The sequence below is a fragment of the Mesorhizobium sp. P160187 genome (assembly GCF_057766425.1).
On sequence record NZ_JBYMDX010000005.1, the window covers coordinates 1012715 to 1068997 of the forward strand.

Here is a 56283-nt window from a genome sequence, read left to right on the forward strand (position 1 = left end):
GACTGCCGGTCGCGGATCTTGAGATAGGTCGAACGCCGGGCAGTGCCGGAAGCCGGTATGCTGATGGCGGTGATCATCTCGCCCGGTTGGATGGCATGTTCCCTGTCGGGCGTGGCGCCGGGCAGGAGAAAGAAGTCGTCGACGGCAACCTGGCGTTCGCCAAGATGAACCACGGCGTCGAAGGCGACCAGCGCGGTGGCGAGGTCACCGGGATACATGGCGATGCAGGCGTCGCTGGTGCCGAGCACGGCATGGCCGCGGGTGACGCCGCCGATCGCCGAGCAGCCGCTGCCGGGCGAGCGCTTGTTGCAGGCGGAAAAATTCGCGGGATCGCGGAAATAGGGGCAGCGCGTGCGCTGCATCAGATTGCCGCCGATGGTCGCCATGTTGCGCAGTTGCGCGGAAGCCGCCTGCCACAGCGCTTCGGAGACCGCGGGAAAGCGGCTCTTGATCTCGGCATGGTCGGCGACGTGGCTCATCTTGGCCAGCGCGCCGATCATGGCACTGTCAGCGTCGACCTTGATGGCGTCGAGCCCTTTGAGATGGGTGATGTCGACCAGGCTGTCGGGTTCGGCCACGCCGCATTTGGCGAGATCGACCAGCGTCGTGCCACCGGCAAGCAGCATGGCCCCAGGCAGGGCGGCTGCCTGTCGTGCCGCATCGATGCTATCGGCGCGAACGTAGGAAAAATCCCTCATGACGCGACCTCCAGTGCCGCCTGGCGCACGGCGGCAACGATGTGCGGATAGGCGCCGCAGCGGCACAGATTGCCGGCCATGTATTCGCGGATCTCGTCATCCGAGCCGGCATGGCCCTCGCGGATGCAGGCGACCGCCGACATGATCTGTCCCGGCGTGCAGTAGCCGCACTGGAAAGCATCCTGGTCGAGGAAAGCAGTCTGAACCGCGTTGAGCGTGCCGTCATCGCCGGCCAATCCTTCGATGGTGGTGATCTCGCGGCCTTCGACCTGTGCTGCAAGCGTCAGGCAGGACAGCACGCGCTGTCCCTCGACATGCACCGTGCAGGCGCCGCACTGGCCCTGGTCGCAACCCTTCTTGGTGCCGGTCAGGTCGAGGCGATCACGCAAGGCGTCAAGCAGCGTGACGCGCGGCTCGACCTGCAGTTCGTGACTGTGTCCGTTGATGGTGAGACGGATTGGGATAGTGGTGGATTTGGTTTGGTCGGTCATGAGGCGTCTGGCTCCAGTTGCTTGACGCTAGGGGATTGAAATGGGCTCGAGTGGGAGAGGACAAGGGAAGAGGCGACGGTGCGCCTAATCTCCCCCCTTGTGGGGGAGATGTCCGGCAGGGCAGAGGGGGGCGCGAAGGAATGCGACGTTCCCGATTTACATGCGTCGAAATAGACCTTTCCAAGCGGGTGTTGGTCAGGCCTTGATAGGCTGGCGGGACAGCGCTCCCTCTGTCCTGCCGGACATCTCCCCCACGAGTGGGGAGATTGGCAGCTCTGCCGCCCCAACTCTCCAGCGGGCAGGGATGCTTCAGTCTTCACAATCTCAACACGTGACATACCGGCTCCCCTGATTATATGATAAGACTGCTCCACTAAAACGGAGGCGCCTCCGTTTATCTAGTTGGGGACTTACCCCTTTGGGTTCAAGCCCCCATATATCGACAGTGGAGAAAAAATTGACCGAGCAGTCGCAAGCAATTGCCGACGAGAAGCGCGAAGCCGCAGCGCCAAGGCCGCTGCGCGCCGATGCGCAGCGCAACCGCGACCGGCTGGTCGAGGTTGCGGCAGCGGCCTTTGCCGAGCACGGTGTCGATGCCTCGCTGGAGGAGATCGCGCGCCAGGCCGGCGTCGGCATCGGCACGCTCTACCGGCATTTCCCAACCCGCGAGCATCTGGTCGAAGTGGTCTACCGGCGTGAAGTCGAGGCGCTCTGTGCGGCGGCCGATGACCTCGCCAGCCACCATTCGGCCGACATGGCGCTGGAACAGTGGATGCAGCGCTTCGTCGACTACATCGCCACCAAGCGCGGCCTGGCGGCCAGCCTGCGCATCCTGTTCAACACGAATTCCGCCGTGTTCTCCGACATGTCGGGCCGGGTGTCGCTGGCCTTGCGGCAACTGGTCGAGGCGGCGGTGGCCGAAGGCTCGATCCGCAGCGACGTCGATGCCTCCGATGTGCTGCACGCACTCGGCGGCATCTACTCGGCCCCCGACACCAAGGACTGGCGCGACCGCTCGCGCCGGCTGGTCAAGCTGCTGATGGACGGGCTGCGGTTCGGGGCAGGGAAGAGGTGACCTAGCGGCTCAAGCCGAACCATCGACCGCATAGAACGGAAACGCGCCGGGCAGCCCGCTTGCCGCCATTTCGCCACGCTTCTCGAACCGCAGGCCGGAGCCGACCACGAGATCGCGCACCGTCCTTGATGCGATGATTTCGCCCGGCCGCGCATGGTCAAGCAGACGCGATGACAGTTCGATCGCCGCGCCTGAAAATTGATGGCCCCGCTGCTCGCACTCGCCGATATGCACCGCCGAGCGGACCTCGACACCGGATTGCCGCAAGCGATCGCGGATGGCGATCGCGCACTGGATCGACCGCGTTGGCCGCTGGAACACCGCGAGCACCTTGCCGTCCGATCGCCTGATCTCTCTGCCTTCGGCCGCGAGGAGTTCGCCACGGAGCGCTTCGGCGTGCCGCTCGGCCGGGTCGATGCCGAAAGGCGAGCCCGTCATATCGAGGGACAGCACCGACACAAGCAGCCGTTCGCCTGGGGCCGCCGGCAAGGCGCCGGTGACGAAAGCCTGGATCTCGTCGACGATCCGATCGGAATTCTCGCCCCAGATGACGTGGTCGCGGCCGGCGAACTCAATGTATCGGGCGCCCTCGATGTGCGTCGCCAGGTAACGTCCTTCTTCCCGCTTCACCCAGCCGTCGCCAGTCGTCTGCATGATCAGTGTCGGAACATGGACAGCAGGCAGAATGTCGCGAACATCGATTTCGGCTCCCCAGCGCCACAGGGCGATCGCGTCGGCGGGCGAGGCAGAATTCCTGAGATAGGCGGCGAACCATTCTGTCTCGAACGTGTCGCTCATCAGACTGGGCGCCGCGTTGCTCATATCCGCCGCCGCTCCCCATTCTTTCTCGACGATCGCCAGATCCTCTTCCACCTGCTCGCTTGTCTTCGCCCACGGATAGTCTTGTGACCACCTGCCGCGGGCGTAGGCCCCATTGAGCACGAGTGCCGCTGTGCGCTCGGGATAGGTCGCCGCGAACAGCATGCACATCGGGCCGCCCTCGGAGCTGCCGAAAAGCACCGTGCGCTTTGAGCCAACCGCATCCAGCACTGCCCGCACATCTTCCATCCGCTCTTCCAGGGTCGGCAGACCGACATTGCGGTCCGAGAGCCCGGTGCCGCGCTTGTCCATGCGGATTAGGCGCGAGAAAGTGCCGAGCCGCCGGTGCACATGCGAAAGCCGCGGCGAGCCCCAGGCGTGGTCGAGGTTGGAGACCCATCCCGGCACATGGATCAGGTCGACCGGACCGTCGCCGGTCACCTGATACGCGATGTTGATCCCGGCCGATTTGACATAGTGGGTCGGGGGGGCTGCGAGTTCGTGGCTGAAGCCGGTAGCGTCATCCGCATCAGTCGTGGGTGGCCGTGCCGGCGCCATTGTGCGGCGTGTGCGCAGCGTCTCGAACAATTGCCGCGTCTCCGGCTCCGGCTGCAGCTTGAGATCGCGTAGAAGCGCGGTGCGGCAGTGCTCATATTGCTTCAGCGCGAGATTGGTCCTGCCTTGCGCCGCATAGGCGCGCATCAGGGCACGGTGGACATCCTCCCTCAACGGGTCCATGGCCAGCAGGCGCGCCGCCGCGCGCATGCATGCGGCAGGATCGTTCGTCGCGGCATAATGCGCGACGAGCCTGTCGAGCGCCGCGACGGCCAGTGCCCGCAGCCGCTCGCGTTCGATCCTCAGCCAGTCCTCGAATGGCTCCTCCTTCAGGCCGAAGCCGTCGAGCAGGTCGCCGCGGTAGACATTGAGCGCCAGTTCGAGGTCTTCGGGTGCCGGGCTGGCGACCAGCGCCTCGAACCGCGCGACGTCGAAATCAAGGCCGTCGAGATGCAGAGCGACGCTGTTGCCATCGGTGAGGAAGCGGCCGCCGCCGCACGTCTGCATGGCCTTCCTGACAGACGATACCGCTTGCCGCAGGCTCATTCGCGCCTGCGCCTCGCTGTTGATGCCCCAGAGCAGGGTCGCCAGCTTCTCGCGCGACTGCGAATGCCCCGACTGCAGCGCGAGATAGGCGACCATCGCACGCGCCTTGCGGCTGATGGCTGGAACCGTGGCCCCGACGCCGGCAAAGTCGAAACCACCCAGCAGGTGAAGATAAGGTCCGGTCATCGGATCCGCCACGGTCACAGCGCGACGACGATCCGCTCAAGCTCACTCCATTTCAACACTTATTCCGCCGCCGAGGCGCTTTTCACGATTCCATCACGCAGGTTCCCACGCGTTGCTCACGGCGCTTGAGGAGATTGTTCGCACTGGATCTCTTTTCGCAGGAGGATACCGTGCATCACCCTGGCCCGACCGAGTGGCCCATCTGGCATGACGACCCCGGGCGCGACCGGCAGGAGCTTGGCGCACCATCGCGTCACGATATTGCGCTGGCCCGCTATCTCGAAACACAACAGGCCCATCGGGCATTGGCGGCTCGCAGACTCGATCCGGCGGCGGTCGTGGCCTCTGCACTGGCAGCGTTCGTCCGCTGCCTTTTCCGTGCAGCGCTGCGCCGAATTGTCCGCTGGCCAACCGATGCCGCGACAGGGATGGACGATTTCGGCTTGACGTTGTCCAAGGCTCATGCGGATCTTAGCAAGACCCTTTGGGGCCGCTGAGTGCAGCGCCCTTGGTCGACGATCTCATCCCCAACCGCCGCCGCCGCCGCCAGCCCCACCGCCGCCTCCGCTGCCGCCGAGAGAAGGAATCACGGGCGGCTTTTGCGGGATCTCCTCGGCCGGCTTGATCACTTTGCCGGTGGCCGCCTTCTTGAATCTGACCACCTTTGGCTGGGGTGCTGCGCGAACCACCTTGCGATGTTTCACCGGCGATGCCGGCTCAAACATCGGCGACACCGAGGTGCAGCCCATGAGCCCGGCCAGAACGCCGGATAGAATTATCCCGATGAATGCCTGCCCGAATGTCTGCTTGAATGCCTTGCCCACCATGGCCTCCTTATTGTTCAGAACAAATCCCGACGCGGATTGGCTTCTTCCCAGACCCCCCGGGCCGCATTGACCAGTTGCGTGTCCAGCGAACCGGACGCGGGAATCTTCGACTTGAGCTCTCGACGCAGGGCGTCCAAAGCTGCCGTTTTCGGCTTGGTGCCGAACTGCGCCAGGCCCTTTTTGGCGTCCGGCAGCTCCTTGCGCAGATCGAGCGCGACGGCGAATGCCAGGAAGTGCACCGCGACAGCCTGATCGGCCTTGTCGCCTTTCGCCATTTCAAGCGCCGCGCGATCATAGGCGCTCGACGGATCGCCGCGCGTGGTCGCCAGTTCGAACAGCCTTTGCGCTTCCGCCGGGTCCTGGCGCACACCGGCGCCATCCCTGTACATGCGGGCGAGGCTGCCGGGCGCGTAGGGCTGGCCAAGATCGGTGGCCTGCTGGAACAGGGCCTGCGCCGTCTTCGGATCCTTGTCGATGCCCTGGCCGGCGAGGTAATTGCGGCCGAGCAGGTTCATCGAATACATGTCTTGGCGCTGCACCCCCGCTTGCAGGAAGGCGACGGCGCGGGCCGGATCGGCAGGCACGCCATTGCGGCCCTCGGTGAAGATGGCGGCAAGATCGTTCATGGCATAGGTGTGCCCCATGGCCGCCGCCTTGAGCAGCAGGTCGAGGCCCTTGGCCGTATCGCGGTTGACGCCATAGCCATTGAACAGCGCGCGTCCCCACGAGGTCATACCGTAAGGATCACCCTTGTCGGCGGCAGCCTTGTAGAGAGCGTTGGCCTGGGTGCGGTCTATGGTCGTTCCGGTTCCGGTTGCGTTGAGATAGCCGAGTTCGAAGACGGCGCGCACATGGCCTTTCTTGGCGGCGTCCTCGATGGCTGTCCTGGCCTCTCTAACCTGGCCTGCCGCAAGCAGGGCGCGGCCGAGCTCGTAGTGGAAGCGGGCGACGTCTGGATAGGTTTTCACGGCCGCCTCGCAGGCTGCCACCGCACCGGCGCCGATCTCGTTCGGCAGCAGGCCGGGCACCACCCCTTGCAGGTCGAGAGGCTCGCCGGCGGCGGTATCGCAGGCATCGACCGTCGGCGACAGCTTCATTGTCGCGGGCTTAGCCGAGCTGCTGTCGGCCCGGATTTCGAAGCCGACCTCGACCGGCGCGCCGGCGCCGATCTGCGGCTCGTAACGGAGATGGTCGACTTCACCGGCCAGAAGGCTGGATTGCGGCGACAAGGTTCGATCAGGCAATGACAGCGTTCCCGTTGCCGGATACCCCGTGACCTTCAGGCTGACCGCCGGATCGTCGGTGGGGAAATCCAGATTGAGCGCGACCGGGCCGACGCCGACGGGAATATCAAGCTCGCGGTTCTCGATCGCTTCGGCAGCGCCGGTGATGTGGATGCCGCGATCCAGCACCTGCTGCTTCTGCTCGGCCTCGAGCGAAGCCATGATCTGCTGACCCGCCGCACCTTCGCCGCTCTTGACGCGGAACACGAGTATGCCCTGGCTCCCGCCGCCCCAATTGTCATGCGTGGCATAGGCCAGCATATCCACCTCGTCCTGCGTGGCGGCGCCTTTGGGGACATCCATTTGCAGGCGCGGCAGGTCCTTGCCGGCGATCGGTTCGCCCACCGCGACGTCTTTGCCGTCCAGCACCAGACGGCCCATTGCCGGCGGACGTTCGATGCTGACGCTGATAGCGCCGCCATCGACATCGACCGGCTCCGGCAGGCCGAGAGCGACAGGACCGACCCCCGAGAGCACTACCTTCTCCAGCACTGGCGGCAGCGAAGGCCGGTTGTTGCGGCGCACCAGCACCACGTCATCGATCAGCGAGGAATTTTCCCAGGGCACCTGCATGCCGTTGGTGGCCTGCACGACATCGCGGCGCACCGCCGACATGACCGTGCGGATCTCCTGGTTCGGCGCCAGCGCGCGCCGCGAAAAGGCCGATGAAAACGGGCTGAGGTCGCCGCTGCCGTCATAGGCGACCGCGCCTGGTTCGGTGGCGAAGGCAATCAGCGTGTTGAGCGAGCTTCGCACCTGCGCCAGCCCGGTATTGCCGGCGGTGACAAGCTGGTCGCGCAGCCAGTAATTGTTGCGCGGGAAGGGGTTGTTGCGGCAGGCATCGAGGATGATCACCTGGATCTTCGACTTCGAGCGCAGCTGCTCCAGCACGTCGTTGAGCTTGATGGCCTGGACCTCGATGTCGGCCGCCTTCTTCAACGAGGCGTCGACGGGTATCAGGAAATTCTCGCCGCCGATCTGAAAGCCGTGCCCGGAATAGTAGACGACGGCGAGATCGGCGCCGTCGGCGGCGGCCAGATAGTCCCGGAACTGGCCTTCGAACTGCTGCTTGGTGAGGTTCTCGGCGACGAAAACCTCGAAGCCGGCCAGCCGGAACGTGGCCGATACGTCCTGGGCATCCTTGGCCGGGTTCTTCAGCGCCGGGATGTCGCGATAATCGGAATTGCCGATGACGAGCGCGACCCTTCGATCGGCGCAGGCCTCGAAGCTTGTGAAGCCGGCAAGGATGAAGGCCGCGATGAATCCGCAAAGTCGGAGCATGACAAAACTCCTGGTCGCGGCCTGACGCCGACGAGAACACCGCTTGCGGCATCAAGGTCCGTTGAGAGTATGCAACCTGCCACAGCATAAAGTGAAAGGCCCGTCACCGCCAGACCATGGCAGGCGATTTCTTTCGGCGTCGACCGACCGCAGGGTGCAAGTAGCACGCGCTTCACGAGCAGGTATGTGACAAGTCTCACAGTTCGCTGTTTGGGGAATGCCTGGTGCCGGCGGCTGCGCGCCTATTCCTTGAAGAGCAGTTCCTTGTCGTTCGAATATTTCACCAGCAACGGAATGCTGGCGCCGCCGATAACGGGGCCGAGATGGCCAAACGTCCCCTCGATGACGGAGAACGGCTCGGGGCGATCGACAAGGATCCGTGCCAGCTTTCTGCGCATGGCCTTGGCGATCTCCTTGCGCACGCCATTCGGTATGGCGCCGTCGATCACCACATTGTCGATGTCGAGCAAGGCAACGGCACTGCGGGCGGCATAGGCAAGCCCGTCCGAAACCTCATCGATCCACGCGGTGAGCGGCTCTCCAAGGTCGCCCCAGTCGTCGGGCGACGACCAGATGCGGCCGGCGCCCTCGTCCCCATTGTCCTGGTCGTTGAGCTTGCCGGCCAGCGAATGCAGCGAAGCGACGCGCAGCAACGGGGTCATCCCGTCGCCCTTGCGCCCCGGCGCGGGCACCGGCATGTCGCCCAGCGCCCCGGCCAGCTTGTTGCGGCCGGGGAACAAGTGATGATCGAGCACCAGGCCGCCGCCGATGAAGTGCCCGACATAGGCATAGAGAAAGTCGGCGCGCGATCCGCCGGCGCCAAACATCAGTTCGGCCGCGGCCGACACCGTGGCGTCGTTGTAGAGGAACACCGGCCAGTCGAACGCCCGGTCCAGTTCGGCGCGAATGTCGATTTCCCTCCAGGCATCCAGCCTGCTCGCCGGCACCGCGCCCTCTTCGCTCAGGTTCCACTGATGGAATGGCGAGGCGATGCCAAGACCCGCGATGCGGTCTTGCTCTATCGATCTGTGCTTGCGGCACATGCGCGCGATGGCGCCCTTGGCGAATTTCATCACCTCGACGGGCGTCGGATAGTCGAACAGCGTCCGTTCGAACGCCATCACGTCGCCGACGAAATTGACCAGGGCGACATCGGCGCTGCGATGGTCGACCTTGAGGCCGAAGGCGTACGCGGCTTTCGGGTTCAACGCATAGGGAACCGAGGGTTGCCCCAGCCGTCCGCGCAAAGGCTCCAGGCGCAGCAGCAGCTTGTTGTCGGCGGCGCGGTTGACGATGGTGGTGATGGTTTGCGCGGCCAGCCCGGTCAGCCGCGTCAAATCGGTCTTGGCCAGCTGGCCGTGCCGGCGGATCAGCGAGACGATCAGGCGTTCGTTGTAGACGCGGCTCTCGGCCTGCGTGGTTCCGCCGCTGCGGCCCTCGGCGATCTTTTCGAGACTGAAGAAGCTGGTGCCGGTCACGCTTTCCCCTGCGCAAGGAGTTTGGCCGCAAGGCGAGCCGATCAAAGCGCTGACGTAGCAATGCGGGCCTGGCAAGGCAACACTTAAATCCACCCGATGGAAAAATGTAGTTGACGCCAGCCGGCCTGCTGTCGTTCAAAGTATGCAAGCCTGGAGGAGCAATGCCGTGACGCAGACCCGGACCATCATGTGCTTTGGCGATTCCAATACCTATGGCGCCATTCCCACCCTGGCCCGCGTCGGACGGCACCGCTTCACGCCCGACCGCCGCTGGCCGGGCATCATGCGCCGCCAGCTCGGCAACGGATGGGATGTGATCGAAGAAGGGCAGGGCGGGCGCACCACCGTGCACGACGATCCGATCGAAGGTCTCCACAAGAACGGGCTCAAATCGCTCCCGGTGTGCCTGGAAACGCATATGCCGCTCGACCTCGTCATCCTGATGCTCGGCACCAACGATCTCAAGCATAGGTTCTCGGTAACGCCGAATGACGTCGCTGATTCCATTGAGATTTTGGCCAGAATTGTCCTGCGCAGCGAAGCTGGCCCCGCGGGCGTGGCGCCCGCGGTCCTGATTGTTGCGCCGCCGCCGATGCTGGAGGTCGACTGGTTCGGCCAGATGTTCCTGGGCGGCGCCGCAAAGTCGATGCACTTTGCCGGCCTGTTCCGCGATGCCGCCCGGCGCGCCGGCGCCGCCTTCTTCAACGCCGGCGACGTCGTCGAATCGAGCGCGGTAGACGGCATTCACCTCGACAGCGACGCGCATCGCGTGCTCGGCACGGAATTGGCCAAAGCCGTCCAGTCGCTGATCGCCAAGGCGTGATCGAGTGAGCGAGCCACCCGACTATCTCTGATTAATTAATTCCACTGGAAAAACTTTTGACTTGCAAGCGGGAAGGTGGGTATCTGGGGAGACTGGGAAGAGTAGCGACCGCGAGGCTTACGAAGCGCGGCAACAATCAACGACAGGGAGGAAGTAAAATGCGATCTGACAGGAACATGATGTTGGCGACGCTGCTCGGCGTTGCCGCTGTGCTCGCGGGCGGTACCGTCCTGGCATGCGCGCAGGACGGCCCGGCCGGGCTCACCAAGCCGGCGGTATTTGCGCCGTTCGATCCGAAGGCGCCGGCCTGCAGCCCACCGCCCGGCCTGAACAAGGTGCTGGCCTTCGCGCAGGATAACGAGCGTGAATTCATGCAGGGTGTCGACCGCGGCCTGGCCGCCGCCGCCAAGGATCGCGGCCTGGAATATCGCCGCGCGCTTGCCAACAATGACGCCGCCAAGGGCGTCGAGCAGGTGCAATTGTTTCTCGCCTCCAAGATCGGCGGTCTGGTCGCAGCCCCCGTGGACCCGGCCTCGATGAGCCGCAGCCTGCAGGAGCTTATCTGGTCGGGCGCCTATGTCGGCACCATCGTGCCGCCGCCGGCCACGTCGCTGCTCAATGCGCCGCAATATGAGACTGGCAAGGTGCTGGCCGAAGCGGCCGCGGCCTACATAAAGGACAAGCTCGGCGGCAAGGCCAATGTCGTCATCCTGTCGCATGACAGCATGGAATTCCTGGCGCCGCGCTTTGCCGCCATGCGCGACATCTTCAAGGCCATGCCAGGCGTCACCATCGTCGCCGACATCTCGCCCAATCCCGTCAACAAGGAAGGCGGCTTTGCCACGATGAGCACCATTCTCCAGGCCCATCCCGACGTCGATGTCGTGCTCGGCGCCGACACCGTCGTGCTCGGCGCGCTGGCTGCGCTGGAAGCGGCGGGCAAGGCGCGGCCGGACCAGTTCCTTGGCGGCATCGACGGCGAGCCGGAGGCGGTCGCCGCGATCAAGAAAGGCGGCGGTCCCTACAAGGCAAGCATCAGCCTGGCGTCGCCGGTCTTCGCTTATGCCATGGGCCAGCACGCCGCCGACTGGCTGGAGGGCAAGAGCATCCCGCAGGCGATGGATATCCTCCCCGTGGCGCTGACCAGCGACTACATGGCCCAGTACGAGGCCGATGTCGCCGACCCGGCCGCGGTCTACAAGGACCCGAAGCGCCGCGATATCTATCTCAGGATGTACGGCAACATCTGCTACGATACGCGCGACCAGTATGTGAATTTCCCCTGGTCATCCGAGGCAAAGTAGCGCCTGTTTTTCCCACGCGATACGGGCGGGTTCAGCCTGACCTGAAACCGCCCGCTTCAGTGAGAGGCAAGCATGAGCACAGACAGCTTTCGAACGGGGACGACACCGCTGCAAACGGGCCGGTTTTCATCCTTGCTGCCGGGCGTCAAGGCACCGGGCGAAGCCTCTGGCCGCATCGGGCTGGCGCTGGTCGCGCTGGGCTTGATCATCGCCTTCTCGCTGTTGAACAAATCGTTCTTCGGCCTCGACAATTTCGTCGTCATTGGCGTCAACTCGACCTCGATCCTGATCGCCGTGCTCGGCACCTCCGCGCTGCTGATCGCCGGCTATGTCGACCTCTCCATCGGCAGCATGGTCGCCTTGATCGGCATCATCACCGCCAAGGTTGCGGTGGCGACGCAGAGTGCGCTGCTGGCGATCTGCGTCGGCCTGGGTCTTGGCCTCTTGCTCGGTCTGCTCAACGGCCTGCTGGTGCGCAGGCTGAGCATCTCGCCGCTGATCGTCACGCTGGCGATGCTGGCGCTCTATGGCGGCCTTGCCTTCGTCGTCTCCAGCACCGCGGTCTATGGTTTTCCCGAGGCTCTGCTCGAATTGGGGCGGGGCAAGATCTTCGGCATCCAGTACACCGTAATCATCGCCGCATCTGTCTTTGTGACCGGAGCCTTTGTCCTGACCAGCACGGTCACCGGCTTGAGGCTCTACGCCATAGGCGGCGATCCGCGCGCAGCCGAACTCTGCGGCATTCCGGTGGGGCGCACGGTGGTCGGCCTCTACGCCGCCAATGGCTTGCTGATCGGTCTGGTATCGGTGCTGATCGCCGGCCGCCTCGGCAGCATCACGCCGACCATCGGCGTTCGCTTCGAGCTCGACGTGCTCACCGCCGCGATCCTTGGCGGCGTCGCTTTTTCCGGCGGCTCCGGCCGGCCGCTCGGCATCGCCATCGGCGTTGCCACCATCGGCATCCTCAATGCAGGACTGATCTTCGTCGGCCTGCAATCATGGTGGCAATCCATTTCGGTGGGAAGCATGCTGTTGCTGGCGTTGGTGGCCGACCAGGCTGCGATCGGTTTTCGCGGGCGCGCTCGGGCCGCCGCGACCAACTTCACGGTGGCGGACAATGGTGCCGTCGCCTCGGCCGGCCCTGCCGTGACGGAGGGCAATGGAGAAGCCCCGCAAGGTCCGGCATTCTCGATTGCCGGCGCCCGCAAATCCTACGGCGCGCTGACGGCCCTGGAAGAGGCGAGCTTCACGGTCGGCAAAGGCGAGATCGTCTGTCTGCTCGGCGACAATGGCGCCGGCAAGTCGACGCTGGTGAAGATTATTTCGGGCGCCATCCAGCCCGATGCCGGCGCGATGACCCTCGAGGGCCAGCCGATTTCCTTCAGGAGCCCGCAGGATGCACGCGGCGCCGGCCTGGAGACGGTCTATCAGGATTTGGCGCTCTGCCCAAACCTCAGCGTCGCCCACAACATGATCCTCGGGCGTGAGGAAACGCGGCGTTGGCTCGGTGTCTTCCCGGTTCGCGACGACCGAAAGGCCGCCGAGCAGTGTCGTGCCCGGCTTGCCGCGCTGGGCGTCACGCTTCGCGACGAAAACGTTCTGGTGCGCTCGCTGTCGGGCGGCCAGCGGCAGTCCATCGCCATTGCCCGCGCGCTTGCCGATCACGTCAAGCTGATCTGCCTCGACGAGCCTACCGCCGCGCTCGGCGTCAAGCAGACCGCGCAGGTCGTCAAGCTGATCCGTTCGATCGCCGTCAGCGGCACCGGCGTCATCCTGGTCACGCACGACCTGTCCACAGTGCGGGCGCTGGCCGACAGGATCGTGGTGCTCAGCCTCGGCCGGGTGGCCTACGACGGCTCGGCCAGACAGCTGACGGCCGATCAGCTGTGGGGCCTGATGGCAAGCGGGACGCTCGCGCCGGCCGCTGGGTAGGAATGCCGATCGCAGGGTCTAAAGCTCGAGGCAGATCTTGCCGAAATGCTTTTGCGCTTCGTAATGCCTGAAGGCGGCGGCGATGTCCTGCAGTGGAAAGCTGCTGTCGATGACGGGCTTCAGGCGGTTGACCTCTATGGCACGGATCATGTCCTGCTGGTCGGCTTTGCTGCCGATGGAAATTCCGGTGATGCGGATCTGGTTCGAAAACAGCGCCGGGATCGAAACTTCTGCTGCAAAGCCGGTCAGGACGCCGATGAGTGCGATATGCCCGCCTGTCCGGCAGGCCGTTATCGACTGCGCCAGCGTCGCCGGTCCGCCGACCTCGATCACATGATCGACGCCGCGTCCGTCCGTCAGTTCCCTGGCCCTGCCGCCCCACTCCGGCACCGCCTTGTAGTTGATGACGCTGTCGGCCCCGAGTCGTCTGAGCTTCTCCAGCTTCTCTTCATCGGACGACGTGGCGATGACCCTTGCGCCGGCGGCCTTGGCAAATTGCAGCGCAAACAATGACACGCTGCCGGTGCCAAGGATCAGCACCGTGTCGCCGGGCTTTACCTTGCCGCATGTCACCAGGCCGCGCCAGGCGGTGACGCCCGTGCAGGTCAGCGTTGCCGCCTCGAGATGCGTATAGCCCGCCGGCGCCTTGGTGAAGGCTTGCGCCGGCATGCACACATACTCGCTGGCGAAGCCGTCGAAACTGTCTCCGGGAATGTCGCGGCTTGTATCGGATCTCATGTCGCCGGCCAGCCACCAGGGGTAGAAAACACTGACGACGCTGTCGCCCGGCTTGAACGTGTCGACGCCGTCACCGATCGCGATCACCTCGCCGGCTCCATCCGACAGCGGCACGCGGCCGTCGGCGAGCGGCACCTTGCCTTGTACGGCGAAATCGTCGCGCATGTTCAGCGCAACGGCGCGAATCCTGACCAGCATTTCTCCCGGCCCAGGCCGGGGCTGATCCTCCTCGACCAGGTCGAGCTTGTCCAACCCGCCCGGCGCTCTCAGCCTGACCAGCTTCATAGTCTCTCTCCGACGTAAAGAGCGTTAGCATGGCGGCGACGGTCCAGCCTATCGCCGGACCGGCCGGCCGGAAATCACGCGCAGCCAAGGCGCCAGATGGACGGCGCTCATCAAGAGATACATCACCGGCATGCCGGTGAGCGGGGAGGCATCGGCCCCCAGGCACGACATGACGCCGTCGCCAGCGTGAATGCAGGTAAGCAGCGCCATCACGGCGAAAACAGGGGCCGCGGCGAGGCACAGCCACTCGGCGGTGCGGAGAGAAACTGCATCGGAGCGTTGAGGGACCTCACTGCCGGTGCCTGTGCCGATATCGCTCATGGTCGTAATCCCTTGATGATCAATGCCCGGGTTTCCTGTCCCGTGAGGGACAGGAAACCAAGCTGGATGGGCGCCGCTCCAGGTCCTTACTTGCCGTCCTTGTTGCGGAACGCGGCTTCGCCGGCCGCCGACACTTCCTCCCACGTCTTGTCGGGTGCGGCGTCGTAATTGTCGTGCCAGTTCCACCAGCTGTAGAGCTCGGTCTGCGGATAGCCTTCGGGCGAATCCTCCCAGATTTCCTGGCGGCCGAGCGGCGTTGCGTCGAGGTAGCTCCAGACCGTGCCCATCTGCTCGTCGCCGCGGTTGTTGATGAAGTAGGTGCGATACACTTTCTTGCCGTCCTGGATGAACACGTTGTGGCCGTGCCATTCGTCGACGCCGAAATCCTTGTCGAAACTGTCGGTGATTGTGTACCAGGGCATCTCCCAATCCATCCGCTGCTTCAAGCTGGCAATGTCGGCCTGCGGCGCGCGGGAGGCATAGGCAAGCGTGGTGTTACGGGCGTTCAGATGGGCGAGATGGCCGACCTGGTCGGCGCCGAGCGAACAGCCGCGGCAGGCATGTTCGGGCCAGCCGTGGACGCCGGGTTCGTAGAAGGCGCGGTAGACGATCAACTGCCGCCGGCCCTCGAACAAATCGAGCAGGCTCGCTTTGCCGTTGGGACCCTCAAACACATAGGCCTTGTCTACTTCCATCCATGGCATGCGCCGGCGCTCGGCCGACAGCGCGTCCCTGGCGCGCATCGTTGCCTTTTCCTTCACCAGCATCTTTTCGCGCTCGGCTTCCCATTCCTGCCTTGAAACGACCGGTGGGGTCTTCATTGCCACGTGCTTGGTCATTGCTTGTTTCCTTTGCCAGTTGTTGAGCCGTTGTGGCTTGTCGTTGCCTGTTGATCGTGAGGCAGGCTAGGGCCGCGAGGCGGCGAGGGCGGAGTTACAAATGTGACGGCATTTGCAGGCGGGCCACCGCAGCAGGGGTGGCGAGGCCGCACGGTGGGCTCGAAGTCCTCGGAAGCAGGCATGGTCGGTTTTTCCTTATTGAGAAGCTTAACGAGACTGTCTGAGATGCTCAGGCTAGCGAATGCGAATATTGCCGTCAACGCAGGCCTGGGCGTCTTCAACCAGTCCAGATGGCTAGGTCGCCGTCCGCGGCTTGCTGCTTGGCGGTGGTGACTTAAGTTAGGGCCGGTAAGGGGAGCGGTGGGAGTTACAAATGTGACGGGATTTGCATGGACTCGCTGATCACCGCGGCAGGGCTGGCGCTGGCGGCGGGCAATCCGCTGGCGGCACTCGACCGCGTCGCCTTGCGCGAGGATGCCCCGGCGCTGGCGTTGCGCGGCATTGCCATGGCGCAGCTCGGCGATTTCGATCGCGCCAAAGTACTGTTGCGTAGGGCCGGCCGTGCCTTCGGTCCAAAGGAGGCGGTGGCGCGCGCCAGGTGCGTTGTCGCCGAAGCCGAGATCGCACTTGTTTCGCGTGATCTCGGCTGGCCGTCCAAGGCGCTCGACGCGGCGCGGTCGACATTGGAAAAGCATGGCGACCGGCTGAACGCGGCGCATGCCGGGCATCTCAAAGTGCGCCGCCTGCTGCTGATCGGCCGCCTCGACGAGGCTGAAGACGTGCTGGCTGGGCTCGATCCGTCGCCGCTTCCGCCGGCCTCACGCGCCGCGCATGAACTCGCGGTTGCCGGCATCGCCATGCGGCGCCTGAAGACGAAGGCCGCGCGCGCAGCCCTTGAGTGGGCGCGCCATGCCGCCCGCCGGGCCGGCATTCCGGGTCTCATGGCGGAGGTCGACAGCGCCTTCCTGGCGCTGGAGACGCCGGCGGCGCGGCTGATCGCAGGCGGCGAGGAGCATCCGCTGTTGCTCGAAGAGGTCGAGGCGCTGCAGGCGTCGCGCGCGCTGGTCGTCGATACGTTCCGCTATATCGTGCACAAGCAGGAAACAACGATCTCGCTGGCAACGCGGCCGGTGCTGTTTGCGCTGGCGCGCGCGCTTGCCGAAGCCTGGCCGGCGGATGTGCCGAGGGCGACGCTGATTGCCCGCGCCTTTGGCGGCCGGCATGCCGATGAATCGCATCGCGCCAGGCTGCGGGTCGAGATCGGCCGGCTGCGCGCCGAATTGCGGCCGCTGGCGGGCATCGGCGCGACCAGCCAGGGCTTTGCGCTAAAGCCGCGCGAAGCAGGCTCCGTGGCGGTGCTGGCGCGGCCGATCGAGGAGCGGCACGCCGCGGTGCTGGCCTTCCTGGCCGATGGTGAATCCTGGGCCAGCTCGGCGTTGGCGCTGGCGCTGGGCGCCGGACAGCGCAGCGTACAGCGGGCGCTCGAGCAGTTGGCCGAGACCGGCAAAGTGCAGTCCTTCGGCCACGGCCGGGCGCGGCGCTGGATGACGCCACCGGTCGCTGGTTTCACGACCACCTTGTTACTCCCGTCGCCGCTGCCGAACGGCTAGGAAAGGTGACCATGATCGAGGACCAGGACATGAAACATTCAGCAGCGGAAATCCTGCGCGAATACGGGCCCTTTCCTGATGTCGACACCGTGCACGGCGTGAGCTTCGACGGACAGAATGTCTGGTTTGCGACGGGCGAGCGGCTGACCGCCTTCGATCCGGCAAGCGGTGAGACGCTGCGCTCGATCGATGTCGCCGCCCATGCCGGCACCGCCTATGACGGCCGGCATCTGTTTCAGCTCGCCGGGGACCGCATCCAGAAGATCGACCCGGATACCGGCAAGGTGCTCTCCACCATCCCGGCGCCCGGCGGCGGCCGCGATTCCGGCATGACCTGGGCCGAGGGCACGCTCTGGGTGGGGCAGAACCGGGAGCGCAAGATCCACCAGATCGATCCCGAGACCGGGAAAATCCTGCGGACCATCGACTCGAACCGCTTCGTCACCGGAGTGACCTGGGTCGATGGCGAGCTCTGGCACGGCACCTGGGAAGGCGACCAGAGCGATGTCCGGCGCGTCGATCCGCAAAGCGGAAAGGTGCTGGAACGGCTCGACATGCCGGCAGGGGTGGGCGTTTCCGGGCTCGAATCCGACGGCGGCGACCGCTTCTTCTGCGGCAGCGGCCCCGGCGGCATGGTGCGATCGGTGCGCCGGCCCAGATCGGCCGGCAGCGTATAAGGCCGCGGCCGGCGGCGTTCGCCTTATGGTGCGAAACGTCCCGCCGAGATCATATCCCGGAGCCGTCGAGCAGCGGGACGTCTTCGCCTTGCCACGGACTTGGCATTGAAGCCCGGCTCAGATTGGCCGTCGGCAGCGGCATCCAGCATTTCAACTCCGGTTCGGGGTATTCGATCACCCGTCCTGGCGACGAATCGGAAGAGCGCCAGCCCTCCGTGCCGAACTGGTCGGCGCGCGACCAGTAAGCGAGGTCGACCTCGGCCGGCCCCTGTTCCGATGGCCTGACCGTGACCAGGATGCGGCTGCCGTCCTTGGGCGCGCTCGCCATGTGCCGCCAGCGATCGGGTTCGTCCATTCTCATGTCCTCCTGCACGTTGCAGGGATAGTCGCTGCGCTCTTGGCAGCGGTCAACCCGAACTTTGCCCAAGCACGAGATCTGTTTAGTACTCCCGCGCCGTCGGCCGAAACAAGATCTGGTTCATGTCGACCTCGTCGGGCTGGCTCACGGCGAACGCCCCCATGGCGAAAGAATCCGGATGCCGGGGCGCAACAGGAAAATCGAAGCCGGCATGTGAACGGGCTCACATGCCGCCACTGCAAGGAACGCTATGGGACGTCCGGCCATGACAGGGGTTTCGGATGACACTTGCTGATCTGTCTTTTTATCTCTTCACTATTTTCAATGGCTTGCGCGTGGTGTCCTACCTGCCGCAGATCGTGCGGGTGGCCCGGGACAGGCACGGGGCGTCGGCGATTTCCTACGCGACCTGGCTGTTGTGGACAGGCGCCAACGCCACGACGGGACTCTACGCCCACATCAATCTGAACGATCCCGCTCTGGCGGCGATCAACTGGCTGAACGCCGTACGCTGCGTGCTGGTCATCGCGCTCACCGCCTACAAGCGCCATCGCGCACGGCTTCCAGTTGAGGAAGCCGCAAGCCGGTCGGAAGCGACCGCTCTGATGGTCGACAATGTCTGCTGAAGATCACCGCGGCAGATTGCGCTTTTCGAGGCCGCTCTCAGACATGCACGGTGCCATGCGAAAGCTCGCCCTCGTCGCTTGAGATGAGGAAAGCGGCTGCGAGCAGGCCGACATAGAACAGCCCGACCATGCACGCGACATAGATGCCTGGAACCGGGCCGAGCTGCGCCACGCGCGCGGCGTCGAGAAATGACGCGCCGAAGCCTATCGGCGACCCTTCGCGCTGCAGACTGGGCGTCGTGATCTTCAGCACCCACGCCAGCATCAGGATCGTGTACATGAAAATGTAGTTGCGGCGCAGCCGGCGCACCAACGCCGCGCGTTGCGAGATCAGGAAGCGCGGCGAACGCAGGCCTTCGCCGACGATGGCCAGCCAGTTGGAGGCGTAGTCGGGCTGCGGCGAGAAGATCTGCGCGAAATAATAGCGCTCGAACTGGCGCACCCTGGCCCGGTAGACGTCGAAGAAACGATAGCGCCGCGCCTCGATCCATAGCAGCAGCGTGGTCAGCAGCATGGCAAAGAGCAGCACCCCGTGATGGGCGCTGGGCGTCGACAGTGAGACTGAGAGCATGGCGGCGACGACAGTAATCGCCCAGTTGCTGGTACGGTCCAGCCGGTCGCGCCAGCCGGCCATGCGGGCGATTTCGGCGCGGTGGAAATGCGACATGGTGGCCACGAATTCCGATGAGGTGAGCTTCAGCGCGAACGCATCAGAGGCCCGCGGCGCTGCAGCCGCTTCGTCGGTTTTCACGGTCTTGACCTGGGACATCCCTTGCCACGCGCCTCCCAACGCCATGGCCGGCCGAAACGACGCCGGTCATCCCCATCCGCGCAACGCGCAATCGGTTGAAAATGTTCCGTCGCCGGCCCGGGTCTCGGCGGTTTATCCGCAGTCAGATAGGCCCGTTATGCGATTCAGGTAATGAGGAACCCGCGGCGCGCCAAGGGAGCGTGGCGTGCAACCGATCTTGCCCGCAAACGTTATACCGGGCACGATGAGGGGGTGCATGTCCTTCGTGGTCAACCGGCGCCGGCCGGTCGCGCTTGCCGCGGCAGCTTTCGCATTCATGCCGGCCGCATCGTTGGCAGCCGAAAAGACCGGCATGTCCAGCGAGGGCATTTTCGTTCTCGAAATCCTCCTTCTGCTTCTCGTCGGCCGCGGCATCGGCGAATTGCTGGAGCGTCTCGGCCAGCCGGCGGTGATGGGTCAGCTCATCGGCGGCATCCTGCTCGGGCCATCGCTGCTCGGCTGGCTATTGCCGGAAGCAGAACGCGTGATCTTTTCAGGCGACGCCACCCAAAAGAGCATGATCAGCGCCATCGCCCAGCTCGGCGTGTTGATGCTTCTGTTGCTCACCGGGATGGAGACGGATCTGCGGCTGGTGCGCAGGGTCGGCCGTGCGTGCTTTTCCATCTCCGCCGCGGGCGTCGCCGTGCCTTTCGCGCTCGGCTTCACCGCCGCACAGTTCATGCCGGCCTCGCTGCTGGCCGACGGAACCGAGCGCATTGTCGCCGGTCTCTTCCTCGGCACGGCGCTGTCGATCTCCTCGGTCAAGATCGTCGCCATGGTGGTGCGCGAGATGAACTTCATGCGCCGCGATCTCGGTCAGATCATCGTCTCGTCGGCCATCATCGAGGACACGATCGGCTGGGTGATCATCGCCATCACCATCGGCATCGCCACCAAGGGGCGCATCGAGCTCGGCAGCCTTGCCTTCACCATTGTCGGCGTCGCCGCCTTCATGGGGTTTTCCTTCACGATTGGCCGCCGCATCGTCTTCGACGCCATCCGCTGGACCAACGATACGTTCCGCAGCGAATACGCCGTCGTCACCGTCATTCTCGCCATCATGGGCGCAATGGCGCTGATCACCGATCTGATCGGCGTCCACACCGTGCTCGGCGCCTTCGTCGCCGGCATACTGGTTGGGGAATCGCCGATCCTGTCGCGTCATATCGAAGGGCAATTGCGCGGCGTCATCATGGCGCTGTTCATGCCGGTTTTCTTCGGCGTCGCCGGCCTTTCGGCGGATCTCACCGTGCTTGTCGACCACGAGCTTGCGCTACTCACGGCCGCTTTGGTGCTGATCGCCAGCTTCGGCAAATTCGCCGGCGCCTTCATCGGCGCCGAGCTTGCCGGCATGAGCCGCAAGGAAGGCATCGCCGTCGGTTGCGGCATGAACGCGCGCGGCTCGACCGAAGTCATCGTCGCCTCTATTGGCCTGTCGATCGGCGTTCTGTCGCACAATCTTTTCACCATGATCGTGACCATGGCCGTCATCACCACGCTCGCCATGCCGCCGACCTTGCGTTGGGCACTCGGCCGCTTGCCGATGGGCGAGAACGAGAAGAAGCGTCTGGAGCGCGAGGAGATCGACCAACGCGGCTTCATCGCCAATCTGGAACGACTGCTGGTGGTGACCGATGAGGGCGTTGTCGGCCGCTTTGCCGCTTACCTCGCAGGAGTCGTGGGCGCCGGCAGGCCGACGACGGTGCTGCATGCCCGAGGCGAGGGGGAGGAGGCCGAGCCCGGCACGGATGCGAAGCTCGAGCCGATCGAAAAGGGTGCCGAGGACAGCCGCGAGGCCGCCAGGAGTTCGGACGAGGAGCTGGCCCGCGCGGCGCCTGTCACGCGGCGCCACGAGGCCGAGCTTTCGGCCGAAACGGTTGCCAAGGAGGCGCGCAAAGGCTATGGGCTGCTGCTGATCGGGCTCGGCCGCGCGGTCACGTCGAAAGGTGGGTTTGCCCGCCGCATCAACGAGATCGCCGGCGCCTTCGAGGGCCCGCTATGCCTGGTGCTGAAGGCGACCGGCGCCGGCCGCCAGATGCCAAGGCTAGGACCTGAAGGCGGGAAGATTCTGGTTCCGGTCAACGGCACCGCGATCGCCCGCCGGGGTGCCGAAATGGCGCTGGCGATTGCAGCGGTCACGGGTGCGCGGGTCAAGATACTTTATGTCGCGCGCGTCGGCCGCGACGAACCGCGCGACACTGTCTCGCATCGCCGCAGGGAGGCGGTGCTGAAGGATACCGTCGCACTAGCCGACCGCTATGGCGTCGAGATCGAGACGGCCATCCGCAGCCGGGCCGCCGCCGCCGATGCCATTGCCCGCCAGGCCGGCAGGGGGGGCGGCGCTGATCGTCATGGGCGTGGCGCGGCGCCCTGGCGAGGAACTCTTCTTCGGCGAGACGACCACCGGCGTGCTGCAGCGCTGCCAATGCCCGGTGGTGCTGATCTCGGACGCCAGGCTCAGCCGCGACGACGAGGGCAGGGAAGAGCTGCGCTCGGGAACGGGGACAGGGTGATGAGTATTTCCCCTCGAGGGGAAATTTCGCTCATGCCGCCTGCAGCCTCTCTCGGCCGGGCTGCGGCGGGAAGGCGATGGCGATGCCGGCAGCACCGAGTCCGATCAGCGCCGAGCCGATGAACAGCCAGGAATAGCTGGCATAGGCGTCGAAGATCATGCCGCCGGCGAGCGGGCCGAACGACATGCCGAGGCTGGACAACAGGGTCGCGGCGCCAAGTATCGTGCCGATGATGCGCGGCCCGAAATAGTCGCGCGCCAGAACCGCATAGAGCGGCATGACGCCGCCATAGGTGGCGCCGAAGATGATCGCCAGGAGATAGAACTGCTCGAGATTGCCGACGGCGAGATAGGCGGCGATCACCACCGCCTGGATGGCGAGGCCCACGATCAGCACCGGCTTGGCGCCCAGCCTGTCGCCGAGCACGCCGTAGAGCACGCGCCCGCCAAGCCCGGCAAGGCCCTCGACGCTGTAGATCGACACGGCTGCCATCGGCGCCACGCCGCACGACATGGCATAGCTCACCATGTGGAAGATCGGCCCCGAATGCGCTGCGCAGCAGGCGAAGAAGGTCATACCCAGCACCAGGAATTGCGGCGAGCGCAGCGCCTGGCCGACTGACATGCCGGGGGCCGCGGCAGGCGCGGGCGCGCTGCCATCCGCTGCCGCGACCGCCGTCGACGGCTGGCGCACCAGGAAGACGGCCGGCAGCAACAGCACCCAGGCCATGATGCCGATGTCGAACATGGCGGTGCGCCAGTCGTAGGCGGTGATCAGCCAGCGCGCGAAGGGCGAGATGGTCATCGGCGCCACGCCCATGCCGGCCGAGACCAGCGACACGGCCAGACTGCGATGGGTCTCGAACCAGGCGGTGGTCAGCGCGATCATCGGCGCGAAGAAGGCGCTGGCCGCCAGCCCGAGGATGACGCCATAGCTCAGCTGGAAGACCAGCAGCGATTGGGCTCGGCTCGCCACCACCAGCGACAGGCCGAGCAGCACCGCGCCGGCAAAAACCACCGGGCGGGCGCCGACACGGTCATAGATGGCGCCCCAGGCGAAACCGCCTGCGCCCATCACCAAGAAATTCAGCGTCATGGCGCTGGAAATGCCGGTTCGCGACCAGTTGGTGTCGAGCGCCATCGGCTCGAGAAAGATCGCCAGCGAAAACATCGCGCCGAGCGCCACACAGGTCATCAGCGCGCCGCACGCGACGATCACCCAACGGTAGGAATTGTTCATGCTCTTCTCCCGAGATCGGTTTCGATGCGGCGCCACTCGCTCCAGCTCCGTTGCGCCGCTTGCGTCCGAAGGACGTTGGCGGGATTTCGAATCCGACAATCCGTTGCATTTTTTTATCCGGTCTGCGTGGAAGTCCATCCGGATATGACAAAAGCAGGGGTGTAAGGCTGCCAAGCGCGCCGACAAGATAGACTGCCGAATTGACGAGCCGCTCCGCGGCACTAGCTTTGTGGTCTCGCGACGGGAGATATCGCTCATGGAACTGCATCGCGGCCGCCTCATCGACCACGTCCAGCTGGTGGTCAGGGACCTCAAGGCGAGCCGGCGCTTCTATGAAGCCGTCTTCAAGGTGCTCGGCATTCCGATCGGCGGCGAGGCCGAGGACTATTTCTGGGCCGACGAGCTGTTCATCTCAAGCCTCGACAGCCGGGCGGCGAGGGGACAGCTGACCGGGCGCCATCATCTGACCCTCCAGGCCAGGGACAAGGCCATGGTCGATGCGTTCTACAAGGCCGGCCTCGATGCCGGCGGCGCCGACAATGGCGCGCCGGGTGAGCGGCCCTACCACCCCGGCTACTACGCCGCCTTCCTGCTCGACCCCGACGGCAACAACATCGAGGCGGTGTTTCACGGGCCGGCAAAGCGAAGTGCCGCTTCGGTCGAGATCAATTTCTAGCGCAGGTTCACGAGGAGCGGGTTGCGGTGATCCGTCCGGAGTTCTCGTAAAAACAAAGAGTTGAAGCGGTCCACGGATTCAATCGCTGAACTGCTTCACATTGCCGGCGCGTAGCGGTTCACCACCATTCCGCAGGCATAGGCTTTAGAGCCGAGCAGGCGCAATTTCAGGAAGCCGCCACAGTCGAAAATCCGCTCGCCGTCGCCCAGCGCGGCCGGATTGATGAACAGCTGGAACTCATCGACCAATGCCGCTGCAATCAGCGCCGAGGCAAAGCCGGCGCCGCCGAATACCGCCATGTCGCCTTCACCTTCAGCTTTCAGCGCCTTGACCTCGCGCGGCAGGTCGCCGCTGGCAAGCGTCGTGCGCTCCCACCGCGATGCCGCGAGCTTGTCGCTCAGCACCACCTTGCTCGCCTCGACGATGTGCTGCGCAAAGGCGTAGAAGGGATCGCGCGGATAGTTTTTTGCCGCATTGCCCCAATGGGTTAGATAGCCTTCTTCGGCCATCTTGCGGCTGAGCAGAATGGTATCGATGCCGGCGAACACCGTGTTGAAATCCTGCTTCAAGTCGTCGTCCCACGGGCAGTTGGCGCCCCATTCCCAGAGCTGCCAGTGCTCATCGCCGGCCGCGCCGACAAAACCGTCGACCGATATCTGCATCTGCAGGATCAGTTTTCTCATCGTCGTTCTCCTGATTGAGCTCTGGTGTCACCAGCGCCAGGTCAGGCGGCGTTGGTTTTGCTTTACTTTCGGAACCATTGACATGAGTGAAAAATGATGTCAATAGTAAAGTGATTTAAAAATGGAAGCATTCAAATGTCGACCAGGGAAAGATCCGGCTGCCCCATCAGCCTGTCGCTCGAATTGCTCGGTGACCGCTGGACGCTGCTGATCATCCGCGACATGATTTTCGCGGGAAAAAGGCACTTCCGGGAGTTTCTGCTATCAGGCGAAGGCATCTCGTCGCGCACGCTGGCCGAGCGGCTGCAGACCTTGCAGGATGAGGGCATTGTCACCAGAAGCGACGACCCCACGCACAAGCTCAAGGCGATCTACAAGCTGACGGAGGCGGGCATCGACCTGTTGCCGGTGCTGGCGACGCTCGGCGCCTGGGGCGGCAAATACCGCAACGCCGATGACAAGCTGGCAAGGATCGCCGATGAACTGGCGACGGGCGGCGAGGCAGGCCTGGAGCAGATAAAGAAGAAGCTGCGCGCCGAGCATATCGGCTAAGGAGCAACGCCAGCCCTCCCTTCGGGCCGATGGCGGGCTAGATCGACACGACGTCGCGCAGCCTCACCCTTCCCATCCTGCAAATCGCTGTGGCCAGAGCCATGTCTGCTTCGGATTGCCATCGCCCGAACCACGGCCTCTTCCAGCCAGCGCGCGGTGGCGGGGGCGGCATGCATGCCGATTGGGCCTATGCCGCCATGCACGTAGAGCTCTTCGACCGCGGTGCGGCTGGCGACAGGCAGCCCGTCCGACAGCATGGGGCGATTGCCGGGATAGACATTCGTCACCGGGGGTGAGCCGAGACCGGACAGGATGCGCAGCGTGCGCGCCACGATGCGAAGGCGTCTCGGCGCTAGCGCGCCGATCCACCTTCTCCAACAAGGGGAGAAGGTGAGGCGCGCCTTGTCCCGCCTGCGCTTCTACACGTAGCCTAAGGAGCTAGCGGGAGGAGAATCGCTTGGACACCACTGTCGTTATTGTCGGCGCCGGGCCCGCCGGCCTTGCGGTCGGTGCCTGCCTGAAGCGGGCAGGAGTGGATTTCATCCTGCTCGAAAAATCGCAGGAGATCGCGCCCGCCTGGCGGCGGCACTATCGGCGGCTGCATCTGCATACGGTCAAGTCGTTCTCGTCGCTGCCGTTCCTGCCCTTTCCCAAAAATTATCCGCGCTACGTGCCGCGCGAAATGGTGGTCCGCTATCTCGACGACTACGCGGAAAAATTCGATCTGCGCCCGCGCTTCGGTGTGACGGTGAAAGCCATTCGCCTCGGGGACGGCGGTTTTCTGGTCGAGACAGGATCGGACAACCTCAAGGCGCGCCATGTCGTTATCGCCAGCGGTAACAATGCCGAGCCGATCATCCCCCGGCTCCCTGCCATCGAGGCTTTCAAGGGCGAGGTGCTGCACAGCGCCGACTATACGCAAGCGGCGCCTTTTGCCGGCCGCTCGGTGCTGATCGTCGGCATGGGCAACACCGGCGCCGAGATCGCGCTCGACTTGGCGGAAAGTGGCGCGCGTCCGACCATTTCGGTGCGCAAGGGCGTCCACATCGTGCCGCGCCAGCTGTTTGGCGTGCCGATCCAGATGGTCGGCATCGCCAGCCGGCCAATGCCGCAGGCGCTGAACGACTGGATGTTTCCGATCATCCTCGATTTCGCGCTGGGCAAGCTCGAGAAATACGGCATCGTCAGGCCGAAGCAGGGCATCCTGCAACAGATCGACGAAGTCGGCCGCATCCCGGTCATCGACGTCGGCACGGTCGACGCCATCACCAAAGGCGCCATCAAGATCGCGCCCGACATAGCGGGCTTCACCGAGCGCAGCGCCGCGTTCACCGACGGCAGTCAGGAAAATTTCGACGCCGTCATCCTCGCCACCGGCTATCGCCCGGGCTACGAAAAGTTTCTGCCCGTGGAATTGCAGCCGGAGCGCAGTGGCGTCAACGCCCGCGCCTCGCAACTCGGCCTCTACCTCGTCGGCTTCTACAATCCGGTCACCGGTCTGCTCAGGGAAATTGGACGCGAGGCGAAGGCAGTGGCGGCCGACATTGCTCGGCGAGGCTGAAAGGGGCGGCGTTGGCCAAGCTGCGGATCTCCCGCCTTGCGGGGAGATCGGCTATCCATCACAGCCGCGCCGCATCGCCCTCATCCAGCAGCCATTGCCGCACGGCTTGCGTCGGTTCTGGGTGCCGTTGCTTGCGCGGCATCACGACATAGAAATCGTGCGTCCCACGCATCTCTGCGTTGATCGGCTGCACCAGCCGGCCGGCGGCAATGTCGGCAGCGACGAGAAACCGGCTGGCCAGCGCGATGCCCTGGCCGGCAATGGCGGCGTCGATCGCGAGGCCTGTCTGGTTGAAGCGCATGCGTTTGGCCTCGGTGGCCATCTTCAGCCCGAGCGCTCTCTCCATGAATTCCGGCCACAGATTGTGCGCGTCGTGCAACAGGACGTGATGCTGGATATCGGCCGCCGCGATCTCGTTCGCGCCGGTCGGCAGCAGGGCAGGGCTGCAGATGGCGATGATCTGCTGTGGAAACAAAAGATCCACCATCAGGCCGGCGCCGGAGGGCAGGCGGCCTTGCCTGACCGCAATGTCGACGCCATCGGCCTGAAAACTCGACAGGCTTTCGCTGGCCAGGATTCGCAAATCGACCAGCGGGTTGTGCGCGACGAACTCCGGCAGTTTGGGGATCAGCCATTTGGTGGCAAAGCTCGGCGTGACGCTGATCGTCAGCCGCGCCGGTTCGGGCCGCAGCAGCAAGGTGGCCTCCGAGATCAGCTCGAAGGCGCGGCGGATGTTGGGCATATAGGCGCGGCCCTCATCGGTCAGCGCCAGGCCGCGCGGCAGCCGGTCGAAGAGTTTTGTGCCGAGATCGGCCTCCAGCCCGCGTATATGCTGCGCCACCGCCCCTTGCGTCACGTTCAGCTCTTCGGCGGCGATGCGGAAGTTGAGATGACGCGCGGCGGCTTCGAAGGCACGCAGCGCATTCAATGGTGGCAGGCTCAGGAAGGCTTCAGGCATGCAGGAGTTTTTCTACAGCTTGATTTCAGGCTTTCTGGTTCGAACCAGATGGCAAAACCGTTTATAGCATTGCTCGAAGGTCGGAAACATGGGCTTCAGAGTCCCGCCAACCCGTGCGAAGGAAAATCGAGATGAGTGTAGAAAAAGTAGCAGTCGTCGTCGCCGGTGGCAGCGGTATGGGCGCGGCGGCGGCCAAGCGGCTGGCGGCGGACGGGTTCAAGGTCGCGATCCTGTCGTCCTCCGGTAAGGGCGAGGCTCTGGCCAAGGAGCTTGGCGGCCTCGGCGTCACCGGCTCCAACCAGTCGAATGACGATCTGCAGCGGCTCGCCGATCTGACGCTCGAGCGCTTCGGCCGCATCGACGTGCTGGTCAACAGCGGCGGCCACGGGCCACGCGCGCCGATCCTCGAAATCACCGACGAGCAGTGGCACACCGGTCTCGACGTCTATCTGATGAACGTCATCCGGCCGGTGCGCATCGTGGCGCCGCAGATGGTCAAGCAGAGGGCTGGCGCCATCATCAACATCTCGACCGCCTGGGTGGTCGAGCCGAGCCCGATGTTCCCGACATCCGCCGTGTTCCGCGCCGGGCTTGCCGCCTACACCAAGATCTTCGCCAACACCTACGCCGCCGACAATGTGCGCATGAACAATGTGCTGCCCGGCTGGATCGACAGCCTGCCGGCCACCGAGGAGCGCCGCGACAGCGTGCCGATGCAGCGCTACGGCACGTCGGAGGAGATCGCCGCGACCATCGCCTTCCTCGCTTCCGAAGGTGCGGGCTACATCACCGGCCAGAACATCCGCGTCGACGGCGGCATCATCGGCGCGATCTGACCGCGCCGGTCGCCTCGCGTGAGCCGGCGCGTCACTCCTTCACCGCGCCGGTCATCGACGAGACATAGTGCTCGACGAAGAACGAATAGAGCACTACCACCGGCAGCGAGCCGATCAGCGCTCCCGCCATCAGCGCCCCCCATTCGTAGACGTCGGAGCGCACCAACTCGGTCAGCACACCCACCGGCACGGTCTTGTTTTCCGAGGACTGGATGAATGTCAGCGCATAGATGAACTCGTTCCATGACAGGGTGAAGGCGAATATGCCGGCGGAGATCAGGCCGGGCACCGACAGCGGCAGCACGATCTTGGTGAGGATCTGCCACCGGCTCGCTCCGTCTATCAGCGCGCATTCTTCCAGTTCGAACGGGATGGAGCGGCAGTAACCCATCAACAGCCACGTGCAGAACGGCACCAGGAAGGTCGGATAGGTAAGGATGAGCGCGAAGGGCGTGTCGTAGAGCCCGAGGTTGAACACCATCACCGACAGCGGAATGAACAGGATCGAGGGCGGCACCAGATAGGCGAGGAAGATGCCGAGGCCGACCTGCCGCGCCCCGGAGAAGCGCAACCGCTCGATCGCATAGGCGGCGAACACCGACGCCAGCAGCGACAGGAACGTGGCGGCGGTCGAGATGATGATCGTGTTGAGCAGCCAGCCCGGATAGGAGGTCTCGAACAGGAGATAGCGGATGTGCTCCAATGTCGGATGCACCACCCAGAACGGATTGAACTGCGCATAGTCGGTCATCTCGAGATTGGGCTTAACCGCCGTGATCGTCATCCAGTAAAACGGAAACAACAGCACGAAGACGAACACCAGCAGCGGCAGATAGACCGTCACCACGCGGCGCGGCAGGCTCTGCAGGTAGCCCATGCCGCCTTCGTCGATATCCCCACGTTTCGCCTTCCTTGCCGCGGCCGTCTTGACCATGTCAGTCTCCGCCGCCTTGTTGCCATTTGCGGCGTTGCAGGCCGAAATAGCTGAACAGGATCGCCGCCAGCAGGAACGGGATCATGGCCACCGCGATGGCCGCGCCCTCGCCAAGCTGGCCGCCGGAAATGCCGCGCTGGAAAGACAATGTCGCCATCAGATGCGTGGCATTCACCGGTCCGCCCCGGGTCAGCACGTAGATCAGCTGGAAATCGGTGAAAGTGAACAGCACCGAGAAGGTCATGGTGATGGCGATGATCGGCGTCAGCAGCGGCAGAGTCACATAACGAAACAACTGCCAGCGACTGGCGCCGTCGAGCGTGGCCGCCTCGTAGAGCGACTGCGGAATGGTCTGCAGGCCGGCGAGCAGCGTGATGGCGACGAAAGGAATGCCGCGCCAGACGTTGGCGGCGATAACCGAAGCGCGCGCATTCTCCGGATCGCCGAGGAAATTGATGCGGTGGTCGATCAGGCCCATTTGCTGCAGCGCCCAGGACAGGATGGAGAACTGCGAATCGTAGATCCACCAGAAGGCGATGGCTGACAGTACGGTGGGCACCACCCAAGGCAGCAGGACTATCGCGCGGAAGAACGATTTGAACGGCAGGTTTTCATTGAGAATGAGCGCCAGCCACAGGCCGAGCACGAACTTCAGGATCGAGGCGCTGACCGTGTAGAGCAAGGTGTTGAAGACGGACAGCCAGAAGACGGCGTCACTCCACAGATACTGATAGTTCTCGGTGCCAATGAAGATGCCGGGGCGGCCGATACGGGCATCGGTGAAGCCGAGCCAGACGCCCAGCCCGAGCGGATAGGTCAGGAAGACCAGCAGCAGCGCCGCCGCCGGCAGCATGAAGCCGAAGCCCAGCGCGTTGCGGCTTTCGGAGATCCGCGAAAGCATCGACGGACGCGGCTGGGCGGCAACGGACGGCACGGCCATGGAGGGCTCCTCATCGGGGAATCAGGTCACGGCGTCAACGGCCGCCATGGGATTGTGCGACGGGCCGGGCAGCGCACTAGACGCTGCCCGGCGGTGCCGTGATCAAACGCGGTAGTAGCGGTTGGCGCGCTTCTCCGCCTCCTCCATCGCCTCCTGCGGCGTCGCCTGGCCGGTCACCGCCTTGGCGAACATGTCGACCAGGACATAGTCGGCCATGGTCGCCGCCGAGGCATAGCCGAGCGGCCCGGCATAGCCGTTGGGGCGCAGCGTCGCCGAGGCCTTGGCATAGGCGGCATTGTTCGGGTCGGCCGTCCACACTGGATTGTTGTCGAAGGCCTTCAGCGTCTGGCAGCAATAGCCCGCCGAGGAGGTGATCCAGTCGGTCATCTGCGGATCCTCGAACATGAACTGCAGATAGGCCTTGGCCGCATTGGGGTAGGGCGTGTAGTTGAAGATGACGGCGGTGGTCACCTGGAACAGTTCGACCGATTTCCCGACGGGACCGATCGGCAGGTTGGTGGTGCGGATGTCCTTGGCGATCTCAGCCAGCTTCGGATCGTTGTCCTTGTTGATCTTGGCCGTATTGTAGGCGGAAATGCCGTTGGCGATGACGCCGAGTTCGCCGGCCAGGAAGGCGCGGTTGTTATTGACGTCGAGCCAGCTTTCGGTCCCGGGAATGAAGGTCTTGTAGAGTTCCTGCGCGTATCCGATCGCCTTTAGCGTCTCGGGGCTGTTGATCGCCACCTTGCCGCTCTCGTCGACCATCTGGCCGCCATGGCTCCACAGCAGCCAGTGCGCGTAATTGTTGCCGTCGCCGACGCCGTGGCCGTGCGTGAAGCCGGCCGGATGTCCCTTCGCCTGCAACGCCTTGCAAAGCTCGAGGAAGCCTGCCGTGTCCTTCGGAAATTCGGAGAAGCCGGCCTCCTTCACCCAGCTTTCGCGATAGACGATGGCATTGCCGATCGTGGCCAGCGGCAGGCCGACGAACTTGCCGTCCCGCGTCGCATATTGCTTTGGTCCGTCGTGCCAGCCGCCATATTTCGAGCCCAGATAGTCGCCGAGCTCGGTCACGTCGTGCAGCTTGTCGGGATATTGATGCGGGTCGTCGAACCAGACGAACATGAGGTCCGGCCCGGAACCGACATTGGCGGCGACCGCTGCCTTGGGGCGAATGTCCTCCCAGCTTTCCTTGTCGACACGAACCTCGACACCTGTCGCCTCGGTGAAGCGCTTGGTGTTGGCCAGCCATTGATCCTCATCGCCCTTGACGAAGGGCGACCAGCGCAGCAGCCGCAGCTTTGCGCCTTCCTCGGGCTTGTATTTCAAGCCCTCCTGGGCAAAAGCCGGCGAGCCGACGAAGCGGCTTCCCAGGGCTCCCGCCGCAACACCTGCGGTCGTGCGGATTACGTCGCGTCTCGTGAACTTCATGGTCGTCTCCTCCGGTTTATCTTCCTTGCTATGCGGTCCTTACCATCCGCTACGCGTTTCAAATCGTGTTCCGGTCTTGCCGTCAAAGAGATGAATCAGGCCAGGCGCGGCAGTGAGCCGTATGTTTTCGCCCGGTGTGAAGGCATGGCGTTCGCGGAAATTGGCGACGATCTCGTCGCCGCCGGCGGTGCAGCCGATGATCTGCACTTCCGATCCGGTCGGCTCGACCACCGCGACGGTGACTGGAATGCCTTGGTCGGACGATAGCCCCAAATGCTCGGGCCGTATTCCCAGCACCACCGGATGGCCGTTGGCGACGGCCGGCGCGGCGGCCAGCGGCACGGAAATTCCCCCCGCGCCGCGAAAGGACGGAGACCTGTCGGTGACGATCTCGCCCTTGATCAGGTTCATGGCGGGCGAGCCGATGAAACTGGCAACGAAGAGATTGTTGGGCCTGTCGTAGAGCTCCAGCGGCGGTCCGATCTGTTCGACGATGCCGTCATGCATGACGACGATCTTGTCGGCCATGGTCATGGCCTCGATCTGGTCGTGGGTGACATAGACTGTCGTCGTCTTGAGCCGCTGGTGCAGTTCCTTGATCTCGGCGCGCATCTGCACCCTGAGCTTGGCGTCGAGATTGGAGAGCGGTTCGTCGAACAGGAAAACCTGTGGATCGCGCACGATCGCCCGGCCCATGGCGACGCGCTGGCGCTGGCCGCCGGAAAGTTGGCGCGGATATCGCGTCAGCAATGGCACCAGCCCGAGGATTTCGGCGGCGCGCTGAATGCTGGTAGCGCAATCGGCCTTCGAAACACCTTTGAGCATGAGCGAGAACGCCATGTTCTCGGCGACCGTCATGTGCGGGTAGAGCGCGTAGTTCTGGAAAACCATGGCAACGTCGCGCTCTTTTGGCGCAACGTTGTTGACGACCCGATCCCCGATCGCGATCTCGCCGCGCGAAATCTTTTCCAGGCCGGCGATCATCCTGAGAAGGGTCGATTTTCCGCAACCCGACGGTCCGACCAGCGTGACGAACTCGCCGTCATCGATATCCACACTGACGCCATGCAGGACCTCGACGGTCCCGAACGATTTGTAAACGTCGCCGATCGCGACAGACGCCATCGATCTCCTCCCGAATGCTTCTTGCGACGCCCCGAAGGAAACCGCTCCCTCTCCCGCCTCGCGACCGTCTCCCATTCCCCCATCAGGTCGCGCGACAAGCAGACGGTAGCGCTACCAAGCCTGGCTGTAAAGCGGCCATGCGGCCGGTGCTCTTGTCGTTCGGAACACTCGGCGCAATGACCGGCACACCGGCAAACTACCCCCCATTCACAAAAGCCAGCACCAGCTTCTGCAGGTTTCCGCCGGGGCCGAATTCGACCCGGTCGAAGTCGCGGCTCGCCTGCCGCTGAGCCAGCGAGATCTGGGCGAGTTGCCTCGTCAGCTCGGTTCTGATCTTGCTGCAGGCGGGGTCATCAGTAACGGTCAGGCCGACGCTCACCGCCTCGATCTTGCGCACCATCTCGGCGATGGCTGCGCCATGCACTCTCTCGTGGGCGGCGAGCCCGGCGATGAACACCGTCCAGTTCTTCTGGACGGAGGCCGGCAACGGTTCGGCCGGCTTCGGCAAGGTGTAGGTGATGATCAGTTTCGGGCGCGCCGATTTGAGCACGCAGGCGTCGCCTTGCGGCCTGTAGTCCCTGGTCCATGTCAGCTTGAAATTGGTGTGCGCAATGACCCGACCCTTGCCGAGCAAGGGGCCGGCTTCGCCGATCGCGGCATAGAGTTCCGGGCCGGTCCGCCCTGCGATGGCGTAGGTCTCGACCTTTTCGACCGGCTTCCAGTCGGCGCGTGCCGGCGACGCCAGCAGAGAGGCCGCGAACAGGAGAAAGAACATGGCTGGTCTCATGGAAACGTCAGAGACACTGGGCTGAGGCAAAGATCAACCCGGCGCAATGCACTCAGGTCCCACGGCAGGCCGCGTCATAGTCGGCCAGCACCTGATCGACAGCTTCGAGAAGGATAGCCTCGGGATTGCCCGCCGGCCCGAGTTCGGCCGGCAGCGCCGGCAGGAATTGCCGCATCAGCGTTTCGGGAATGGCAACGTCGTCCAGCGCCTTGCGCAGGCGCTCGACGGCCGCGACAGCGGTGGGGTTGCTCCAATAATAGCGGATGCGGTCGCTGTAGCTGTAATGCCGCTGCACATAGAGCTCTGCTTCATTGCCATGATAGTGGCTGTGCCAATGGCCGGGGGCTGCCAGCATCGCGCTTTCCATGGTCCGGGCGAGCGACCGGTCGCCATAGTCCCTGGCCATTTCGGAGGCGATCAGGTCGAGCCCGTAAAGCGCCTCGCGCAAGGCGAAGGTCAGGCCGGGGCCGACCTTGAGGATAGGAAAGCCGTTTGCGACCAGCGCGGTCAAAGCCGCACGGGTCTGGTAGTCGGTCGAATGCGCCTCGTAGACGAGCGACGGCTGCTCATCGAGCAAGCCGGTCAGGCCCTTGGATTTTTCGGGCGCGTAGGCGACGACATTCTGACTGCCGAATTCCACGCCCGGCTGCACCACCACGGCGATGACGCGGCCGAAGGCCTCGGACAGGCCTTCGCGGGCAAAGATCTCCCGGTGAACCTCGATCGTGCGCCGCGCCGCCGCCGCCTCGGTCGGCTTCAACTCGCTGATCTCATGGTCGACTCCGCCGGGGGCGGGGACTTCGGTGCCGATGATGTAGACTGGCAAGGTGCTGCCTGCGGCGTGCGCGCCCGTTTCAGCCGCCTTTGCCAGCCGCGCCGCCCGGGTGGCGATGGTCTCGTCGTCAAGCGCCGCCGGCTCGCCGGCGCAGCCCATCGATGCGTCGAGATGAATCTTGGTGAAGCCGGCCGCGATGTAGGCGCCGACCATGGCCTCGGCCTTGTCCATCGCCTGCGCCGCCGGCTCTGCGCGCCACGGGTTCGGTCCCAGATGGTCGCCGCCGAAGATGATGCGCGAGGCTTCCAGCCCCTCGCGGCAGGCGATCTCCAGCACGAAGGCGACGAACAGCGCCGGGGTCATCCCGGTATAGCCGCCGAACTGGTTGACCTGATTGCAGGTTGCCTCGATCAGCAGGTTTTTCTCCCTGTCGGCAACGGCGCGTCGTATCGCTGTCTGGATCACCAGCGGATGAGCCGAACAGATAGACGTGATGCCGTAGGGCGAGCCGTTTTTGCGCGCGCTGGCGAGGCCTGCAAGCGGGTTGGCGCTCATGTCCGTCTCGCTGTTCCCTTGATGAATTGGTCAAGCGCATCGAAGCCGGCGGTGCCTTCCATCGGGCCGCGCCGGGTGACGTTGCGGGCGCCGGCGGCATTGGCATAAAGCAGCGCCTTGCCGGGCTCCATCCCCTGGCGGCGGCAGGTCAGGTAGGTGGCGCCAAAGCAGTCGCCGGCGCCTGTCGGGTCGACTTCCTCGACCTGAAAACCGGCGCAGTCGGTCCTGGCGCCGTCGGCGCCGAACCAGGAAGAGCCGTCAGCACCGCGCTTCAGCACGATCTCGCCGACGCCCCTGGCAAACAGCGCCGCCACCGCCCGGTGCTCGTCATCGACGCCGGCCGCAGCCAGCAATTCGTCGCCGGACGGCAGCAGCAGGTCGGCATCGTCGATGAGTGCGGAAAACAGCGCACCGTCGGCGCCGATCAGCTCCTTGCGCACATTCGGGTCGAACGAGGTTGAGCCGCCGCGGGCACGAACCGCCTGCACTGCGTAGCTGACGATCTCCTTCAGCCCTGCCACCGACAGCGTCGATCCCATGATATGCAGATGGCCGGCCCCGTCCGCCAGCAGGCGCGCAGCAGTGGTCAGGTGGATCTGCCCGGCGGCGGATTCGGCGATGTTGTAGACGAAGTCCCTGATACCATCGGGCCGATAGCGCACGAAGGCGCATCCCGTCGGGAAGCGGTCGCTGATATCGACGGCGGAGACGTCGACCCCGTCGCGCTTCAGCCTGTCCAGGTTGAGCGTGCCGAAATCGTCGCGGCCGACGCAGCCGATAATGCCGGCGCCGCCCCCCAGCCGCGCAACCTGATCGATGAAGATCGCCGGCGCACCGCTGGGGAATGGCCCGACGAGCGTTTGCGGCTCGAGGAAGCCGCAACCCCGTTCCGTCGCCATGATCTCGACCAGGATTTCGCCGGCGACGATCGTTGGCCCCACGGCCTCGGCGGCGATCTCGCTGCGGCGCGAAAGGCTCATGCTTGCGATTCCTCCTTGTCACAGACTGATTGCTTGCTCGCGCAGTTGTTCGGCACAAATGTTTATCGGGTAAATCGCACATAGGGCGAAGTCAATAAAACTTACATGCGTATAGTTTACTTATTCTGCGCGTACACATTGCAGGATTCGGGTGGCTGGGATCGTGGCACCGTGCAAATCAGGCGTCGACCGCAGCGAAAGGACAGCCATGCTCACGCTTCATGATTATTTGCCGTCGCAAAACGGTTGGAAGGCGAGGGTCGTGCTCGGCCTGCTCAACATTCCCTATGAAAGCCGCCTGGTGTCGATTTTCGAGGGCGAGAGCCACACCGACGCTTTCCTGAAGCTCAACCCGGCCGGCGCCGTTCCTGTGCTCGAACTCGAGGATGGCCGTGCGATCGCCGAATCGAATGCGATCCTCATTTATCTCGCCGAAGGCACGCCCTTGCTGCCGGCGGATCGCTATGTCAACGCGAAAATTATGCAATGGCTGTTCTTCGAACAGTACCATGTCGAGCCGGTCATCGGCTCCCTGCGCTTCTGGACGCTGGCCGGAAGGCTGGAGCGCAACCAGGCGATGGTTCCGGCCAAGCGCGAAGCCGGCGCCCGCACGCTGGCAGCGCTGGAGCGCAGCCTGAACGACACGCCGTTCCTTGTCGGCGACACGCTCACCATCGCCGACATTGCTGTCTATGCCTACGGCCACCGTGCCGAAGATTGCGGCTTTGCGCTGGCGGCTTATCCGGCGGTCCTCGCCTGGACGGACCGGGTGCGCGACGCCATCGGTCCCGGCTATCCCGTGCATCTCTACAGCATCGATCCGCACTCGGCTGCTTGACGGCAAAAGGCGCGCGTTCACCTTGCTTAGTCGAAAAGAAGACCCAGATTCTGCTTTGTCGGCGGCTTTCGCTCGCAATCCGTTGACTGGATGGCCGGATCCCGGCGTCAACTCGACGACCTGCCGGCACTTAGCATGGAGGTGACCATGACACGCGACGACATCATTTCGGTGTTGGGGCCGGTAGACGAGGCGGTCATAGCCGACATCGCGCTGACCGGCGCCACCCTTCAAGAACTGCGCGAGGCGTTCGCCTGGCTCGGTGCCGACGAGGCGCTGGTCAACGAGGGTCGCCCCTTGCCGGGAACGAAGGTGGCGCGGCTGATCGAAATTCTCGATATGCCGGACGACGAGGACGGCCGGCAAGCGGCGGCGCAGTAGGCCGTAGGCGTAGGGTATCGGTCTGCGCCACCTTATTCCCTATTCCCTACGGCCTATTCCATTCCCTTACGCCCTCGACAGCAGCCGGCGCATGATCAGCGAGGCGTGGCCGCCAACGCCGTGCGCGGCCGTGTGGCGCTCGACCACTTCGAAACCGTGCTTGCTATAGAAGGCGATCGCCCGGTCGTTGCCCTCGATCACTTCCAGCGCAATGCTAGGGATGCCGGCATGCGCGACAAGCACCGCGTGCAGCAGGTCGGTGGCGAGCCCGCTGCCGAACTCTGTCTTGTCGATGTGCAGCCGGTCGAGCAGGACATCGCCACGATCGTACATCGCCGCCATCGCGTAGCCGGCGATCGAACCGTCCGGCCGTTCGGCCACGAACGACATCTTGTTGTCGTCCCCAAGTTCCTCGGCCAGCCGCTCGGGCGCATGCTTGTCGTCCGAGAGCCGCGCAGTGGTCTCTGGCCCCATGATTGCCGAATAGGTGCGCCGCCAGGATTCCCCCAACAGCCGCGACACCGCCGCTATATCTTTCTCGGTCATCGCCCTGATCTGAACCATGGCCTAAATCCTCACCGCCTCACCCGCGACTTCAGCCAACGATCGAAGGCCACGGCCAGGATCAGGATCAGGCCGATGACGATGCTTTGTGTGTAGGAAGAGACATTGTTGAACTGTAGCCCGTTCTGCAGCACGCCGATGAGTGCTGCGCCCACCACCGTGCCGCCGACCGAGCCGATGCCGCCGAATAGCGAGGTGCCGCCGATGACCACGGCCGAAATCACCGTAAGCTCGTAGCCGATGCCGGCCACGGCTTCGGAGGAGTTGAGCCGTGCTGACAAAACGAAGGCGGCCAGCCCGGCGAAGAAGCCGACGATGACATAGACCGAGATCAGAATGCGGTCGACGCGCAGGCCCGACAGGCGTGCGGCCTCGGCATTGCCGCCGACGGCATAGACGGCGCGGCCGTAGCGCGTATAGCGCAGCACGATGTGGCACAGGATGGCCGCCACCGCGAAGATGATCGCCGGCACCGGCACCGGTCCGATGAGCCCGGTGCCGAACCAGCGCATCGAGGCGTCGAAACCGGAGATCGGTCCACCATTGGAGATGGTCAGCGTCAGGCCGCGAAACACTGTGAGACCACCCAGCGTGACGACGAAGGGCGGCACTTTCAGCCTGGTGATGGCAAAGCCCTGGACGCCGCCGGCCAGCGCCCCGACGATGACGGCGGCAAGCAAGGCGGCGAACCAGCCATATCCTTGCGTGCCCGTGGTCGACAGCGACAGCGTGTTGGCGGTGCCGCCCTTGGCCACCACCGCCGCCACCATGCCGCAGAAGGCGAGCAGTGAGCCGACCGACAGGTCGATGCCGGCAGTGAGGATGACGAAAGTCATGCCGAGCGCGATCAGCCCGGTGATCGAGATCTGCCTCAAAATGTTGAACAGGTTGATTGGATCGATGAAGCTCGGCTTCAGCACGGTGAAGATGACGATCAACACCGCCAGGAACATCAGCGGCCCAAAACTCATCAGAAGCCGCGCGATGTTGATGCCGCTGCGCTGGGTCTGTTCGGTGGTGCTGGTCATTGCGTTGCGTCCTGCTTGCGGTCGAGCGCCATCAGTTCCATCAGTTTTTCCTCGGTCGCTTCGATGCCCGGCATTTCGCCGGTGATACGGCCGCGCCGCATCGTAACGATGCGATCCGACACTGCCAGCACCTCCGGCAGCTCCGACGAGATCATCATGATGGCGATGCCGCGCGCAGCCAACTGGACCAGGATCTGGTGCACTTCGGCCTTGGCGCCGACATCGACGCCGCGCGTCGGCTCGTCGACGATCAGTACTTTCGGGTCGCGCGCCAGCCAGCGGGCCAGGATGACTTTTTGCTGGTTGCCGCCGGACAGGCCCTCGATCGCCTGGTCGGGCGAGGCCATGCGGATCGACAGTGCCTTGCGATAGCCGGCCAGCGCCTCGCGCTCGCGCCGTTCGGCCATGAAGCCGGCCCCATTGCTGTAGCGGCCGAGCGAGGCGATCGAGAAATTGTTGAGAATGCCCAGTGCTGCAAAGATCGCCTGGTGCTTGCGGTCTTCCGGCACCAGCCCGATGCCGAGTTTGATGGCGTCTGCGGGGGAGGCCGGGGCGATCGGCTTACCGTCGAGCGCAATCGTGCCGGCGGCGATGCGGTCGGCGCCGAAAATGGCGCGGGCAAGCTCGGTGCGGCCGGAACCGACGAGGCCGGCAACGCCGAGGATTTCGCCGGCCTTCAGATCGAGGTTGACGCCTTCGAGTACGATGGCATGCGGCGCCAACGGGTCGCGTACCGTCCGCAGCCCGCGCAGCGAGAGCCTGACCTCGCCGGCGACATCGCGCTGCGTCGGCCGCGCGTAGAGCTCGGAGGCGGCGCGGCCGACCATCTTCTCGATGATCTTCGGGATCTGGATCGGCTGGCCGTCACGGTCGAGATGACCGGCCAGCCTGCCATCCCGCAGCACGGTCATGCGGTCGCAAATGGCGGACGCTTCCTCCAGCCGGTGGGTGACGAACATGATGGCGACACCGTCCTTGCGCAGCCTGTCCATGATCGACATCAGTTTCTGCACCTCGGTCTCGGTCAGCGCCGAGGTCGGCTCGTCCATGATGATCAGGCGGCTTTCCAGCGACAGAGCGCGGGCGATTTCGACCAGCTGCTGTTCGGCTACCGACAGCGAGGACACCGGCGTCGCCGGATCGATGTCGAGACCGACGCGGGCGATGATCGCGCGCGAGGCGTCCTCCATCCTGCGCCAGCTGACCAGCCCGAGCGGCCCGAGCGGCGCGCGGCCGATGAAAATGTTTTCCGCAACCGTCAGCGTCGGGATCAGGCTCAGTTCCTGATAGATGGTGACGATGCCATGCCGCTTCGCATCCTGCGGACTGGACGGCGCGTAGTCGGCGCCGTCGAAGACGATGCGGCCGCTTGACGGCGGCATCACGCCGGACAGGATTTTCAACAGCGTCGACTTGCCGGCGCCGTTCTCGCCGAGCAGGCCAAGGATCTCACTGGGCCGCACCTCGAGCGAAACGTCGATGAGCGCGGTGACGCCGGAAAAATGCTTGGTCACGCCTTCGACGGAAAGGAGCGGTGGCGATGATGCGGTGGGTTCAACGGCGGACAAGCATTGCTCCCGGATTGCGATAGGCAGCGGGACAGCGCCCCCCTCTGTCCTGCCGGACATCTCCCCCACACGGGGGGAGATCAGCAGTTTTGCCGGCAGCACTATTTCTATAACGTTGGCGATTGGCGAAAGCAGACGTGACGGCCAATCTCCCCCCAAGTGGGGGAGATGTCCGGCAGGACAGAGGGGGGCGCGACAGAGCGCGACCTCCACCCGTCATGGGCCCTACTCTCACTTCGTCTCGTTCAACCTCTCCGCCTTGTCGAGATTGTCCTTGCCGATGACGATCGGCGTCAACAGCACCAGCTTCTCCTTCGGCTCGGTCTTGTCCCTGGCGAAGGCGACCGCGATCTGCACCGCCTTGCGCGACTGTTCGCCGGGGAACTGCTCGACCGTGCCGGCGAGCTTGCCGTCGCGCACGGCGACCAGCGCTTCCGGCAGCGCGTCGAAGCCGTAGATCTTGACGTCGGTGAAGTTGCGCGCGGCACAGGCTTCGAGCGCGCCGAGCGCCATGTCGTCATTGGCGCAGATGATGGCGTCCGGCTTGCCGTTGGCGGCAAGCCCGGCCTCGGTCACCGACAGCGCTTCGGCGCGGGCGAAATTAGCGGTCTGCTCGAAGATGATCTGGTACTTGTCCTTGAGCGGATCGAGCACATTGTGGACGCCTTTGTTGCGGTCGATCGCAGGCCCGGCACCCGGCTGGCCCTGCAAATGGAACAGCTTGGCGCCGTTGGGGAACGCCGCCACCATGGCCTGCGCCTCGGCCTCGCCGCCCTTGACATTGTCGGCGCCGACATGGGCCAGAATGCCCTCGACGCCGTCAACGCGGCGGTCGATGGTGACCACGGGAACCCCGGCCTTGACCGCTTCCTCGATCGCCGGCGCCAGCGCGTTGACGTCAAGCGGCGAAATCACGATGGCGTTGACCTTCTGCACAAGTGCGGCCTCGATGTCGGCGGTCTGCTTCGGCGCCGAGTTCTGGCCGTCGCTCTCGGTCAGATTGACGCCTTGCGCCTGCGCCTCCGCCTTGATCTCGTTCAGCATGTGCACAAAGAACGGAAAGCCGAGATTGGGCACCGAGCCCAATATGGTCAGTTTGTCGGCGGCAAAGGCCATGGGCGCGGCCAGCGCCATGGCGCCGGTCGCCACGGTCGACAACAGGAATTCGCGTCTGTTCATCAGATATCCTCCACATGAACGCAGGAGCCCGAAACCGGGAGCGGCTCGGGACGGTCCTTGCGTCAATTCAAAAATGGAGTGTCCTGTGAACGCCCCGAGGGGACGCGAGGCGCTCCAGCCGGTCCGCCGCAACGTTCTCCTCCGCACGGCGCCGACCCGAGGATGCTAGCCAAGGAAAATCGATTACGCAAGGTGAGGCGAGGGGCTGAAACTGCTAATCTCCCCGCTTGTGGGGGAGATGTCCGGCAGGACAGAGGGGGGCGCTGTCCCGCCGACATTGGCCAATTTCACTTACATCTTTGAGCTAACCCCTACGCAGAATACTTGACGCGGGCGATCCTTCGCGCCCCCTCTGCCTTGCCAGGCATCTCCCCCACGAGGGGGGAAATTGGCAGCTTAGACGCCTCTACCTGTCGATGGTCGTCATCACCCGCTCATTGTAGCGCGGCCCTGAGACCTTGCCCGGCGCGAGTGCCGCGTCGAGCGCAGCCATCTCGGCGGCTTCGAGCGTGATCGCTGCGGCAGCGACATTTTCCTCCAGATACTTGCGCCGCTTTGTCCCCGGGATCGGCACGATGTCGATGCCGAAGCCGTCGCCCTTGCCGAGCACCCAGGCCAGCGCGATCTGTGCGGGCTTTACCCCTTTGGCCGCGGCCACCTCTTGCACCGCAGCCGCTGCCGCGACATTGGCGTCGTAGTTGGCGCCCTGGTAGCGGGGGTCGCCGCGCCGAAAATCGCCTTCCGGATAGTCCTTGGCGCGCTTGACATCGCCGGCGAGGAAACCGCGGCCGAGCGGCGCGAACGGCACCAGGCCGATGCCGAGCTTTTTGAGCAGCGGGATGATTTCCGGCTCCAGATTGCGCTCCCACAGCGAATACTCGCTCTGCAGCGCCGAGACCGGATGCACGGCATGTGCGCGGCCGATGTTGGCCGCACCAGCCTCCGACAGGCCGAAGAAGCGCACCTTGCCCTCGGCGACGAGCCGGCCGACCGTGCCGGCGACGTCTTCCATCGGCACGGCCGGATCGACGCGATGCTGGTAGTAAAGGTCGACATGGTCGGTGCCGAGCCGCTTCAGCGAGCCCTCCAGCGCCTCGCGGATATGGTCGGGCCGGCTGTCACGCTCCGTGCCGACCTGTCTGCCGTTTTCGATGCGGAAGCCGAATTTGGTGGCAAGGGTCACCTCATCGCGCCGGCCCTTCAGCGCCCGCCCGAGCAGTTCTTCATTGGCATAAGCGCCGTAGACTTCCGCCGTGTCGAGGAAGGTACAGCCGAGTTCGATGGCTCGGTGCAGGGTGGCGATCGATTCCGCCTCGTCGGCAGGGCCGTAGGACTGGCTCATGCCCATGCAGCCGAGGCCGATCACCGAGACCTGCAGCCCCTGGCTGCCGAGTTTGCGGGTGCTGAGGGTCATTGCCGTTCTCCTTGGGGCTGAGGAAAACTATAGCGGCCGCTCCTCCAGTTTCCATAGCTGTTCGGCGGAAGAACAGCGCTTCCCTTGACAAAACCCAGCCGCAAGCGCCTTTGCCGGCGGCCATTGGGGGCCATGGGATACCAATGAAGAAGATCTACGAGAAGCCGACGCTGAACCGGCGTCAGCAGCTCTCGCGCGTCACCGCGCTCATAATTCCTTCGGACCACTAACCGAATATTGTCGTCGCCATTGCAAAGTCCGCTGCCGAGGCGCAGCGGTTTTTTGCTGCCGTCGGATCGTAGCGCTGCCAGAAGCAGGCGGTCAAAATTGACAGAGCGGCCGATCTCCAGCATCCTTATGCCGCCGCCATGTCTTGCGGTCTTGTGTATGAGTGAGCCATGGCCAGTTCCGTCACCAGCCAGAATTCCAAGCGCGCCGCGGTGCGCAAGGCGCTCGACCGCCACAAGGTCTACGTCACCGCGCAAAGCTTTTCCGGCGGCGTCTACTCGGCCCGCGTGCTGGTCGACGGCGAGGCCTACTGGGTCGACGAGTTCCGGCTGAGCCAGCTCCAACAAGGGCTGTCCCCGGCCGAGCTAGACCTGACGCCCGCCTCAGACGATTGAGCGTGATCTCCACATTCTTCGCACCACGCTGGGAAATCTGAAATGTTGGCGGGACAGCACTGTGCAGGAACGCGGCGCAGGGAAGGTTCGTCCGCCGCCGCCGCTCCCGCCTGACCCATGCCAACCCCGCCAAAACTCAAGGCCTACCGCGCCAAGCGCGAATTTACGAAGACGCCGGAACCGGCGGGCGGGCTCATTTCAGGCGACGGCAACCGCTTCGTCGTCCACAAGCATCACGCCACCGCCGACCATTACGATTTGCGCCTGCAGGTCGGCGGCGTGCTGAAAAGCTGGGCGGTGCCGCGCGGGCCCTCGCTCAACCCGGCCGACAAGCGGCTTGCAGTCGAGACCGAGGACCATCCGCTCGAATATATCGACTTCGAGGGCGTCATTCCCGAAGGCGAATATGGCGGCGGGCCGATGATCGTCTGGGACACCGGCACCTGGGCGCCGATGGACGATGTCGACAAGAGCCTGCGCACCGGCGCCTTCAAGTTCCGGCTGGCCGGCGACAAGTTGAATGGCGGCTGGATGCTGACCCGTCTGAAGCCCAAGCCCAGCGAAGACAGCGAGAAGAAAAACTGGCTGCTGTTCAAGGAGCGCGATCTCGCCGCCGATACCGGCCTCGACATCCTGGAAGCGCGGCCGGAAAGCGTGAAGTCCGGCAAGCGGATCGAGGAGCTGGTGGCGCCGCCGAAGAAGCCGGCCCGCCTGCCGCCCAAGCCCGGCGCGCTGAAACCCGGCGCGCTGCCCGGTGCGGCCAGGGGCGATCCGCCGTCGCGCATCGAGCCGCAGCTCGCCACGCAGGTGCCGAAGCCACCGGGTGGGCCAGTGGAAGACACAGGTGAACTCTGGCTGCACGAAATAAAATTCGACGGCTACCGCACCATGGCGCATATCGCCGATGGCGAGGTCAGGCTGATCACCCGCGGCGGCATCGACTGGACGAAGCGTTACGGCGACCTGCCGCAGGCATTCGCCCGGCTGCCCCTCAGCCAGGCGATCATCGACGGCGAGATCATGGTGCTGGACGAGAAGGGCATCTCGCGTTTCGCGCTGCTCCAGGATGCGCTGTCGGCGGGTGCGGGCAGCAAGCTCCATTTCTATGCCTTCGACCTGCTGCATCTCGACGGCTGGGACCTCCGCAAGGCGCCGCTCGCAAAGCGCAAGGCCCTGCTCGCCGAACTGCTAGCCGGACAGGGCGCCAACTCCGCCATCCAGCTGAGCGACCATGTCGAAGGCGACGGACAGGGGCTGTACGATCAGGCCTCGATCCTTGGGCTGGAAGGCGTCGTCTCCAAGCGCGCCAACGCCATCTACCAGAGCGGCCGCACGAAGAGCTGGACCAAGGTCAAGGCGCTGGAGACCGGCGATTTCATCATCGCCGGCTACACCGTTTCCGACGCGGCCGAAGGACTGGCGGCACTCGGCATGGCTGAATTCGCGGATGGCGAACTGCACTATCGCGGCAAGGTTGGCACCGGCTTCGATGCCGCTACGGCGGGCGACTTGCTGGCCCGGCTGCAGCCGCTGCGCGACGGCGCGACAGCACCCGAGGGTGTGCCGCGCGAGATCATGCGCGAGATGAAATGGGTGCGGCCGATGCTGTCGGCCCGCATCCACTACGCCAACCGAACGGCGGACAATTCGCTGCGCCACGGTGTGTTTCGGGGCTTGCGCGATGTCGGCCTGTCGACGCCGGTGTCGCCGAAGCGCAAGCGGCTGATCGCCGAAGCTGATCTCGCAACCATCTGGGTGACCAATCCGGAGCGGCGGCTGTTCGGCAAGACCGGACCGACCAAACTCGACATCGCCGTCTATTACGCGCTGGTCGGCGATTTCATGCTGCCGCACATTATGGGCCGCCCGGTGTCGCTGGTGCGCTGCCCGACGGGCCTGCCGAAGGACTGTTTCTTCCAGCGCCACGCCTTCACCGGCATGCCGCCGTCGGTGGTCACTTTTGACGCCACCAACTCCGAAGGTGAAACCAAATCCTATCTGTCGGTCGAGGGAGCAAAAGGCTATCTGGCACTCGCGCAGTTCGGCGTCGTTGAGTTCCACACCTGGGGCACGCATCGCTTGAGCCTCGACAAGCCCGACCAGATCGTTTTCGATCTCGATCCGGGTGAGGGCATCGCCTGGCGCGAGGTGGTCGAGGCCGCCGTCCACATCAAGGGCGAATTGGAGCGGTTCGGCCTGGTGCCGTTCGCCAAGACATCCGGCGGCAGCGGCATCCACATAACCGTGCCGGTGACGCAAAAGCAGAACTGGAAGAAGCTGCACCAGGCGACCAGCGCCATCTCCACGCACCTGGCGGCCACCGCGCCCGACACTTTCACCACCACAATGGGCAAGGAAAACCGCAAGCGCCGCATCTTCATCGACTATCACCGCAACGCGCGCGGCCACACCTCCGCGGCGCCTTATTCGCTGCGCGCCCGCACCAACCTGCCGGCGTCGACGCCGGTGAGCTGGAGCGACCTTGAGACGATCGATGCGCCGCAGGATCTGAACTATTCCTCGCTGCCGGGGTTGTTGGCGACCTCGGGCGACCCCTGGGCGGACATGGAGGATTTCGCGAGGGATTTGCCGGCCTTCAAATAAGGTTTTTCTCCCCATTTCATGGGGGCGAGGAACCCAAGTCCATCGACGCTTCGGACAATTTGAATTATTCTCGGCCTTGGACCTTCAGGGCGACTGGAAGATTTCGCTAGGGATTTGCCTGTATCGTGCCCGGTCGGTGTAGGATTTCCGCAGCACCATTCGTCCTTTGGACGAAGCGCTGCAGTAAGCATGATCCCGAAAAGTGGGAACCGGTTTTCGGATAAGATCATGCTCAGTCTGAAATGTCAGTGCGTGGCCGCGTAGGAGAGTATCATGGCGCCCAGGGCAAGTTGGAAAGGTTACCTCAAGCTCAGCCTCGTCAGCTGTCCGGTCCGGCTCTATCCGGCAACGACGACCAGCGAGCGCATATCGTTCAACCAATTGCACAAGAAGACCCACAACCGCATCAACATGAAGCCGGTCGACCCTGAACTCGGCCTCGTCGAGCGCGCGGACTTGGTCAAGGGTTACGAATACGAGGACAAGCAGTACATCATCATCGATGAGGCCGACCTCGAAGCAGTGCGCATCGAATCCAATCACACGATGAACATCGAGGCCTTCGTCGACGAAGACGAGGTCGACGTCATTTATCAGGATTCGCCGTACTACATGGCGCCGGATGGCGCCATGGCGGAGGAAACCTTCGCCGTGCTGCGCGAGGCAATGCGCAAATCCGGCAAGCTGGCCATTGCCCGCCTTGTCCTGTCCAGCCGCGAGCGCGTGGTGACGATTGGCGCGCGCGAGAACGGCATGTTCGTGTGTACGTTGAGGAACCCGAACGAAGTGCGCGGCACGGCTGAATATTTCGGCAACATCCCGGCTGGCAAGCCGGATCCCGAAATGCTGCAATTGGCCGAAGCGCTGATCAAGCAGAAGGAAACCACCTTCGATCCGAAGAATTATGAGGACCGCTACGAGATCGCGCTGATGACGATGATCCGCGAGAAACTGAAGGGCCATAAGCCGATCATTGCGGCGGCGCCCGAGCGTGGCAATGTCATCAACCTCATGGACGCGTTGAAGGCGAGCCTGTCGCAATCAGCCAAGCCGCCGGCCAAGTCGAAGAGCAAGGCCGACGACGCTGAAAAACCTGCCGCCAAGGGTAAGGCGGGTGCGGCCAAGGAAAACCCGTTGAAGGCCAATCTGCTCAAGGCCGTCGGCAAGAGCAAGGGGTGACGGCGCCGACCGGTATAATCCCGGGCGCCGTCTTCGGCGCCATCGGCGCGCTGGCGGCATTTCCGCTGCGGCTCGCGGCCCGTGAGGTGGAGCGTCAGCACGGCCAGTTGCGGCGCGGCGTCACCAGGCGCACCAGCCATGTTGTGTTCGGCCGAACGCTGATCGCCAAGGCCGGCACGGCGAAGGGCGGCGATGCCGAGATCGAGCGCCGGGTTGCAGCCGAGGGCTCCGCTGGCCGAACACTCCTTAGCGAAAATGGCTTCCTGCGCCTGCTTGGTCTGATGAAGACGCCGGAGGCGTCTTCGCTGTCCAGGCAGTCTCTCGTCGACCAGTCCAGACTGTCCGGTGCCGACCTCGACCTGCTCAGCCTGTTTGACGCCTTCGAGCACGATTGTGAACCCTACTCGTTCCGCGATCTGATCCTTGCCCGCAAATATGCCGGGCTGGTCGCCGGCGGTGCATCCTGGGGCGCGATCGCGCGCTCCGTGCATCGCTCCGGTCCGGTCGCTTCGCTCACCGCCAAATCGCTCAATGTCGGCTCGCAGCATGGCCGGCCCGATCAGATCTATCTCGAGGATGGCCAGAGCGAACTCGACGGCCAGCTGCTGTTCGATCTCGGCAGCGCAAGCGCAGCCGGCGACGACACGCTGGAAGAATTGTTCGCCGAGGCTGAAAGCGCGGAAGAGGAGGGCCGGCACGACGATGCCGCGGCGCTCTACCAACGCTGCCTCAGCATCGATCCGAGCGACGCCATCGCCGCGTTCAACCGCGCCAATTGCTTGCGTGGCGCCGGTCGCGTGGCCGACGCGGCGCATGACTATGCAAGAGCGATCAAGCTCGATCCGGCGTTCGTCGAGGCCTGGTTCAACCTCGCCGGGCTGATGAGCGACGAAGGCAAGATCGCCTCGGCGCGCCGGCATCTGGTCAAGGCCATCGCGCTCGACAAGAGCTACGCCGATCCGGTGTTCAACCTTGCCCGGCTGGAGTTCGACGCCGGCAATCTGACCGAAGCCCGCCGCCACTGGGTGCGCTATCTCGAACTCGATGCTGACAGCGAATGGGCGCGCACTGCGCAAAAGGGGATACAGTTCGTCGATCTGCAGCTGGCGCGGACGGCGGGGTGAGGCTGCCGTGGATAATCTTGTTCAGATTTCGAGTATGGGATTAACCGCGTGCTTCATCGTTTTGGCGGTGCAGGAGGCCCGCGAGCTGCTCTTCTACTGGAGCAATGGCTGGAATTTTTTCGAAGACAGCAAAATCAATTGGGCCACATATTACAACCGCAGAACTTGGCCATTTCCCCAGCGCCCCGAGGACCGTATGTCGAACAAGCAGCGCGTTTGCTTCGGCCGGCCATTCTTCATCGTGCTCGTGGGGTTTTTGCAGCCATTTTCACCCATGTTACCCTGCATCCGGAGCAGTGGCGTAAGGAAGTTTACGGGTCCAAAACCACCTACCACTATATCGGGGTCCCGCAGCCTGATGCCCACTAGCTTCCTCTTCGACGGCTTCGACACCGCTCCCGTCACCATCCTGCTGGCGCACGGCGCCGGCGCATCGATGGATTCGCCTTCGATGACCGCCACCGCCAAGGCGCTCGCCACAGCCGGTTTCCAGGTCGCGCGCTTCGAATTCCACTATATGGCGGCGCGCCGCTACGGCCAGCGCAAGCCGCCGCCGCGCGCCGAGACGGTCAACCCGGAATACATCAAGGCCATCGCCGATCTGAGAGCCATGGGCGTCACCGGGCCGCTCATCATCGGCGGCAAGTCGATGGGCGGGCGCGTCGCCTCGATGATTGCGGACGAAATGCTCGCCAAGGGAGAGATTTCCGGCCTCGTCTGCCTCGGCTATCCCTTTCATCCGCCGGCCAAGCCAGAGCAGCTCAGGACAAAACACCTCGCCGACCTCAAGACACCGACACTGATCTTCCAGGGCACGCGCGACGAATTCGGCACCAGGGAAGAGGTCGCGACCTACGGCCTTTCCGACGCCATCGAAGTGATCTGGCTGGAGGATGGCGACCACGACCTGAAGCCGCGCAAGAGCGTGTCGGGGTTTTCGACCGCCGATCATTTGAAGACGCTGGCCGGGACGGTGAAGGCGTGGACAGGGCGGATCGTTTCCTGATCGCCAAATGAAAATCGCCACCTTCAATATCAACAACGTCAACAGCCGGCTGCAAAACCTGCTGGCGTGGCTGGCGGCAGCCAAGCCCGATGTCGTCTGCCTGCAGGAGCTGAAGGCGCGCGACCTGCAGTTTCCGCGCACGGCACTGGCCGACGCCGGCTATGGCGCGGTGTGGAAGGGCGAGCCGACCTGGAACGGCGTAGCCATACTGGCGCGAGGAGCCAAGCCGGTGCTGACCCGTGACGTCCTGCCCGGCGATACCGCCGACAAGCAGAGCCGCTACATCGAGGCGGCGGTGTCGGGCGTCGTCATCGCCTGTCTCTACGCGCCCAACGGCAACCCGCAGCCGGGGCCGAAATTCCAGTACAAGCTGGCCTGGCATGAAAGGCTGGAGGCGCATGCCGCAGAACTCTTCGACACCGGCCTGCCGGTGGCGCTGGTCGGCGACTACAACATCGTGCCCGAGCCGCGCGACATCTACGCCACCCGCTCCTATGACGACAACGCGTTGCTGCAGCCGGAAAGCCGGGCGTCGTTCCAGCGTCTGCTCGAGCAGGGCTGGACCGATGCGCTGCGCAAGAAGCATCCGAAGGAAACGCTCTACACATTCTGGGACTACCGCCGCAACCGCTGGCCGCGCGATGCCGGGCTGCGGCTCGACCACATCTTGCTGTCGAAGAAACTGGCGCGCCGCCTCACCGCTGCCGGCATCGACCGCGATGTCAGAGGTGAGGACGGCGCCAGCGACCACGCGCCGGTATGGGTCGAATTGAAGTGAATTTGGCTGCGTGATCGCGCCCACTTTCGTGGGCGCAGTTTTGCGCTATTTGTTTCGCTGCGGCGGCCGCATGATGAGCAAGGTGCGGCACCGGAGGGGGAGTCCGATGGACAGGTTGGCCGAAAGGCTGTTTGCGCTTCCGCTGCTGGCGGCCGCTTTGGCTTGTCTGGTGCGGGCGTATCTGCTGCTCGGCGACAGAGATTTCAGCTGGAGCGGGATCGATCACATGCTGCACGGCCCAGCCACGCTGCGACCGGTGGTGTTCCTGACCGTCGGCGGGCTTTGCCTGCTTGGCGCCCTGTTGTTCTGGGCCGGACTGCTGCCGGGTCGGCGAAGCCAGCCTGCTGGAACGCCGCTTTTTGGCCGCGACGCCGAGATCGACCCAAAGGGCCGCCCCGGTCTGCGGCGCGCCTTCCTCATGTTGCCGGTGTTCGCCGTGTTGGCGCTGCTGGCCGACCACTTCCCTTGGGCGCGTGACGCCGGCCCGGGCGCTGAGGTGGCCGCCCCGAACGAACCCAAAGCCGAGCCGAAGGACCAGGGCATCGACGGTGTCCCGCCGGACCTGGCGACGCCACCGGCCCCGCCGAGTTCGCCGCAGGTCACCATGCCGCCCGAGCCAACTCCGCCGGTGCAGGCAGCCAAACCGCCCGAGCCGGCGCAGCCTACGCCTCCGGCTGCTCCCCCTCAGCCGCCACAAGTCGCACTCGCTCCGGCGACACCGCCACCGGAGACTGCTCCACCGCCGGCTCCGGCCACGCCACCGCAAACCGTCGCGCCGTTGCCGCCGCCTCCGCCGGCGCTGCCGACCGAGCCCGACGGCCACCGCGACGCCGTCGTCTGGCTCGCCGTCTCGGCCGATGGCCGCGACGTCATGAGCGCCAGCACCGACCATATGATCAAGCTCTGGGACATCGCCGGCAAGCGGCTGATCCGCAACCTTGGTGAACACAAGGACATGGCGCGCACGGCGCTGTTCATGCCCGACGGCGCAACCGCGCTGACCGCCGGCGACGATGGCGAGATCGTGCTGCGAAAGCTTGCCGACGGCGCGGTGCTGCATGTCTTCTCGTCGGGCGCGAATGGCGGCGTGCGTAAGCTGGCGATCAGCCCGGACGGCAAGCGCGCCGTCAGTGGCCACGACACCGGCAACGTCATCGTCTGGGATCTCGTCAACAAATCGGTGCTGCATGTGATGACCGGACATGACTGGCCGATCAGCACGGTCGCAATCTCGCCCGACGGCACGCGCGCGCTGAGCGGCTCCATCGACGGCACGCTGAAATTCTGGGACGTCGAAAGCGGCAAGCAATTGCGAAGCTGGCACGGCCACGAGCAGGGCACTTACGGCGCTGTCTTCACCGCCGACGGCCATCATGTCGTCACCGGCAGCGGCGACTACACGATCAAGCTCTGGAACCTCGACACGTTTAGGGAATTGCGCCGCTTCGAGGGTCACGAAGGCACCGTCTATACGCTGGCGCTGTCGGCCGACGGCAAGCGCTTGGCCTCCGGCTCGCTCGACGGCACGGCGCGGCTGTGGGATGTCGGCACCGGCGGCCAGACCGCCATGTTCGACAGCCGCACCGGCCCGATCTACGCCGTTGCCTTCGCCACCGACGGCACGCTGCTCACCGGCGGCGACGATCGCACCATCAGGGATTGGCCGGCGGCTGGCGGCGATGGCGAAATCCTGTTCGCCGGCGCACCGCAGTAGCGACATCAAATGCTTTGGATATTCCAGAACAGCCTGGCTTGCGCTATGGATTACTGGTGGCTGCAAATGGATTGGGGACGGTGAGCAACAACGACTGGGCGCCCAAAGTGGATACACCTGTCTACAGCCCGCCCACGTCGCGTCGCCGAGGGGTCCTTACCGTCGTTCTGGTGTTGCTGGCGGCTTTTGTGCTGCTCGGGCCTGGCCGAAATTACTATGTGCAGTGGTCAGCCATTAAGAAGATTCAAGCGGCTGTCCTGGCAAAGGATTATCGCGAGCAATTCCATCAGATCTCCGTGCTGGCCGACATGGGAAATGCTGACGCACAGTACAATCTGGGATTAATGTACTGGCGTGGCCAGGGTATTGCCCAAAATGACAGGCAGGCGACCTACTGGTGGGGCAAAGCAGCCGAGCAAGGAAATGCAGATGCGGCATCCTTGCTCGCCCAGGCCTATTCCCATGGCCGAGGTGTCGAAAGAAACGACCAACTGGCGTTAAAATTTGCCACACAGTCGGCCGACAAGAGCAACGCGAATGGTTACTATGCCATCGGCACCCTGTACGCGCAGGGCCAAGGTGTTCCGCAAAGCTATGAGCAAGCTCTCTCCTGGTGGCGCAAGGCAGCCGATGGCGGCAGTACCGAAGCTGCCTACTGCATCGGTCGGTCCTATTATCTCGGTGAAGGCGTTGAGAAGGACGATCAGCTCGCCGTGACGTGGGTGCGAAAGGCGGTCGACAAGGGTGAGCCGAATGCCCAGTCTCTGTTGGGCACGCTGTATTCGCTTGGCCACGGCGTCGGTCAGGATGACCGCCTGGCCTTCGAATGGTGGATGAAGGCCGCGGTCGCCGGTGTGCCGGAAGCGCAATACTCCTTAGCAAACGCGTATGAATTGGGAAAAGGCATCGGCAAGGACGACGCCCAGTCGTTCGCCTGGTTGGTCAAGGCGGCGGAACAGGACAATGTCCGGGCGCAGTCTGCGCTGGCCTATGCCTATGCTACGGCCAAGGGCACTGCCAAAAGTGATGCCGAAGCATCATCCTGGTGGCTGAAGGCGGCGAGCCGGGGAGACGCTTATGCGCAGGCGAACCTCGGCCTGGCATATTGGACGGGCGCCGGACTGACTCAGAGCGACGCTGATGCCGTTTCGTGGTCGCTCAAGGCCGCAAAGCAGGGGGACGTTTCGTCTGAACTGTACCTGGCTGTTGCCTATGCCCGCGGCAGAGGGATAGCCAAGGATGAAAAATCCGCCGAATTCTGGTTGCTGGAGGCAGCCAAGGCGGGAAATGTCGAAGCAGAACTCAACCTTGGCAAGCTTTATTACACCGGGATCGGCGGCAAGCCGAACTATCCGGAATCTGCCAAGTGGTTTTCCACATCGGCAAGCCACGGAAATGCGGAGGCCAGGACCTTCCTCGAAATGATGAAGGAAAAAGGCCAGTTCGACAGCAAGACGCTGTGAGCTCAGGGTCAGGCAACGCCGATGACGTCGGTGAGGTCGTGTCATATAATGGACATCGGCAGCGGATACCAAAACTGTCTTTCATCAGTCAATTTCGGAGGCCACTTATGCCTGCCGGCCATCTCCCCACTTGGGGGAGATCAGCAGCGTCGCCGTCACGCCTTTCGTTTGCGGCGTGACACTCGCATCGCACGATGCGAAGACTCATTTGCCGCTGCATCTCGAGAATCCCATGCCCAACCTCCAGCTCGTCGAAGCCACGATCGCCGACCTGCGCCGGGCGCTGGAGGCCGGCACCGTCACCAGCGTCGAGCTGGTGGGCGCTTATCTCAGGCGCATCGCGCATTACGACCGCCATGGCATCGCGCTCAATGCCGTGCCGGTGCTTAACCCGGCAATGTTCGAGGAGGCGGCGGCGTCCGACCTGCGGCGGCGCAATGGTGCCACCCTCGGGCCGCTCGACGGCATCCCCTACACCGCCAAGGACAGCTATAAGGTGAAGGGCCTGACGGTGGCCGCCGGCTCGCCCGCCTTCGAGCATCTCGTCGCCAACGAGGACGCTTTCACCATTGCCAGGCTGAGGGCCGGTGGTGCTGTGCTGATCGGGCTGACCAACATGCCGCCTATGGCCAATGGCGGCATGCAGCGTGGCGTCTATGGCCGCGCCGAGAGCCCCTACAATGCCGACTATTTGACCGCCGCCTTCGCTTCCGGCTCGTCCAACGGTTCCGGCACCGCGACCGCTGCGAGCTTTGCCGCTTTCGGGCTGGGCGAGGAGACATGGTCTTCCGGCCGCGCGCCGGCGTCCAACAATGCACTTGTCGCCTACACGCCGTCGCGCGGCGTCATTTCGGTCAGGGGCAACTGGCCGCTGGTGCCGACCATGGATGTGGTGGTGCCGCACACGCGCGGCATCGCCGACATGCTGGAACTGCTCGACGTGATCGTCGCCGACGATACCGAGACGCGCGGCGATTTCTGGCGCGCGCAGCCCTGGGTCTCGATCGCGAAAAGCGCTGCTCTCGGGCCGCCAAGCTACACTACACTCGCCTTGGAGGGCTCGTTGAAAGGCAAACGCCTCGGCGTGCCGAAAATGTATATCGGCCGCGACGGCGGCGCGCCCAAACCCATCGAGACCCGCGCCCCGGTGCTCGACCTCTGGCGGCAGGCGGCGCGTGACCTGGAAAAGCTCGGCGCGGAGGTGGTCGAGGTCGATTTCCCCGTCGTCTCGAACTATGAGCGCGACCGTCCGGGCACAAAAACCATGGTCGAACGCGGGCTGGTGCCGGAAGCCTTTGCAGAGCGCGAAATCTGGGATCTCTGCATCTGGGGCTGGGACGATTTCCTGCGCGCAAATGCCGATCCGGTGGTCCCCGACCTGGCTGCGGTCGACGGCCCAAAGATTTTCCCGCAGCCGCCGGGCGCGCTGCCGGACCGCTATGGCGATGACGGTTTCGATCTGGCGGACTATGTCACACGCGCCAAACAGGGCGTGACGCCATTGCTGGATATTCCAATGCTGGCGGAAGGTCTGAAGGGATTGGAGGCGACGCGGCGCATCGACTTCGAGGACTGGCTGGACGCGAACCGGCTCGACGCCGTCGTGCTGCCGGCGGTCGCCGATGTCGGCCCGGCCGATGCCGACGTCAACGAGACCTCTGCAGCAATCGCCTGGCGCAACGGCACCTGGGTTGCCAACGGCAATCTGGTGTGGCGTCATCTCGGCATTCCGACCGTCACCGTGCCTATGGGAACGATGGCCGATATCGGCATGCCGGTCGGGCTGACCTTTGCGGGCAAGGCCTATGATGATGCGGAGTTGCTGCGGCTCGCCGGCGATTACGAGCGCGCCACCCAACGCCGCACCAGCCCGCCGCGCACGCCGGAATTGCCGGACGATGTGTTTGCGGGGCGGCCTGGTGGATTGCGGGCCAGCGATGCGCCGGCGCCGAGGCTTACGCTTGTTGCCGAGACGACGCGGCGAGGAGACCAGGCCGAGATCGCCGTGACGGTTGAACTCGATGCGGAGACCGCTGGCGTCAAGGTTCACGTCAATGGCGAACCGGTCGCTCTGCGGCGCAGCGGCACAAGCTTTCACGGTCGCATCCTGGTGCCCGCCGGCGAGCACGAAAGAATGCACAGTGTGTGGCGAGGCGCTTACGGCTCGATCGTTACGGCCGTCATACGGCTGGAGGATGGACGCACGGCTGGTGCTTACGTGGTCGCGGGTGGAATCGGGTGAGGTACATGTAATCTCCCCAAGGGGGAGATCAGCAGCTTCGCCGTCTTGACCCTCCCATCGCCCGCGTTATCTTCTCGCCATGCCAAACCTCGCTCCCCTCATCGTCATCGATCTCCAGACCAACATGTTCGACGGGCGCGTCGAGCCGCCGATCCATGATGCGCCGGGCATAGCCGAGCGTACCCGCTCATTGATCGACTGGGCACGGCGCAGCGGGCGAAAAATCGCGTTCGTGCGGCATGACGGGCCGGCCGGCGATCCGCTGGCGCCGGGCGAGCCGGGTTGGCCGGTATGGCCGGAACTCGGCCAGGCCAAGGACGAGCCGACATTCTCCAAGACCGTCCGCAACGCATTCTCGAATGCCGAGCTTGGCGCCTGGGTGGCCGGGCAGGGGGCCGGCGAAGTCGTGCTCGCCGGAGCGCAAACCGATTTCTGCATCGCCGGCACCGTCAAGGGCGCCCTGGCCGATGGCCTCGGCGTCACCGTCGTTTCCG

Annotated in this window: 53 protein-coding genes (2 of these 53 only partly in view); 25 read left to right on the plus strand and 28 right to left on the minus strand. The window is 64.4% G+C overall.

Going from position 1 to position 56283, the window contains the following annotated elements:
* Together AC3CCE_RS29695 and AC3CCE_RS29700 are read right to left on the minus strand one after the other, a co-directional pair.
* Nucleotides 1-698, minus strand: the 5' portion of a protein-coding gene (locus tag AC3CCE_RS29695; RefSeq protein ID WP_023703067.1) for an FAD binding domain-containing protein. The gene continues 286 nt to the left of window position 1, outside the view; 698 of the gene's 984 nt are visible here — the first part of the coding sequence; its start codon is at nucleotides 696-698; its stop codon lies beyond the left edge, outside the window.
* Nucleotides 695-1189, minus strand: a complete 495-nt coding sequence (locus tag AC3CCE_RS29700; protein WP_023703066.1) for a (2Fe-2S)-binding protein — start codon at nucleotides 1187-1189, stop codon at nucleotides 695-697. The genes AC3CCE_RS29695 and AC3CCE_RS29700 overlap by 4 nt, the downstream gene beginning before the upstream one ends.
* A 457-nt stretch (nucleotides 1190-1646) precedes the next feature.
* On the opposite strand from AC3CCE_RS29700, the gene AC3CCE_RS29705 reads away from it, so the two are divergent.
* Complete coding sequence (locus AC3CCE_RS29705) at nucleotides 1647-2264, plus strand: TetR/AcrR family transcriptional regulator (protein WP_023709407.1); 618 nt, start codon at nucleotides 1647-1649, stop codon at nucleotides 2262-2264.
* 9 nt (nucleotides 2265-2273) lie between these two features.
* Here AC3CCE_RS29705 and AC3CCE_RS29710 read toward each other — a convergent pair whose 3' ends face one another.
* The gene (locus AC3CCE_RS29710; RefSeq protein ID WP_352625840.1) at nucleotides 2274-4370 is read right to left on the minus strand and encodes an alpha/beta fold hydrolase; all 2097 of its coding nucleotides are present in this window, start codon (nucleotides 4368-4370) and stop codon (nucleotides 2274-2276) included.
* 134 nt (nucleotides 4371-4504) lie between these two features.
* Between AC3CCE_RS29710 and AC3CCE_RS29715 the strand changes: the two genes are divergently transcribed.
* Entirely contained in the window at nucleotides 4505-4867 is a 363-nt protein-coding gene (locus tag AC3CCE_RS29715) for a hypothetical protein (protein WP_023685480.1), read from the plus strand.
* A gap of 24 nt (nucleotides 4868-4891) precedes the next feature.
* Here the strand turns inward: AC3CCE_RS29715 and AC3CCE_RS29720 are convergent, their stop codons facing one another.
* From AC3CCE_RS29720 to AC3CCE_RS29730, 3 genes are all read right to left on the minus strand, one after another.
* Nucleotides 4892-5197: a hypothetical protein gene (locus AC3CCE_RS29720; RefSeq protein WP_352625841.1), complete on the minus strand. Its 306-nt coding sequence runs from the start codon at nucleotides 5195-5197 to the stop codon at nucleotides 4892-4894.
* 14 nt (nucleotides 5198-5211) lie between these two features.
* A complete protein-coding gene (locus AC3CCE_RS29725; protein ID WP_352625842.1) occupies nucleotides 5212-7761 on the minus strand; it encodes a caspase family protein in 2550 nt (849 codons plus the stop codon).
* A gap of 242 nt (nucleotides 7762-8003) precedes the next feature.
* Complete coding sequence (locus AC3CCE_RS29730; RefSeq protein ID WP_352625843.1) at nucleotides 8004-9239, minus strand: ROK family protein; 1236 nt, start codon at nucleotides 9237-9239, stop codon at nucleotides 8004-8006.
* A 166-nt stretch (nucleotides 9240-9405) separates the two neighbouring features.
* Here AC3CCE_RS29730 and AC3CCE_RS29735 point away from each other — a divergent pair, with 166 nt between their 5' ends.
* From AC3CCE_RS29735 to AC3CCE_RS29745, 3 genes are all read left to right on the plus strand, one after another.
* Nucleotides 9406-10062: an SGNH/GDSL hydrolase family protein gene (locus AC3CCE_RS29735; protein WP_352625844.1), complete on the plus strand. Its 657-nt coding sequence runs from the start codon at nucleotides 9406-9408 to the stop codon at nucleotides 10060-10062.
* 158 nt (nucleotides 10063-10220) lie between these two features.
* Nucleotides 10221-11366, plus strand: a complete 1146-nt coding sequence (locus AC3CCE_RS29740; RefSeq protein ID WP_352625845.1) for a sugar ABC transporter substrate-binding protein — start codon at nucleotides 10221-10223, stop codon at nucleotides 11364-11366.
* A gap of 72 nt (nucleotides 11367-11438) precedes the next feature.
* Nucleotides 11439-13298 (plus strand): ATP-binding cassette domain-containing protein, encoded by a 1860-nt coding sequence (locus AC3CCE_RS29745; RefSeq protein WP_352625846.1) that lies wholly within the window; start codon nucleotides 11439-11441, stop codon nucleotides 13296-13298.
* An 18-nt stretch (nucleotides 13299-13316) separates the two neighbouring features.
* Here the strand turns inward: AC3CCE_RS29745 and AC3CCE_RS29750 are convergent, their stop codons facing one another.
* The 3 genes from AC3CCE_RS29750 to AC3CCE_RS29760 all read right to left on the minus strand — a co-directional run bounded on the left by AC3CCE_RS29750 (nucleotide 13317) and on the right by AC3CCE_RS29760 (nucleotide 15481).
* Nucleotides 13317-14321, minus strand: coding sequence for a zinc-dependent alcohol dehydrogenase family protein (locus AC3CCE_RS29750; RefSeq protein WP_352625847.1), 1005 nt, complete (start codon nucleotides 14319-14321; stop codon nucleotides 13317-13319).
* A 48-nt stretch (nucleotides 14322-14369) separates the two neighbouring features.
* Nucleotides 14370-14642 (minus strand): hypothetical protein, encoded by a 273-nt coding sequence (locus tag AC3CCE_RS29755; RefSeq protein WP_023695475.1) that lies wholly within the window; start codon nucleotides 14640-14642, stop codon nucleotides 14370-14372.
* Between the two features lie 86 nt (nucleotides 14643-14728).
* Entirely contained in the window at nucleotides 14729-15481 is a 753-nt protein-coding gene (locus AC3CCE_RS29760; RefSeq protein WP_352510870.1) for a DUF899 domain-containing protein, read from the minus strand.
* A gap of 389 nt (nucleotides 15482-15870) precedes the next feature.
* Here AC3CCE_RS29760 and AC3CCE_RS29765 point away from each other — a divergent pair, with 389 nt between their 5' ends.
* Complete coding sequence (locus AC3CCE_RS29765) at nucleotides 15871-17091, plus strand: hypothetical protein (RefSeq protein ID WP_023685490.1); 1221 nt, start codon at nucleotides 15871-15873, stop codon at nucleotides 17089-17091.
* 29 nt (nucleotides 17092-17120) lie between these two features.
* On the plus strand, nucleotides 17121-17768 hold the full coding sequence (locus AC3CCE_RS29770) for a Vgb family protein (protein WP_352510869.1): 648 nt from the start codon (nucleotides 17121-17123) through the stop codon (nucleotides 17766-17768).
* A gap of 49 nt (nucleotides 17769-17817) precedes the next feature.
* Here AC3CCE_RS29770 and AC3CCE_RS29775 read toward each other — a convergent pair whose 3' ends face one another.
* Complete coding sequence (locus AC3CCE_RS29775; protein WP_023689804.1) at nucleotides 17818-18123, minus strand: hypothetical protein; 306 nt, start codon at nucleotides 18121-18123, stop codon at nucleotides 17818-17820.
* 284 nt (nucleotides 18124-18407) lie between these two features.
* Here AC3CCE_RS29775 and AC3CCE_RS29780 point away from each other — a divergent pair, with 284 nt between their 5' ends.
* Complete coding sequence (locus AC3CCE_RS29780) at nucleotides 18408-18752, plus strand: hypothetical protein (RefSeq protein WP_352510868.1); 345 nt, start codon at nucleotides 18408-18410, stop codon at nucleotides 18750-18752.
* 37 nt (nucleotides 18753-18789) lie between these two features.
* Here the strand turns inward: AC3CCE_RS29780 and AC3CCE_RS29785 are convergent, their stop codons facing one another.
* Nucleotides 18790-19521, minus strand: coding sequence for a DUF2270 domain-containing protein (locus AC3CCE_RS29785; protein WP_023693804.1), 732 nt, complete (start codon nucleotides 19519-19521; stop codon nucleotides 18790-18792).
* Between the two features lie 238 nt (nucleotides 19522-19759).
* Here AC3CCE_RS29785 and AC3CCE_RS29790 point away from each other — a divergent pair, with 238 nt between their 5' ends.
* Nucleotides 19760-22177, plus strand: a complete 2418-nt coding sequence (locus AC3CCE_RS29790; RefSeq protein WP_488377236.1) for a cation:proton antiporter domain-containing protein — start codon at nucleotides 19760-19762, stop codon at nucleotides 22175-22177.
* Here AC3CCE_RS29790 and AC3CCE_RS29795 read toward each other — a convergent pair.
* Complete coding sequence (locus AC3CCE_RS29795; protein ID WP_352625848.1) at nucleotides 22086-23294, minus strand: MFS transporter; 1209 nt, start codon at nucleotides 23292-23294, stop codon at nucleotides 22086-22088. The genes AC3CCE_RS29790 and AC3CCE_RS29795 overlap by 92 nt on opposite strands.
* Nucleotides 23295-23541: 247 nt before the next feature.
* Here AC3CCE_RS29795 and AC3CCE_RS29800 point away from each other — a divergent pair, with 247 nt between their 5' ends.
* Nucleotides 23542-23970, plus strand: a complete 429-nt coding sequence (locus tag AC3CCE_RS29800; RefSeq protein WP_352625883.1) for a VOC family protein — start codon at nucleotides 23542-23544, stop codon at nucleotides 23968-23970.
* A gap of 95 nt (nucleotides 23971-24065) precedes the next feature.
* Here the strand turns inward: AC3CCE_RS29800 and AC3CCE_RS29805 are convergent, their stop codons facing one another.
* Complete coding sequence (locus AC3CCE_RS29805) at nucleotides 24066-24653, minus strand: dihydrofolate reductase family protein (RefSeq protein WP_352625849.1); 588 nt, start codon at nucleotides 24651-24653, stop codon at nucleotides 24066-24068.
* 135 nt (nucleotides 24654-24788) lie between these two features.
* On the opposite strand from AC3CCE_RS29805, the gene AC3CCE_RS29810 reads away from it, so the two are divergent.
* On the plus strand, nucleotides 24789-25205 hold the full coding sequence (locus AC3CCE_RS29810; protein WP_352625850.1) for a winged helix-turn-helix transcriptional regulator: 417 nt from the start codon (nucleotides 24789-24791) through the stop codon (nucleotides 25203-25205).
* Here the strand turns inward: AC3CCE_RS29810 and AC3CCE_RS29815 are convergent.
* On the minus strand, nucleotides 25202-25537 hold the full coding sequence (locus tag AC3CCE_RS29815; RefSeq protein WP_352625851.1) for a hypothetical protein: 336 nt from the start codon (nucleotides 25535-25537) through the stop codon (nucleotides 25202-25204). The two genes, AC3CCE_RS29810 and AC3CCE_RS29815, sit on opposite strands and share 4 nt — an antisense overlap.
* Nucleotides 25538-25662: 125 nt before the next feature.
* Here AC3CCE_RS29815 and AC3CCE_RS29820 point away from each other — a divergent pair, with 125 nt between their 5' ends.
* Nucleotides 25663-26766: a flavin-containing monooxygenase gene (locus AC3CCE_RS29820; protein WP_023699144.1), complete on the plus strand. Its 1104-nt coding sequence runs from the start codon at nucleotides 25663-25665 to the stop codon at nucleotides 26764-26766.
* A gap of 58 nt (nucleotides 26767-26824) precedes the next feature.
* Here the strand turns inward: AC3CCE_RS29820 and gcvA are convergent, their stop codons facing one another.
* A complete protein-coding gene (gene gcvA / locus AC3CCE_RS29825; RefSeq protein ID WP_023805568.1) occupies nucleotides 26825-27724 on the minus strand; it encodes a transcriptional regulator GcvA in 900 nt (299 codons plus the stop codon).
* 131 nt (nucleotides 27725-27855) lie between these two features.
* Here gcvA and AC3CCE_RS29830 point away from each other — a divergent pair, with 131 nt between their 5' ends.
* Nucleotides 27856-28560 (plus strand): SDR family oxidoreductase, encoded by a 705-nt coding sequence (locus tag AC3CCE_RS29830; protein ID WP_023673468.1) that lies wholly within the window; start codon nucleotides 27856-27858, stop codon nucleotides 28558-28560.
* Nucleotides 28561-28591: 31 nt separating this feature from the next.
* Here the strand turns inward: AC3CCE_RS29830 and AC3CCE_RS29835 are convergent, their stop codons facing one another.
* From AC3CCE_RS29835 to AC3CCE_RS29865, 7 genes are all read right to left on the minus strand, one after another.
* Nucleotides 28592-29494 (minus strand): carbohydrate ABC transporter permease, encoded by a 903-nt coding sequence (locus AC3CCE_RS29835; RefSeq protein ID WP_352625852.1) that lies wholly within the window; start codon nucleotides 29492-29494, stop codon nucleotides 28592-28594.
* 1 nt (nucleotide 29495) lies between these two features.
* Nucleotides 29496-30395 carry a carbohydrate ABC transporter permease gene (locus AC3CCE_RS29840; RefSeq protein ID WP_444849008.1) on the minus strand — a complete coding sequence of 300 codons (900 nt, stop codon included), beginning with the start codon at nucleotides 30393-30395 and terminating at the stop codon, nucleotides 29496-29498.
* Between the two features lie 141 nt (nucleotides 30396-30536).
* Nucleotides 30537-31862 (minus strand): ABC transporter substrate-binding protein, encoded by a 1326-nt coding sequence (locus AC3CCE_RS29845; RefSeq protein WP_352625853.1) that lies wholly within the window; start codon nucleotides 31860-31862, stop codon nucleotides 30537-30539.
* A 39-nt stretch (nucleotides 31863-31901) separates the two neighbouring features.
* Nucleotides 31902-32987, minus strand: a complete 1086-nt coding sequence (locus tag AC3CCE_RS29850) for an ABC transporter ATP-binding protein (protein WP_352625854.1) — start codon at nucleotides 32985-32987, stop codon at nucleotides 31902-31904.
* A 196-nt stretch (nucleotides 32988-33183) separates the two neighbouring features.
* Nucleotides 33184-33762: a DUF922 domain-containing Zn-dependent protease gene (locus tag AC3CCE_RS29855; RefSeq protein WP_023712528.1), complete on the minus strand. Its 579-nt coding sequence runs from the start codon at nucleotides 33760-33762 to the stop codon at nucleotides 33184-33186.
* Nucleotides 33763-33826: 64 nt separating this feature from the next.
* Nucleotides 33827-35104 (minus strand): D-tagatose-bisphosphate aldolase, class II, non-catalytic subunit, encoded by a 1278-nt coding sequence (locus AC3CCE_RS29860; protein WP_352625855.1) that lies wholly within the window; start codon nucleotides 35102-35104, stop codon nucleotides 33827-33829.
* Nucleotides 35101-36084: a tagatose kinase gene (locus AC3CCE_RS29865; RefSeq protein ID WP_352625856.1), complete on the minus strand. Its 984-nt coding sequence runs from the start codon at nucleotides 36082-36084 to the stop codon at nucleotides 35101-35103. Before AC3CCE_RS29865 ends, AC3CCE_RS29860 begins: the two co-directional genes overlap by 4 nt.
* A gap of 208 nt (nucleotides 36085-36292) precedes the next feature.
* Here AC3CCE_RS29865 and AC3CCE_RS29870 point away from each other — a divergent pair, with 208 nt between their 5' ends.
* Together AC3CCE_RS29870 and AC3CCE_RS29875 are read left to right on the plus strand one after the other, a co-directional pair.
* Entirely contained in the window at nucleotides 36293-36922 is a 630-nt protein-coding gene (locus AC3CCE_RS29870) for a glutathione S-transferase family protein (RefSeq protein WP_023749539.1), read from the plus strand.
* Between the two features lie 147 nt (nucleotides 36923-37069).
* On the plus strand, nucleotides 37070-37303 hold the full coding sequence (locus tag AC3CCE_RS29875; protein WP_031193476.1) for a hypothetical protein: 234 nt from the start codon (nucleotides 37070-37072) through the stop codon (nucleotides 37301-37303).
* A 66-nt stretch (nucleotides 37304-37369) separates the two neighbouring features.
* Here the strand turns inward: AC3CCE_RS29875 and AC3CCE_RS29880 are convergent, their stop codons facing one another.
* The 6 genes from AC3CCE_RS29880 to AC3CCE_RS29905 form a co-directional block, all read right to left on the minus strand.
* Nucleotides 37370-37867, minus strand: a complete 498-nt coding sequence (locus tag AC3CCE_RS29880; RefSeq protein WP_352625857.1) for a GNAT family N-acetyltransferase — start codon at nucleotides 37865-37867, stop codon at nucleotides 37370-37372.
* A gap of 11 nt (nucleotides 37868-37878) precedes the next feature.
* A complete protein-coding gene (locus AC3CCE_RS29885) occupies nucleotides 37879-38895 on the minus strand; it encodes an ABC transporter permease (RefSeq protein WP_023673479.1) in 1017 nt (338 codons plus the stop codon).
* Nucleotides 38892-40523, minus strand: coding sequence for a sugar ABC transporter ATP-binding protein (locus AC3CCE_RS29890; RefSeq protein ID WP_488377237.1), 1632 nt, complete (start codon nucleotides 40521-40523; stop codon nucleotides 38892-38894). The genes AC3CCE_RS29885 and AC3CCE_RS29890 overlap by 4 nt, the downstream gene beginning before the upstream one ends.
* 171 nt (nucleotides 40524-40694) lie before the next feature.
* Nucleotides 40695-41642 (minus strand): substrate-binding domain-containing protein, encoded by a 948-nt coding sequence (locus AC3CCE_RS29895; protein ID WP_023673481.1) that lies wholly within the window; start codon nucleotides 41640-41642, stop codon nucleotides 40695-40697.
* A 406-nt stretch (nucleotides 41643-42048) separates the two neighbouring features.
* Complete coding sequence (locus AC3CCE_RS29900) at nucleotides 42049-43056, minus strand: aldo/keto reductase (protein ID WP_352625858.1); 1008 nt, start codon at nucleotides 43054-43056, stop codon at nucleotides 42049-42051.
* A complete protein-coding gene (locus tag AC3CCE_RS29905; protein WP_155921580.1) occupies nucleotides 43053-43409 on the minus strand; it encodes a hypothetical protein in 357 nt (118 codons plus the stop codon). The genes AC3CCE_RS29900 and AC3CCE_RS29905 overlap by 4 nt, the downstream gene beginning before the upstream one ends.
* A 45-nt stretch (nucleotides 43410-43454) precedes the next feature.
* Between AC3CCE_RS29905 and AC3CCE_RS29910 the strand changes: the two genes are divergently transcribed.
* The 10 genes from AC3CCE_RS29910 to AC3CCE_RS29955 form a co-directional block, all read left to right on the plus strand.
* Nucleotides 43455-43679, plus strand: coding sequence for a hypothetical protein (locus AC3CCE_RS29910; protein WP_023673483.1), 225 nt, complete (start codon nucleotides 43455-43457; stop codon nucleotides 43677-43679).
* Nucleotides 43680-43796: 117 nt separating this feature from the next.
* A complete protein-coding gene (gene ligD / locus AC3CCE_RS29915; protein ID WP_023673484.1) occupies nucleotides 43797-46283 on the plus strand; it encodes a DNA ligase D in 2487 nt (828 codons plus the stop codon).
* Between the two features lie 273 nt (nucleotides 46284-46556).
* On the plus strand, nucleotides 46557-47462 hold the full coding sequence (gene ku / locus AC3CCE_RS29920; protein WP_023673485.1) for a non-homologous end joining protein Ku: 906 nt from the start codon (nucleotides 46557-46559) through the stop codon (nucleotides 47460-47462).
* Nucleotides 47459-48586 (plus strand): tetratricopeptide repeat protein, encoded by a 1128-nt coding sequence (locus tag AC3CCE_RS29925; protein ID WP_023834502.1) that lies wholly within the window; start codon nucleotides 47459-47461, stop codon nucleotides 48584-48586. Before ku ends, AC3CCE_RS29925 begins: the two co-directional genes overlap by 4 nt.
* A 358-nt stretch (nucleotides 48587-48944) precedes the next feature.
* Nucleotides 48945-49592, plus strand: a complete 648-nt coding sequence (locus tag AC3CCE_RS29930) for an alpha/beta hydrolase family protein (protein ID WP_352510855.1) — start codon at nucleotides 48945-48947, stop codon at nucleotides 49590-49592.
* 7 nt (nucleotides 49593-49599) lie between these two features.
* Entirely contained in the window at nucleotides 49600-50370 is a 771-nt protein-coding gene (locus AC3CCE_RS29935; protein WP_352510854.1) for an exodeoxyribonuclease III, read from the plus strand.
* A gap of 106 nt (nucleotides 50371-50476) precedes the next feature.
* A complete protein-coding gene (locus AC3CCE_RS29940; protein ID WP_352510853.1) occupies nucleotides 50477-52084 on the plus strand; it encodes a WD40 repeat domain-containing protein in 1608 nt (535 codons plus the stop codon).
* 80 nt (nucleotides 52085-52164) lie between these two features.
* Nucleotides 52165-53547 carry a tetratricopeptide repeat protein gene (locus AC3CCE_RS29945; RefSeq protein ID WP_352510852.1) on the plus strand — a complete coding sequence of 461 codons (1383 nt, stop codon included), beginning with the start codon at nucleotides 52165-52167 and terminating at the stop codon, nucleotides 53545-53547.
* 232 nt (nucleotides 53548-53779) lie between these two features.
* Nucleotides 53780-55789, plus strand: coding sequence for an amidase (locus AC3CCE_RS29950; RefSeq protein ID WP_352510851.1), 2010 nt, complete (start codon nucleotides 53780-53782; stop codon nucleotides 55787-55789).
* A 79-nt stretch (nucleotides 55790-55868) separates the two neighbouring features.
* Nucleotides 55869-56283: the 5' portion of an isochorismatase family protein gene (locus tag AC3CCE_RS29955; protein ID WP_352510850.1), read on the plus strand. 122 nt of this gene lie beyond the right edge of the window; 415 of the gene's 537 nt are visible here — the first part of the coding sequence; the start codon lies at nucleotides 55869-55871; the stop codon falls past the right edge of the window.

What these genes read in the sequence shown, in the direction of transcription:
- AC3CCE_RS29930 (WP_352510855.1), top strand. Translation starts at nt 48,945, where the DNA reads ATGCCCACTAGCTTCCTCTTCGACGGCTTCGACACCGCTCCCGTCACC.
- AC3CCE_RS29725 (WP_352625842.1), bottom strand. Translation starts at nt 7,761, where the DNA reads ATGCTCCGACTTTGCGGATTCATCGCGGCCTTCATCCTTGCCGGCTTC.
- ku (WP_023673485.1), top strand. Translation starts at nt 46,557, where the DNA reads ATGGCGCCCAGGGCAAGTTGGAAAGGTTACCTCAAGCTCAGCCTCGTC.
- AC3CCE_RS29865 (WP_352625856.1), bottom strand. Translation starts at nt 36,084, where the DNA reads ATGAGCCTTTCGCGCCGCAGCGAGATCGCCGCCGAGGCCGTGGGGCCA.
- AC3CCE_RS29805 (WP_352625849.1), bottom strand. Translation starts at nt 24,653, where the DNA reads ATGAGAAAACTGATCCTGCAGATGCAGATATCGGTCGACGGTTTTGTC.
- AC3CCE_RS29895 (WP_023673481.1), bottom strand. Translation starts at nt 41,642, where the DNA reads ATGAACAGACGCGAATTCCTGTTGTCGACCGTGGCGACCGGCGCCATG.
- AC3CCE_RS29870 (WP_023749539.1), top strand. Translation starts at nt 36,293, where the DNA reads ATGCTCACGCTTCATGATTATTTGCCGTCGCAAAACGGTTGGAAGGCG.
- AC3CCE_RS29740 (WP_352625845.1), top strand. Translation starts at nt 10,221, where the DNA reads ATGCGATCTGACAGGAACATGATGTTGGCGACGCTGCTCGGCGTTGCC.
- AC3CCE_RS29745 (WP_352625846.1), top strand. Translation starts at nt 11,439, where the DNA reads ATGAGCACAGACAGCTTTCGAACGGGGACGACACCGCTGCAAACGGGC.
- AC3CCE_RS29860 (WP_352625855.1), bottom strand. Translation starts at nt 35,104, where the DNA reads ATGAGCGCCAACCCGCTTGCAGGCCTCGCCAGCGCGCGCAAAAACGGC.
- AC3CCE_RS29785 (WP_023693804.1), bottom strand. Translation starts at nt 19,521, where the DNA reads ATGTCCCAGGTCAAGACCGTGAAAACCGACGAAGCGGCTGCAGCGCCG.
- gcvA (WP_023805568.1), bottom strand. Translation starts at nt 27,724, where the DNA reads ATGCCTGAAGCCTTCCTGAGCCTGCCACCATTGAATGCGCTGCGTGCC.
- AC3CCE_RS29765 (WP_023685490.1), top strand. Translation starts at nt 15,871, where the DNA reads ATGGACTCGCTGATCACCGCGGCAGGGCTGGCGCTGGCGGCGGGCAAT.
- AC3CCE_RS29845 (WP_352625853.1), bottom strand. Translation starts at nt 31,862, where the DNA reads ATGAAGTTCACGAGACGCGACGTAATCCGCACGACCGCAGGTGTTGCG.
- ligD (WP_023673484.1), top strand. Translation starts at nt 43,797, where the DNA reads ATGCCAACCCCGCCAAAACTCAAGGCCTACCGCGCCAAGCGCGAATTT.
- AC3CCE_RS29940 (WP_352510853.1), top strand. Translation starts at nt 50,477, where the DNA reads ATGGACAGGTTGGCCGAAAGGCTGTTTGCGCTTCCGCTGCTGGCGGCC.
- AC3CCE_RS29905 (WP_155921580.1), bottom strand. Translation starts at nt 43,409, where the DNA reads ATGCTGGAGATCGGCCGCTCTGTCAATTTTGACCGCCTGCTTCTGGCA.
- AC3CCE_RS29830 (WP_023673468.1), top strand. Translation starts at nt 27,856, where the DNA reads ATGAGTGTAGAAAAAGTAGCAGTCGTCGTCGCCGGTGGCAGCGGTATG.
- AC3CCE_RS29720 (WP_352625841.1), bottom strand. Translation starts at nt 5,197, where the DNA reads ATGGTGGGCAAGGCATTCAAGCAGACATTCGGGCAGGCATTCATCGGG.
- AC3CCE_RS29795 (WP_352625848.1), bottom strand. Translation starts at nt 23,294, where the DNA reads ATGAACAATTCCTACCGTTGGGTGATCGTCGCGTGCGGCGCGCTGATG.
- AC3CCE_RS29935 (WP_352510854.1), top strand. Translation starts at nt 49,600, where the DNA reads ATGAAAATCGCCACCTTCAATATCAACAACGTCAACAGCCGGCTGCAA.
- AC3CCE_RS29855 (WP_023712528.1), bottom strand. Translation starts at nt 33,762, where the DNA reads ATGTTCTTTCTCCTGTTCGCGGCCTCTCTGCTGGCGTCGCCGGCACGC.
- AC3CCE_RS29900 (WP_352625858.1), bottom strand. Translation starts at nt 43,056, where the DNA reads ATGACCCTCAGCACCCGCAAACTCGGCAGCCAGGGGCTGCAGGTCTCG.
- AC3CCE_RS29700 (WP_023703066.1), bottom strand. Translation starts at nt 1,189, where the DNA reads ATGACCGACCAAACCAAATCCACCACTATCCCAATCCGTCTCACCATC.
- AC3CCE_RS29850 (WP_352625854.1), bottom strand. Translation starts at nt 32,987, where the DNA reads ATGGCGTCTGTCGCGATCGGCGACGTTTACAAATCGTTCGGGACCGTC.
- AC3CCE_RS29835 (WP_352625852.1), bottom strand. Translation starts at nt 29,494, where the DNA reads ATGGTCAAGACGGCCGCGGCAAGGAAGGCGAAACGTGGGGATATCGAC.
- AC3CCE_RS29755 (WP_023695475.1), bottom strand. Translation starts at nt 14,642, where the DNA reads ATGAGCGATATCGGCACAGGCACCGGCAGTGAGGTCCCTCAACGCTCC.
- AC3CCE_RS29880 (WP_352625857.1), bottom strand. Translation starts at nt 37,867, where the DNA reads ATGGTTCAGATCAGGGCGATGACCGAGAAAGATATAGCGGCGGTGTCG.
- AC3CCE_RS29790 (WP_488377236.1), top strand. Translation starts at nt 19,760, where the DNA reads ATGTCCTTCGTGGTCAACCGGCGCCGGCCGGTCGCGCTTGCCGCGGCA.
- AC3CCE_RS29770 (WP_352510869.1), top strand. Translation starts at nt 17,121, where the DNA reads ATGAAACATTCAGCAGCGGAAATCCTGCGCGAATACGGGCCCTTTCCT.
- AC3CCE_RS29750 (WP_352625847.1), bottom strand. Translation starts at nt 14,321, where the DNA reads ATGAAGCTGGTCAGGCTGAGAGCGCCGGGCGGGTTGGACAAGCTCGAC.
- AC3CCE_RS29775 (WP_023689804.1), bottom strand. Translation starts at nt 18,123, where the DNA reads ATGGACGAACCCGATCGCTGGCGGCACATGGCGAGCGCGCCCAAGGAC.
- AC3CCE_RS29885 (WP_023673479.1), bottom strand. Translation starts at nt 38,895, where the DNA reads ATGACCAGCACCACCGAACAGACCCAGCGCAGCGGCATCAACATCGCG.
- AC3CCE_RS29910 (WP_023673483.1), top strand. Translation starts at nt 43,455, where the DNA reads ATGGCCAGTTCCGTCACCAGCCAGAATTCCAAGCGCGCCGCGGTGCGC.
- AC3CCE_RS29780 (WP_352510868.1), top strand. Translation starts at nt 18,408, where the DNA reads ATGACACTTGCTGATCTGTCTTTTTATCTCTTCACTATTTTCAATGGC.
- AC3CCE_RS29950 (WP_352510851.1), top strand. Translation starts at nt 53,780, where the DNA reads ATGCCCAACCTCCAGCTCGTCGAAGCCACGATCGCCGACCTGCGCCGG.
- AC3CCE_RS29760 (WP_352510870.1), bottom strand. Translation starts at nt 15,481, where the DNA reads ATGACCAAGCACGTGGCAATGAAGACCCCACCGGTCGTTTCAAGGCAG.
- AC3CCE_RS29875 (WP_031193476.1), top strand. Translation starts at nt 37,070, where the DNA reads ATGACACGCGACGACATCATTTCGGTGTTGGGGCCGGTAGACGAGGCG.
- AC3CCE_RS29840 (WP_444849008.1), bottom strand. Translation starts at nt 30,395, where the DNA reads ATGCTTTCGCGGATCTCCGAAAGCCGCAACGCGCTGGGCTTCGGCTTC.
- AC3CCE_RS29810 (WP_352625850.1), top strand. Translation starts at nt 24,789, where the DNA reads ATGTCGACCAGGGAAAGATCCGGCTGCCCCATCAGCCTGTCGCTCGAA.
- AC3CCE_RS29890 (WP_488377237.1), bottom strand. Translation starts at nt 40,523, where the DNA reads ATGTCCGGCAGGACAGAGGGGGGCGCTGTCCCGCTGCCTATCGCAATC.
- AC3CCE_RS29710 (WP_352625840.1), bottom strand. Translation starts at nt 4,370, where the DNA reads ATGACCGGACCTTATCTTCACCTGCTGGGTGGTTTCGACTTTGCCGGC.